Origin of the sequence: Halococcus agarilyticus, from assembly GCF_000334895.1 — an archaeon.
Classification (GTDB): Archaea; Halobacteriota; Halobacteria; order Halobacteriales; family Halococcaceae; genus Halococcus; species Halococcus agarilyticus.
In genome coordinates, this window is the sequence record NZ_BAFM01000005.1 from 113943 (window position 1) to 168803 (window position 54861).

The following is a 54861-nucleotide window of genomic DNA, read 5'->3' on the forward strand; positions in this document are numbered from 1 at the left end:
CCAGAAAAGCCGATCACCGGCCCGATCGAGAACACCGCCACGACCAGGCCGACGGCGACCGCCGCGGCGGGGACGGCGAGCACGCGGGCGAAGGGGTTGGTCCGGAGCGAGGAGAACGTCGACGCGCCGCGCTCGGCCGGGTAGTGGCCCCACGCGTACTCGGCGACGACGCCGAACGTGCAGACGCCGACGAGGTTGCCGATGAGATGGCCTGGCCCGACGTGGGCGAACGACGCGACGCCCATTCCGAGCGGGTAGAGATACGACCACGCCCGAAACGGGAGCACGACCGGCCAGTACCAGCTCCCGAGTCCGTTCTGGACGAACAGGTAGACCCCCAACAGTCCCCCGGCCGTGAGCAGCGTTCCCCACGGGATGCCGGCGAGAAAGCGCGCACGGAGCCGTTCGCCCCACTCACCGCCATCGAGGCGGTAGATGGCCACCAGCGAGATCGCGGCCGCGAGGGGCACCGCGATCCGTGCGAGCGTCTGCCATGGGGCCATGGTCGATCGAAGGACTGCGACGGTTTCACTCTGTCGCGTGCATATGTCGAACGCACGGCTCGATCACGCCCCACCGGTCGTCAGTCGTCAGGTTGAAGCGCACGACGCCGAAGGAGGAGTATGGATCTGCGGGTCATCGAGAGCGAGGACGACGAGCTGTCGATCGAGATCGAGGGCGAGGACCACACGTTCATGAACGTGCTCAAGGGCGCACTGCTCGAAACCTCGGGGGTGATCGCCGCGACGTACGACGTGAACCCCGAACAGTCGGGCGGCCAGACCGACCCCATTCTCACTGTCCGAACCGAGGCCGGCACCGAGCCGCTCGACGCGATCGAAGCCGGGGCCGACCGCGTGAGCGAGATGACGACGACGTTCCGCGACGCGTTTCAGGCGGCCTGAGAGCGCGCTTCGAAGGACGATTTAGCTCGCCGACCGGCGTGTCGACCGAACCAGGCCGATCGCGTCGCTGGCGAGCACGTAGCCGACGATCAGCAACAGACTGCCGAGCGCCGTCATCCAGACCCCGACGATATCGCCGCTCGTGCCGAGCGCCTGCAGCCCGTTCAGCTCGACCACGACCCCGATCGCCGCCGCACACAGCGCCCCGATCGCACGGACGGCGGCCGCACCGAACTCCGTTCCGAGTTCCAACAGCGTCTCCTGCATTATCCACCCTCACTCGACGTGGCCCGAAAGCGGTTGCGTTTCGGGCGGCCGAACCGAAACCGGTTTGCTCGTCACCGGCCCGAACGTCGATATGGGACGATACGGCGATCTGAACTACGCACGACTGACGAAAACCGGCTTCGCCCTGGGTGTCGGTCTGTTCGCGCTCGGGGTCGCCGGTTCCGCGATCGGTCCTGCAATAGCCGGGCCGCTGCCTGGCTGGGAGCGAACCCTGCTCGTCGAGGGCGAAGTGGCCGGCATCCTCGTCGCCTTCGTCTCGGTGTTCGGCTTCGGGATCGTGCTCCCACTGACCGAGTGACCGTCCGCTGGACGGACCACCAGATAAGGAAGTAGCACTGAGAGCCGGATTCTCACATCACAGGTTGTCGACCTGTTGGAGTCGGCGCGCGAGATACAGGGCGCGAATCGGTCACTGGTCAGTCGTCATCTGGAGCGAGAACGGCGTGATAGATACATGTGAACTACCTATCGGCGTATTTCTCCCTCCATCTTGGAGTTACGTACAATACCCAGAGGATGCTAAAGAGTATCCAGAATACGCCGCGAAACAGGCGTGAGTCCGATTGAACGGTCAAACCCCACGCAAAGGAAGACAGGCCAAGGAGGAGACAGAAAATGCCCAAACCCACCGGAAACCAGTAGTTGAGCTTCGTGACTTGGCTCATTTCTCTCTACACCACCTAACATTCAGAGCGGGAAAATACTATCCCAATGTCATCCGCTCAAAGGGAAATGGACCGATCGATTCGCACGCTCATCCTATCGGTCTGTTCGACTCATTCAGTATGAAACAAAAGGCGACGGCTTACTGAATACACCCTCTGTATCTCTCATGGCATCTCTGACAGCCGTCGGAGAGCATACAAAACAACGGATGGGTTCGATTGCTCATCCCCATGATCGTCCGTGCTCCGCTGCGTTCGGTCTAGCCGCCACACCGCGGCTGGCGAACGTCTCCTCGGTGGGAACAGAGGGGACTACTCCTCGCCCGATCGGTCGCTTTTCTCGACCGCGACAGTACGGAATCGGGGGTTCCCGTCGTCGTCTCGAACGATTCCTTCGTCATCCGGTCCGTCGCTGCTATCGCTCATTGCCGGAATCGCCGGGTTCCAGCCGCAAGTACCTTCCCGTGAGGAGATACCACGCGACGACGCCGATCGCGACGGTGCCGACAGTCAGGACGACCCACCCCCACACCCCGCTCGGCGCGAGCGCGAACAGGAAGGCGGCCATCGCGAGGTACGTGATCCCGGCGAGAAGGGCGACGAGGGTCTGACGGAAGCGGCGCGCGTTCGCCCGCAGTACCTCGCGATTTCGCTCGACGGCGTCGGCGTACGCCCGGAGCAGTAGTGTGTTGTACTCGTCGTCGCCGTACTCCCCGTCGGCGATCGTCCGCGCGGCGTGGGGATGCAGCCCGACGACGACCGTACTACTGAGGTACGTCACGATCGCGCCCGCGACGGCGGCCACGAGCCCGACGACGCCCCCAGCGACGGCGACGACCGCCGGCAGGCGCGTGGCGGGATCGCCCCCGCCGAACCGGGAGACGAGCGAGACCGCCGTGAGCACCAGGCCGAGCACCACGCCGACGAACCGCGTGACGTACGCGGCCTTCTGGTCGAAGTCGTCGACGGCGTCGATCTGGGTGTCGATCACCCGTTCGAGCCGGTCGACGGCGTCCGCGCGCGACGCCGCTCCGTCGGCGTCGTCGCCGTCGCTCTGCTCAGCCATCCGACGATGGGATCGTCGTCCTGCCGGTCGTGACGTTACGTGACGCTCGATGGGGGCCGATGCCTGATGCTCGACGGACGGCGGTGCTCACAGCCGCACCGGAACCCCGCGGTCGGCGAGGTACTCCTTGACGTCGCGGATCGAATACTCGTCGAAGTGGAAGATCGATGCGGCGAGCGCCGCGTCCGCGTTCGCTTCGGTGAACACCTCGTGGGCGTCCTCGGGGCCGCCACAGCCCGACGAGGCGATGACCGGCGTCGAGACCGCCTCGCAGACCGCCCTCGTGAGCGGGACGTCGTAGCCGTTCTTCGTCCCGTCGGCGTCGATCGAGTTGACGAACAGCTCGCCCGCACCCCTCGACTCGGCCTCGCGCACCCACTCGACGACGTCCCGTCCGGTGCCCTCGCGCCCGCCCTTCACCGTACACTCGAACCAGCACGACTCGCCGTCGACGCGTTCGTAGTGTTCGCCTGCCTCGTCGTACCGCCGACGCGCGTCGACCGAGATCACGATACACTGGCTGCCGAAGGCCGCCGCACCCTCGGTGATGAGTGCTGGATTTTCGAGTGCAGCGGTGTTGATCGAGACCTTGTCCGCGCCCGCCCGGAGGGTCTCCCGAACGTCCTCGCGGGTGCGGATCCCGCCGCCCACGGTCAGGGGGATGAACACCTCGTCCGCAACCTGAGAAACGACGTCGAGCATCGTCTCGCGGCCGTCGGCGGAGGCGGTGATGTCGAGAAACACGAACTCGTCCGCGCCGGCCTCGTTGTACCGCCGCGCCATCTCCACCGGATCGCCGGTGTGTTCGAGGTCCTCGAAGTTCACGCCGGTGTAGACCGCCGGCTCGCCGTCCTCGTCGAGATCGACGTCGATGCAGGGAATGATGCGCTTCGTCAGCATTCGATGGGTGGTCTCGAACGGGCGCAGTGTTGACGGTTTCGACTGGGCCGCCCGGCGCGTCGGCGGGGCGATCATCGGTGTGTTTTTAGTGGCACGACGCCCTCCGGCCGGTATGAGCGACGACGCACCGACCGAGCCCCGCGAGTCCGAACCAGGCCAAGAGCAGGCGACCGACACCGCCGAGGAGACGATGGCGGAGGGCGAGCGCGAGGAGCGCGACTCCCATCCCGACGCAGCGGGCGAGGGCACTCACGGCGGGGTCGAACCGGTCGCGACGCGCGAGACCGCGCCGATGAGCGCGTTCGGCGCGCGCCAGGCCGGGATCGGGGCCGTCGTACTCGTCGTCGGGTTGGTCGTCGTGTTCGCGATCCCGTTCCTCCTGGCCTGAGTCGAGAAGCAAAGAGCCCGCGACCGGAGCACCGACCGCACGAACGGATCTCTTTCGGCGGCGATGCACCCCGATCGACCGACGTCTCAGGCGGCGTTGGCCGCGAGCATCTCCTGGGCGACCGCTGCGAGCTCGTCGATGTCGGCTTCCTGGAGGCGTTCGTCGCCGAGTAGCAGGCGCAGGCGGGGCCGGCCCACGTCGATCGGCACCTTGGTGGTGTCGATCAGTCCCCGATCCTCGAGCCTGGTCTTCGTCCGGGAGAAGGTCGCCTTGCTGGCGACGCCGGTGTCCTCGCCCCACCGGCTGATGTCGTAGAGCTGGAGCTCGTGTTTCGCCGCGACCAAGAGGCTGATCGTCACCTCGTCGAGCCCTTCGCCGTCGCCGCGCGCCGTTTCGAGCGAGTCGAGTACGCGCGCGAAGTCCGCGTCGACCTCGTCGCCGAACGTCTCGGCGAGCGTCTCGTGGACCCGCGAGATCGGCGGCGTCCGGAGCGAGAACGGCTCGGCCTCCTCCCACGCCGCCTCGTGTTTCTCGCGCGTGCTCGCGACGAACTCGTCGTCGTCGGTGCCGAGCCCCGCGACGAACTCGCCGGCAGACACGACCGTGACGACCGTCTCGTCGGTGACGAGCAGCGAACTCATGCCGGTGCCCTCGGTCGTCCGCAGCGAGAGCGTCTCGCTCGCGACGAGGTCCGCGGTCGTGCTGGCGACGATGAAGTCGTCCATCACGCTCTTGAGCGTGCCCTCGCGTGCGAGCAGCCGGACTGTCGGCGGCTCGTCGAGCTCGTCCAACACCTCGACGAGTTTCTCGACGGCTGCCGCCGACGGAAAGGCCACGAACGCCTCACCGGTCGTGTCGCCGAGGACGGTTCGGTGGATTGCCACGACGTCCGACTCGACAGTCTTCAACGAACTCATTGTACGTGAACCAAGAGACTCGTGCTATTTAATTCGACTGGCTCAATAACCCAAAACACCGAAAATCGTTCGCTTCGAGCGACAGTCAGACCCCCTGACGTCCGTCGCGCCCGGTCCCGTTCTCGGGGGATTCCCGGACGAGACGACCGAGACGACACGACCTACAGCAACGCACCGAGCACGGCACCGGTGAGCAACGAGAGCCCGAGGACGCCGCCGGCGGTCGCGATCGGCACCTGGCTGGCGCGAGCACCGGCCCGACGACGGGTGTCGCTCTCGGTCGAGACGAGGAAGACGACGCCGGCGACGGCGAACGCGAGGCCGATGACGAGCCCCCAGAGAAAGGTGAGGGCGGACGCGTCGGCGATGGCGATGGCGACGGTGCGGCTGAGAACGAATCCGGCCCCGGTGATGATCGGCGCGCTGCCGACCACGCTGGCGCGGTTGACGTCGTTTCGGGTCCTGTCGGGAGTGAGCCAGTCCACCAGCGACGGCCGTGAGGACTGCAGTCGACGGCGGCGACGCGACATGCTCTCCTCCTGTGAAGCCGTCCGACATAATTCTTTGTCAGACATTGGTCAAATGATCTATGGTTGTGCGGCGAACGTGCTCCGTCGCTCGCGCCGGCGTCAGTCGAGCGGGTCCTCGAGGTCGCCGGTGATCGCCTCGAACGCGTCGGTCGCGGTCACGAGCCCGATCACGGACTCGTCGTCGGGATCGAGCACCATCGCGACCTCCTGGTTCTCGGCCTGGAAGCGGTCGATGAGGGCGCTCACGGGGAGATCGGCCGTGACGGTCACCGGCGGGGTGGCGACGGACTCGATGTCGAGTTCGCCTTCCCGAAGGGCGTCGACGTTCGAGAGCACCTCCGGCGTGTAGACGACACCCACGAACTCCTCTACGGACTCGCCGACCAACGGGAACCTGGTGTGCTGGCGCTTGGTCATCAGTTCGAGGTTGTCCTCGATCGACTCCTCGGTCGAGAGCGCGACGATCCCCTCGCGCTCGACCATCACCTCCGCGACCGAGACGTCGCCGATCTCGAGCGCATTGATCACCTCCTGCTCGCGCTCGTCGGAGAGTTCGCCGCGGCTCAGCAGCGTTCCCATCTGGCTCCGGAGTTCGCCCCGCGAGGCGGGACGCTCCTCGCCCTCCTCCATCTCCTCCTCGGCCCACGACCGCGTGATCTCGACGCCGAACACTCGAAGGATGGCCTTCGCGAGCCAGTCGCCCAGTCGGATGATCGGCCCGAGGACCTTCGTCCACGCGTAGAGGACCGGTGCGCCGTACTTCGCCACGAACTTCGTGCGCTCGATCCCGAGGTAGGTGGGGGCCTGCTCGGCCACCGTGAGGTGGAGCAGGTTGATGATCGCGAGCGCGAGCACCACCGAGAGCCCGGTGTGGCCGGCCCCGCCGCCGCCGAGGAGGCCCCCGAGACCCGTCGCACGCACCAGGGGATCGAGCGCCGCCGCCAACGCGGGCTCGGCCACGACGCCGAGCCCGACGCTGGAGATCGTGATTCCTAACTGACAGCCCGAGAGGTAGATCTCGAGCTGTTCGGTCATCTCCCACGCACGCCGCAGGCCACGGTGGTCCTGAAACTCCGCCTCGTCGAACTGCCGGACCCTCGTCATGGCGAACTCGGTCGTGACGAAGTAGCCGTTCGAGAGCAGGAGGACGACGCCGCCGAACAGCCGGAGCACCGTGGCGAGTTCTACCATCTGCCGATGGTTTTCGGTCGTTGATGGTAAACGCGGCGATGTCGGTCCCTGATGGATGACACAACAGGATGTTCGTACCCGGATGGTGCCACGAGAGCCACCTCTCGCCTCCCTCTGTCCCGGGTTGCTCCGCGCTGAGGGTCGTCGGTTCACAACCCCACGATTCTACTGCTTGCCTAACGTTCATAACTCTTGGTCGGAAACAAAGGATGGTATGTCACACCATACGCGACGGCAGTTCCTGAAAGTGAGCGGTGGCGTTCTCGGTGGAATCGCGGCCGGAACGACCGTCACGGCGGCTGAATCGCGCGATCGATTCATCGTCGACTTGCGTAGCGCCACGGAACGCGACCTCGCTGATGTCGACGTGATCCACCGGCTCGAACAGATCGACATTGCGATCGTCAGGGGCAGCGAGTCCGATGTCGCTGGAACGCGGTCGTCACCCGACGTGACCTTCGAGTTCGAGGGACCGGCGGTCGACGCCGGCGAGGCGAAACCGTCGAACACCCCATCGCTGTACGACATCCAGTGGGACAAGCAGGCACAGGACGTTCCGGACGTTCACTCGACGACATCGGGCGCGGGGAGTCGCGTTTCGGTCATCGACTCGGGCGTTCTCGCGGATCACCCCGATCTCGACGTGAACACCGAGCTGTCGGCCAACCTCACCGACGACGGCGGCGACTTCACGCCGGTCGGGGGCGACGATCACGGCACGCACGTCGCCGGCACCGTCGCCGCGACCAACGCGAGCGGCGAGGGCGTCATCGGAACCGCGCCGGACACCGACCTCGTCGCCATCCGCGTGTTCTCGGCGGAAGGCGGCGCAGCGTTCGGCGACATCATCGCGGCGATGGTCTACAGCGGCGACATCGGCTGTGACGCCGCGAACCTGAGCCTCGGTGCTTACCCGATCCCGCTCGACGGAGAGGGGGTTCAGGTACTCGTCGACTCGATCGAGCGCGCGACAGCCTACGCGAACGAGCAGGGGACGTTGATCGTCGCCTCCGCCGGCAACGATGGTGCGAACCTCAACGACGACCCACCGGCCGAAGAGATCCTTCCGCCGGAGCAGCTGCCTGACGACCCGGACGAGATCCCGGAGCGACCGTTCATCAGCCTGCCGAACGAGGCCGACAACACCATGTCGATCAGCGCGACCGGGCCGGTCGGTTACCGCTGGGACGACAAGGGCAACGGCAAGTACCGCAGGAACCACCGCGCCGCGCTCAACCACCTCGAAGAGCCGACGACCGACCCGGCCTTTTACACCAACTACGGCTCCGAGGCAGTGGACGTGAGCGCGCCCGGCGGCAACGTCGGCTCCGACGTGCTCGCCACACCACCGGCGGATCGGCCCGAGAACTGGCTCTACGACCTCGTGGTGAGCACGACGTTCACCGTCGAAGGTGGGGTGCAGGATCCTGGTTACGGCTGGAAAGCCGGCACGAGCATGGCCTCGCCGCAGGTCGCGGGCGTGGCCGCGCTCATCGCGAGCCTCGACCCCGACGCCAGTCCCGGCGAGGTCAGAGACCGCATCGAATCGACCGCCGCCGACATCGGCGAATCGGAGTTCCGCGGCGAGGGCCATCTCGACACCGCTGCGGCCGTGGGAGGGAGCGACGGCAAGTCAAACGGAAACGGTAACGCGAACAAAAAGGGAGGGAGGGGCAACGGCCGATAGACCCCGTCCCTCGCTGTCCAACGATTCGTCGGTGGGGCCGTCGTGGTGTACCGACGACGAGATGGGAGACCCGAGTGAGAAGCTACTGCTCGACGGCGCGCTCGCGCCACGTGAGGAGCCACCCGCGCAGCGCCGCGAGACCGGGCCGGCCGTCCCGGTTCCAGACCACGAGCGCGAGCCCGACGAGCACGATCTGGAGGAGGAAGAACGGCGTGACCTCGATGCCGAGGAAGTGTGCGAGGAAGCTCTGGTCGGTCTCGGAGGGCGGGAGGTCGAACACCGGCCACACGAGGTACGTGAGGTAGCGGAACTCGCCCGACACGAACGAGAGCACCCCGTCGGCGAACGGGTGCGAGAGGTAGCCCACCGCGAACGCGACGCCGATCGTGGGGCGACCGCGCCGTCTGGCATACCACACGACGAGCGCACAGATCACGCAAGCGGTGAGCAGCGAATGCGCGAGCGACCGGCCGCTCGCCAGCACGCCGACCGTCCACGCCAGGGGCTTGTCCACGAGGTCGGGGAACTGCGTCCCGAACGCGACGGCGAGGGTCGCCACGCTCCCGGGCACCCGGTCGAACCGCCACCGGCTCAACCCGGAGTACAACAGATAGCCGACGGCGAGATGTCCCCACGGCCACATGGATGCCGGTAACGATGGCGGGGGTTTACCCGCTTCGAAGCCGGCGCGTCGCCGTCGGTCCAGCGAACGCCGGGAGGCGGAAGCTCGCTCACCGAACGGGGATCACGTTCTCGTCGAGCGAGCGCGGGAAGTAGGTCAGCCGCTCGGTGCCCGCCTCGGTGACGAGGATCGTATCGGAGTGGCGATAGCCCGCTTCGTCCGGAACGTAAATACCGGGTTCGATGGTGTAGACGTGGCCGGGTTCCATCACCTCCTCGCTGCCGCGATCGATGAAGCCGCGCTCGTGGCCCTCCAGCCCGATGTTGTGGCCGGTGTGGTGCTGGGCGTGCTCCGCGAACCCACGATCGGCGAGCACGTCGTGGACCGCGCCGTCGACGTGTGCGCAGGCGACACCTGGCCCCGACTCCTCGATGGCGGCCGTCTGGGCGGCGAGCATCGCCGCGAACCGCTCCCGGTCTTCGGAACTGGGTTCGCCGAGGAACATCGTTCGTTCGAGCTCGCTCACGTACCCGCCGACGTTCGCTGTCGCGCCCGTGACGAGGACGTCGCCCTCGCGCAGTCGGCGGTTTGCGGTCAGGCCGTGCGGGAGCGCGGTGTTCGGGCCCGAGAGGAAGCCACACGAGGCCGGGAAGCCACCGCGGAGCCGCGAGTCGTAGCGTTCGCCGAGCGTGTCGAGCATCGCCATCGAGGCGTCGAGGCTGGCGCGTTTGGCGACCCAGAGCTCGTGTCTGCCGGGCTCGGCGTATTCGGCGAGTTCCCGGTGCGCAAGATTCCCCCACTCGGCGGAGCGCCGAAGGAGGTCGATCTCCCCATCCGACTTCGTCTTCCGCCAGTCGGTGATCCACTCGGCGGTCTCGACGTCGACGCCGGCGAGTTCGGTGAGCGACGGCCCGCTGTATCCCCAGTGGCCCGGCGCGCCGTCAGCATCGGCCGCGACGCGCTCCACACCGAGATCGTCGAGCATCGCCCGGATCGTCGCCTCGGGGGTTCGGGATCGGTGTTCGTGGTACGTCTCGCGGGGAGCGGCGCTTTCGGCATCGTCCAGCCCGTCGCCGACGCCAGGATAGTCGTAGTACCCGTAAACGCGCTCGATCAGAGGGAAGGCGGCGCTCTCGGCGCGGTCGTGTTCGAGCCGCGGGACGGTGATTGCGACTGTCTCGTCGGTGACCGCGAGACACACTGGACGCTCGGTCTGGAGGTGATGGAAGCCGCTGACCCACTCGATGGCGGTCGCCGAGAACAGACACAGCGCATCGCGATCGGTCGCCGCCAGTTCCTCGCGAACCCGCTCGACCCGACGCTCGAACTCGCCTTCGGGCAGCGTCACGCGCCCCGCTGGCGTCGCGTCCGTCACAGTCACCGCTCCCACTCCTCGCGGAGATCGGTGGCGTCGCGCTCGTGATCGAAGACGTGCTCGCCGTCGACGAAGACGTGCTGGGCGGTCGAGTCGAACGTATAGAACTGGTCGTCCCACACCGCGAGATCGGCGTCGGTGCCCTCTTCGAGCGTGCCGACCCGATCGGCGATTCCGAGGATCTCGGCCGGATTCTTGGTCACGGTGTCGAGCGCGGCCTCGGCGGGGAGGCCCTCCCGAACCGCGAGGCCGACGCAGACGTCGAGGTGTTGCTGGGGCAGGACGGGCGCGTCGGTCTGGATCGCGACGGTCACGCCCGCCTCGTGGAGCAATCCGGGTGTTTCGAAGCTGATGTTCGAGAGCTCGTACTTGATCGCGCTCGTCGCGCTCGGGCCGACGACGGCAGGAACGTCGCGCTCGGCGAACTCCTCGGCGATCAGGTGACCCTCGGTGGCGTGCTCGATCGAGAACTCCTCGATCCCGAATTCGTGGGTTATTCGGAACACGGTCATGATGTCGTCGGCGCGGTGGGCGTGGACCCGGAGGGGGAGATCGCCGTCGAGAACTTGCACGAGGTGCTCCATCCCGAGATCGCGCTCGAACGGATCGCCCTCCTCGGCGGCGTGGTCACGCCGGTCTTTGTAGTCCTCGGCGCTCATGAAGGCCTCTCGGAGCGTGGCCGCGACGCCCGAGCGGGTCGCGGGCTCGCGGTCGTGTTGCTCGCCGTGGACGCGCTTGGGGTTCTCGCCCATCGCGGCCTTCATCCCGTCCTCCCGGAGGAACATCTCGTCGGCGAGGTTCCCGTGGGTCTTCATCGAGCAGATCACGCCGCCGATCACGTTCGCACTCCCCATCCGGGCGCTCACGGTCGTCACGCCGTTGCGAACGGCGCGATCGAGCTCCTCGTCGTGTGGATGGAACCCGTCGAGCGCCGAGACGTGCGGCGTCACCGGGTCCGTCAGCTCGTTGATGTCGCCGTCCTCGGGTTCGCCCCACTCGGCCATCCCGGCGTGGCTGTGGGCGTCGACGAGGCCTGGCGTGACGTGCCCGCCGTCGCAATCGAGCACATCGGCCCCGTCGGGAACGTCGATGTCGCCCGCCGCGCGGATCTCGCTGCCCTCGACGAGCACGCCGCCCTCGACCGTCCCGCGATCGGTCGCGGTGTGGACGGTCGCATTGGTGAGTGCGTACACACCACGGACGAGGCAATATTCACACTAAAGCGCTCGGATCACCAGCCCGGATCGCCGGCGATCAGATCGTGTCGTCGGGATCGTGCTCGTCGGCCATCCGGCGTGCTTCGGCCGCATACCGCTCCCGAACGTCGGCTTCCACTACGGCTTCGAGATCGTCCGGGGAGACGTCCCTGGCGGCAGTCACGGTGTCCATATCGATCGCCTGCGCTGCGAGTTCCCGCCGAAAGAGCCGGTTTCCCTCCGGCGTCGCGTACTTGAGAACGATGAGGTCGCGGTTGTTGTACCCGCGCTCGACGAGCCACACACGGACGTCGTCTTCCGATCCCATGATCGGACGGACGGGAACCACGACGTTAGTCGTTCGGTCTCCCCGTGGTGCTGGTCGGGGGATCGACAGGACCGTCGCTGCCGACGAACGCGGGTCTTAACCCATCGGTTCGCGTCTGGGTAGCCATGACCGTCGCCCTGCTCGCACACGAGCAGTTCCCGGACCGAGCGAAGACCGCCGTGAGCATTCTCCGATACGGTGACGAAGAGATCGCCGCCGTCCTCGACCGTGACAACGCCGGCAAGCGCGTTAGTGACTTCCTCCCCGACGTGCAGGACGCACCGATCGTCGCCGGGATGGACGACGTCCCGGCGTGTGACGAACTGATCGTCGGGATCGCGCCGATCGGCGGCGGATTCGAGGACTCGTGGCGGCCCGACGTCCGAGCAGCCCTCGAACGCGGCTGTGACGTCACTTCGGGCCTCCATTACTTCCTCGAAGACGACGAGGAGTTCCGCCACCTCGCCGACGAATATAACTGTGAGCTCTGGGACGTTCGCAAACCGCCCGCCGATCTCTCGGTGAGCGACGGGATCGCCGCCGACGTCGACGCCGAGATCGTGCTCACTGTCGGCACCGACTGCTCGGTGGGCAAGATGACCGCGACGCGCGAACTCTACGAGGCCGCGCGCGACCGCGGCGTCGACTGCGGGTTCATCCCTACCGGCCAGACCGGGATCATGATCGAGCGGTGGGGCCTGCCGATCGACCGCGTGATAAGCGACTTCGCCGCCGGCGCTGTCGAGGAGATGATCCTCGACCGGGGCGACGATCACGATTACCTCTTCGTCGAGGGCCAGGGCTCGATCGTCCATCCCGCCTATTCGGGCGTCACCTGTTCGATTCTCCACGGCGCGATGGCCGATACGCTAGTCCTCTGCCACGAGGCCGGCCGCGAGGCGATCCACGGCTACGAGGACGTGTCGCTGCCGCCGCTTTCGAGCTACCTCGATCTCTACGAGAACCTCGCGGAGCCGGTTCACGAGACGAACGTGGTCGCAGGTGCGCTCAACACCCGCAACGTCGCAACCGACGACGCAGCCCGCACCGCGGTCGCCGACTACGCCGACGCGATCGACGTGCCGGCGACCGACCCGGTCCGGTTCGATATCGACGACGCCCTGGAGGCGATACTGTGACGCTCGAAACGTCCTTCGAGCGGGTGACGCTCGACCTCGACGACCCGTTCACCATCTCGCGTGAGACGCAGACGGTCGCCGAGAACGTCGTGGTGCGCATCACCGACGCCGACGGAACGACCGGGATCGGGGCGGCTGCACCCTCCTCACATTACGGCGAGACCGCGGCCACCGTCGAATCGGTGCTCCCTGATCTCCTCGCGGTCGTCGAGGACGTCGACGATCCCCACAGTTTGGATCGGATCGAGCGCCGGTTGCGGGAGACGGTTCGAGCGAACCCCGCCGCACGGTGTACGATATCGATCGCGCTCCACGACCTCGTTGGCAAGCGCCTCGATCTCCCGCTCTATCGCTACTGGGGACTCGACCCCAGTGAAACGGTATCGACCTCCTACACCATCGGGCTCGACAGCGTCGAGCGAATGCGCGAGAAGACGGCTACGGCGGTCGACGCCGGCCACTCGATCCTGAAGGTCAAACTCGGCACCGAGCGTGACCGGGAGATCGTCGACACGGTGCGAACGGCGGCCCCCGACGCCCGGATCCGGGTGGACGCGAACGAGGCGTGGACGCCCCACGAGGCGATCGACATGATCGAAACCCTCGCCGCTTTCGATGTGGAGTTCGTCGAACAGCCCGTTCCGGCCGAGAATCCAGAGGGGCTCGAATACGTCCACGAGCGCTCGGCGCTCCCGATCGCGGCCGACGAGTCCTGTGTGACGCTCGCGGACGTTCCCCGAATCGCCGGGCGCGCGGACATCGCGAACATCAAACTCATGAAATGCGGCGGGCTCCGCGAGGCGAAGCGGATGATCCACGCCGCCCGCGCGCACGGGCTGGAGGTCATGCTCGGCTGCATGATCGAGTCCAACGCCGCGATCGCGGCCGCCTGTCACCTCACGCCGTTGCTCGATTACGCCGACCTCGACGGCTCCCTGCTGCTCGCCGACGACCCGTATACGGGAGTGGCGATTGCCGACGGTGCGATCGACCTTGCGGGGACCGATCGGCCAGGCATCGGCGTTCGCGAGCGGACGGACTGACCGCGATGTCGGGAGAGCTCGCCCGTAGAGTTATATGAGACGCTTCGGAACACGGTGGCATGGCACTCGAAACCGTCGTGCTCGCGGTCGGGCCGGGCGACGCGGATCGCATCGATCGTCTCGCGGAGGAGGCCGTCGACATCGCGGGGCCGTCGGGCGCGACCGTCGTGCTCGGCCACGTCTTCACCGACGACGAGTACGCCGAATCCCTCGATCGACTCGGGTTCGACACGGTGGCCAGCGAAGTGTCACCGAACGACGTCGCCGACCGCCACGCCACCATCCGCGAGCTCGCCGAGCGGCTCGACGACGCCGGCGTCGACCACGCCGTCGGCGGTGCGGTCGGCGACCACGGCGACAGCATCGTGGGGCTCGCCGAAGAATCCGACGCCGACCTCGTGATCGTCGGCGGCCGGCAGCGTTCGCCCACCGGCAAGGCGGTGTTCGGCTCGACGGCACAGAAGGTGATGCTCTCCGCGCCGTGTCCCGTGACGTTCGTCCGCGCCGATACGAAATGAGCCGGCAGCGCGGATCGGCCCCGTGACGGACGAGGGGATGGATGCCGGCGCGCTGAAGGCGACGCTCGAGGACGCCGGACTGTCGCCGTACCAGGCCGACGCGTACGTGACCCTGCTCGATCTCGGCGCGGCGTCGGCGACCACGGTGGCCGAGGCGAGCGGGGTTCCCGACCCGCGGATCTACGACGTGGTCCGGAGCCTGGCCGAGCAGGGGTACGTCGAGACCTACGAGCAGGGCTCGCTCCACGTCCGGGCACACAGTCCGGCCGACGTGCTCTCGGACCTCCGATCGCGCGCGACCCGGCTCGTGGACGCCGCCGACGAGATCGAACGCCGCTGGGAGCGCACCCCGCCGGCGTCGAACGAGGCGAGCATCGTCACCAGGTTCGAGACGGTGCTCGATCGGGCACGGGGGTTCCTGCGAGAGGCCGAGTTCCAGGCCCAGCTCTCGCTCTCGCCCGAGCAGTTCGCCGACCTCCGCCCGACGCTCGAAACCGCCCACGAGCGCGGCGTGAACGTCCGGCTGTCGATCCACACCGATCCCGACGCGGACGATCCGGCAGACCTCCCCGACGACGAGACGCTCGGGGACGCCTGCACCGAAGCTCGCCACCGCCCACTCCCCGCACCCTTCATCGTGCTCGTCGACCGCACCCGGACCTGCTTCGGCCCCCACACGGCCTCGGTCAATCAGTACGGCGTGGTCGTCGACGACCGGACCCACGCCTACGTCTTCCACTGGTACTTCCTGACCTGCCTCTGGGAGGTCTGGGATCCCCTCTACGCCACCCCGACGATCGGGTCGCTGCCGGCCGAGTACGTCGACATCAGGCAGTGCATCAGGGAGGTCGAACCTCTGCTGGCCGAGGGCCGACGGATCGCGGCTCGGGTCGAGGGCTACGACACCGGGACGGGCGACCGACGGGATCTGACGGGCCGGATCACCGACGTCTCCTACCCGGGCGATCGGGGAGCGGAGACGGAGCCGATCCCGCTCGCCGAACTCGCCGGGCAGGCGATGTTCACGCTCGAAACGGACGAACGGACCCACCGGATCGGTGGCTGGGGCGCGATCCTCGAACCGATCGAGGCGACCCGCGTCAGGATCGAATCCGCCGACCGCTGACCGATTCGCACCGTTTACAACGGGTGTTGTAACTCCAGTAGTTATAAGTGAGTCTATCGTGTCCGATCAAAGGTGATGAATGGTGGTGACACACATACCAATACGCGGCGACGGAGCGTCACCCGACGTGACTTCGTCAAGGCGGCGGGTGCGTCGGGGGCCGCGACGGCGCTCGCCGGCTGTACGGTCGGCGGGAGCCAGGCGGGCTCGGGAGCCGTCCGATGGGTAACTGACTCGACCGGCGCGGACGCTGCGGACGCGATCCGCACCGCGCTCTACAACGCGGGGTTGTCGAAGGACATCGACCTCGACGTCATCGCCGGACCGAGCCAGACGGGCGCGCGCCAGTCACAGTACACCCGGTGGCTGTCGGCCGACCTCGCCGACCCGGACATCTTCATGATGGACAGCGGGTGGGCGCTCAACTTCATCAACCGGGCGCAGGTGCTCAACCTCACCGAGAACCTGCCCGAATCGACCGTGAACCTCGTCGAGAACGAGTACTTTCAGGCCGCGGTCGAGACGGCGCGGGGCGGGGACGGTGATCTCTACGCCGTCCCCCTGTTTCCGGACTTCCCGACGATGCTCTACCGGAAGGACCTCGTGAAGCAGGCGGGCTACCAGCCGGAAAGCGAGAACTGGGCCACCGAGTCGATGCAGTGGAAGAAGTTCTCGAAGGTGGTCGCCGATGCGAAGCGGCAGTCGAACGTGAACTACGGGTTCGGCTTCCAGGCGAACATCTACGAGGGACTCTCGTGCTGTGACTTCAACGAGTTCATGACGAGCTGGGGCGGGGCGTACTTCGGCGGCCGGGACACGCTGTTCGGCCCGATCGGCGAGCGACCGGTGACGGTCGCCGAACAGCCGGTGGTCGACGCGGTCAGGATGATCCGGTCGTTCATCTACGGCTCCGACGCCCCGAACACCCTCGACGGCTACGAGCAGATCTCGCCGCGGGCGGTGCTGAGCTGGACCGAGAACCCCTCGCTGAGTCCGTTCACAGCGGGGAACATGGTCGCGCTCCGCAACTGGCCGTACGCGATCCCCAGCTCCGCCGAGGCGTTCGGCGAGGAGAAACTCGGCGTGATGCCGATCCCGTACGGCGTCACGGCCGAGAAGTCCCAATACGAGAACATCGGCGGCCCGGTGGCGGCCCTCGGCGGGTGGCACAACGCGGTGAACCCGAACTCCGAACGGATGGAGGACGCGCTCGCGGTGGTCAACACGATGACGAAACCGTCGTTCCAGCGCGCGCTGGTCGAGGCGACCGGGTGGCTCCCGCCGAACCGAGAGGTGTTCACGTCGGACAAGGTGAAACAGGTCCCGGTCACCGGCAACTACATCGAGCAGCTGCGGATCGCGGGCGAGAACGCGATTCCCCGGCCGGTGACCGTCGTCTGGCCCCAGGAATCCACCAAGATCGCCCAGCTCGTCCACGCCGGGCTCTCCGGCGATTCACCCCCGAAACAGGCGATGAACACGCTGAAGGACCAACTCACCGCGATCGAGGAGTTCAACGCACAGTAACATGGCGACGGAACAATCATCCGAGTCGGGTGTACAGGGCAGTTCGGGTATCTACGGCGGCGCGGTTCGCTGGCTCGAAAACTTGAGCGAAACCGCGTTCGCGTATCTCCTGCTGACACCGGCGTTCCTGTTGCTCGCGGTGATCTCCTTCTGGCCGCTCGCGAGCACGTTCGAGATGTCGCTCCACGCCGACAGCCTCCGGGGGGCACAGCAACTCGGCGAGTTCGTCGGCCTCCGGAACTACGTCGCGCTGCTCACCGGCCAGCTCGACACTGTGGCGCTCCCACAGCCGTTCCTCGACCTGAGCCAGCCGTTCAAGAGCGCGCTGCCGGTGACGATCATCTTCACCGTCGTGGCGGTGTTCTTCGAGACCATCATCGGCTTCGGCCAGGCGCTGGTGCTCGACCAGGACTTCCGAGGCCGGCGGTGGGTCCGGGTCGCGATCATCATCCCGTGGGCAGTCCCGATCGTGATCCAGGGGATGATCTTCTTCCTCCTCTTCCAGCCCGGGATCGGCTTCGGCGTCGACGTCGTCGAGGCGCTCGGCGGATCGGGAACGCCGCTGGTCAACAGCGCCGAGGCGCTCCCCATCATCATCCTCGCCGACGTCTGGAAGACCACCGCGTTCATGGCGCTCCTGATTCTCGCCGGACTGCAGAGCGTCGACCGGAGCCTCTACGACGTGGCGAAGGTCTCGGGCGCGACGAAGTGGCAGTCGTTCAAGATGATCACCTTCCCCCTAATCTTGCCGACGGTGCTGGTCGCGATGTTGTTCCGGACGATCTCGTCGATGCGGATCTACGGCCTGATCGAGACGACCAGCAGCTGTACGACGGTCCCGTCGCTGTCGTGTCTCGTGGTGTCGACGTTCAGTACGAGGCGGTACGGGACCGCGGCGGCGGTGGCGTTCGTGACGGCGGCGATCATCGCGGTCGTGGTGTCGGTGTACATCGTCCGGTTCTGGCAGAACTCCAGCGACGGGAGCGGGATCTGAGATGGCGGGCGCACAAGCCGAGAGCCAGGCCGGCGACACCGAGAACGAGGGCGGGCCGTTCACCCGGTGGGTTCGGGGATCGATCCGGAACCCCGACCGGACCTATCGTGCGATGTTCTACGTCGTGACGATCTTCTTCCTCATCACGACGCTGTTCCCGTTCTACTGGCTGCTCGTGCTCGCGCTCACACCACAGAACGCGATCATCGACATGGGGCTCCTCCCCAAGGGGTTCAATCCCGAGGCGTTCATCACCGTGTTCGAGCGCCTCCCCTTCCACATCTACCTGTTCAACAGCTTCGTGATCGCGCTCGGGACCACGATCGTGGTGCTCGTGCTGGCGAGCCTCGCGGGCTACGTCTTCGGCCGGCTCGACTTCCCGGGGCGGGGGATCCTGATGCTCCTCGTACTCGCGATCTCGTACTTCCCGCCGGCAGCGTTCCTGCTCCCACTCTTTCGGCTGTTCACGGGGAACGTCGAGATCTTCGGCCTGACCAGCCCGATGCTGTTCAACACCCCACTCGGGATCGGGCTCCCGCTCAGCGCGCTGTTCATGCCGTTATCGATCTTCATTCTCACCACCTTCTACGGGCAGATCCCCGACGGGCTGGAGGACGCTGCCCGGGTCGAAGGGACCACGCGGCTGGGGGCGCTGTTTCGCGTCATCATCCCGCTGTCGGCACCGGGCGTGGCGACCGCGGGCGTGCTCACCTTCATCAACGTCTACAACGAGTTCTTCTTCTCCTTCCTGATGACCAACGGCCAGGCACAGAACTGGGCCCCGCTCGTGTGGGGCATTCTGGGCTATCAGACCCAGTACACCGCCTCGTACAACCTGATGGCGGCCGCGAGCATCATCGGCGTGTTGCCGGTGGCGATCCTCGTGGTCGTCGCCCAGGAACGCATCGTCAGCGGTCTCACCAGCGGCGCACTCAAGGAGTAACTCATGGCAAAAGTCACACTCGAACACGTCACGAAACGCTTCGACGACGTCGTCGCGGTCGACGACATGAACCTCGAGATTCCGGACGGGGAGTTCGTCACCCTCGTGGGGCCGTCGGGCTGTGGGAAGTCGACGACGATGGAGACCGTCGCCGGGCTGACCACGCCCACCGAGGGGACCATCCACATCGGGGATCGGGAGGTGACGAACCTCCCGCCGAAGGACCGCGGGGTCGCGATGGTGTTCCAGAACATCGCGCTGTTCCCGCACATGGACGTCTACGACAACATCAGTTTCGGGCTCCGGCTCCGGGACTTCGACAAGGACGAGACCGACCGTCGGGTCGACAACGCGGCCGAGATCGTCCAGATGGGCGGGATGCTCGACCGGATGCCGAGCGAGATGTCGGGCGGCCAGCGCCAGCGGGTCGCGATCGCGCGGGCGCTGGTGCGCGAACCCGACGTGTTCTTGATGGACGAGCCGCTCGCCAACCTCGACGCGAAGCTCCGGGTCCACATGCGGACCGAACTCCAGCGCATCCACCGCGAGCTCGGAACCACGGTGATCTACGTCACCCACGACCAGGCGGAGGCGATGACGATGTCCGATCGGATCGCGGTGATCGACGGCGGCAAACTCCAGCAGATCGATCCACCCCTCACCTGCTACAACGAGCCGGCGAACCTGTTCGTCGCAGGGTTCATCGGCTCACCGAGCATGAACTTCGCCGAGGGGACCGTCGGCGCGAACGGGTTCGAATCCGACCACATCGACGTGGAGTTCGATCCCGGTACGATCGGTGTCGCCGAGGGCGATGCGGTCACGCTCGGGGTCCGGCCCGAGGACGTCTACCCGACCGACGCCGCGGGATCGGTGTCGCACGCGACGAGCGAGATCGAGACCACCACCGACGTGCTCGAACCGATGGGCGACGAGATCTTCGTCTACCTCCTGCTCGCCGAAGAGGCGGAAACCGACCTCGAAGACCCCGAGGCGGGCGATCAGCTCCTGATGAGCGTCGATCCCGCCTCGGACATCGAGGAGGACCAGACGATGCGGGTGGTGCTCGACCGCGAGAAGATCCACCTCTTCGACACGGAGTCGGGCGAAGCGATCGCCCACGGCCTCGTCCAGCCGGCGCAAGCCGAGGGCGCAGCCGGGACCGAAGCGGAGGGTGACGACTGACGATGGTCACCGAGCTCGGCCTGTTCTACGTCGGCGGGATGACGCTACTCTTCGTCTTCTGGGCGTACGGCATCGTCTCGTTCGTGCTCGACGTGAAGAACAAGTTCATCCCGCTCGTCCGTCAGTACCGCCGCGGGCGGCGGCGCGAGAAGGAGGAAGCCGAACGCGACGCCGGGCGCGACGAGCGCGAGCAACAACTGTACTGACCGACGATCCGAACTCACGACGGAACGGTATCCTTACAATCCGCCACGCCCTATTCTGCCCCTGTGTCCTCTTCTCCCCCTCCACGCGTCGGGATCATCGGTCTCGGGAACATCGGCCGGTTCCACGCCGACCGCCTCGTCGATCACGGCGTCGACCTCGCCGGCGGCGTCGACATCGATCCCGACGTCCGAAATCGCTTCGCCGACGCGTACGCGACCGACACCTACGAGACCGCCAGCGATCTGTTTGCAGTCGCCGACGCGGTGATCGTCGCGACGCCGAACCGCTTCCACGAGGAGTACGCCGTCGACGCGCTCGAACACGATGTCCACGTGCTCCTCGAAAAGCCGCTTGCACACTCGATCGAGAGCGCCGAGGGGATCGTGGCCGCCGCCGAGGCGAGCGACGGGTTCGTGATGACGGGCTTCAAGAACCGCTTCGCCAACCCGGTCGAAGTCATAAAGAGCTTCCAGGAGCAGGGCCGGTTCGGCACCACGCGCCACGTCGAGGCGAACTACATCCGGCGGCGCGGCATCCCGGGGCGTGGCTCGTGGTTCACGAGCCAGGCGACCTCCGGCGGCGGATCGCTGATCGACATCGGGATCCACGCGATCGACCTCGCGCTTCACTTCCTCGATTTCCCCGAGGTCGTCGAGGTATCCGCGACGACGCGGTCGGCGTTCGGCGCGCGCGAGGACTACGCCTACATCGACATGTGGGGCGAGGACCTCGGACCGGGCGGGTTCGACGTCGACGACTCCGTGAGCGCGTTCATCCGGTGTGCGGACGGCTCGACGGTGAGTCTGGAGGCGGCGTGGGCGACCAACCGCCCGACCAACCACGAGTTCCTCGTCCGTGGCACCGACGCGGGGGCGTGTTTCGACCGCCAGGAGAACAGCCTGAAGCTCTACGAGAGCAGCAAGGAGGGCGTCGATCACCTCGCCGACACCGACGTCACGACCCGCTCGAACGACGCCATGGCGGCCGAGCAGCGGGCGTTCCTCGACGCGGTCGAGCGCGGCGAGTCGCCCGAGCGGAACACGCTCGAAGAGGGGCTCGCGGTCCAGCGCGTGATCGACGCCATCTACCGTTCCTCGGAGGCGGGCCGCGCGATCCGGCTCGACGACGCGACCCAGGAGACCCCGGTCGAGATCGACTGAGCCGTATCGGCCGACGATCGCGGGGGTCGGGGGCCCTGAACGTCTGTTCGCGCGGTCGTCGTGGCGTGTCACGTGGACGGTGGCGTGCTCACGGTGCCGCTCGGCGGACAGTCACACGAGACCTGCGAGTTCCTCGCCGATTGGCGCTGGATCACAACCCGGAGAATTAAGACGACATCGACTGTGATGCCGACATGGCACTGAAGATCGGCGTTCTCGGCTACCGGTTCATGGGGCGGGCCCACTCGAACGCGTTCGCACGACTCCCGATGTTCTTCCCCGACGCGCCCGACCTCGAACGACACACCCTGGTCGGCCGCGACGAGGACGCGCTCGCGGACGCTGCGGATCGGCTGGACTTCGCCACCACCGCCACCGACTGGGAGACGGCGATCGACGACGTGGACGTGTTCTACAACCTCGGGCCGAACTTCGTCCATCCCGAGCCCTCGATCGCGGCGCTCGAATCGGACGTCCCGGTGTTCTGTGAGAAGCCGCTCGCACCGACCCTGGAGGACGCCGAGCGGATGGCCGGGGCGGCCGAGGAGAGCGACGCGATCGCGGGCTGTGCGTTCAACTACCGGTTCGTGCCCGCGATCCAGTACGCGAAGAACCTGATCGAAGCGGGCGAGCTCGGCGCGATCCGCCAGGTTCGCGGGAAGTACCTTCAGGACTGGGGTGTCGATCCCGCGGAGCCGTGGTCGTGGCGGATGGACGAGGAGCTTGCCGGCAGTGGCGCGCTCGGCGATCTCGGTGCGCACACGATCGACCTCGCGCGATTCCTCGTCGGCGACCGCGCAGGCGCGATCGAGCGAATCAGCGGCCAGCTCCGGACGTTCGTCGACGAGCGGCCCGTCGATGGCGACGGTAGCGGGAACGAAACCCGCGAGGTCACCGTTGACGACGCGTACTCGGCCCAGGCCGAATTCGCCAACGGTGCGATGGGCACCTTCGAGGCCTCGCGGGTCGCCGACGGCCACAAGAACGATCACACGATCGCGATCCACGGGACGGAGGGCAGCCTCCGGTTCTCGCTCGAACGTCTCAACGAACTCGAACTGCTCCGTGATGGCGATCGGGGTTACGAAACGGTGCTCGTCACCGACGCCGACGACCCCTACGTCGATCACTGGTGGCCACCGGGCCACGTCCTCGGCTGGGAACACACCTTCGTTCACGAGGACTACGAATTCCTGTCGGCGGTCGCTGGGGACGGGGCGTTCCACCCCTCCTTCGCCGACGGTCTCGCCGTCCAGCGGGCGCTCGACGCGATCGAGCGCAGCGACGACCGCGGCGAGTGGGTCGCGGTCGAGTGAGCGCCGGACCGACCCGTCAGGAGAGTCGAGGCGCGAGCGAGTAGTGCAGCACGTTTATTGACGGAACGGTACTCGGGACGGACGATGCCACGGGCAACACCGCTGCGAGTCGGAGTCATCGGCACCGGCTACATCGGCACGACGGTCGGCGGGCAGTTCCACCGCCATCCGGACGCGACCGTCGCGGCGATCACCGACATCGCCCCCGAGCCCCGTGCCGAGGCCGCGGCCGCGTTCGGCGTCGGCGAGGACTCGCTGTACGACGATTTCCGGGCGATGATCGAGGAAGCGTCGCTCGACGCGATCCTCGTCGGGACGCCGCACACCCTCCACTACGACCAGGTGATGGCGGGGTTCGACCACGACCTCCACGTGTTCTGTGACAAGCCGCTGACGACGGATCTCGGCCGTGCCCGGGAGATCGCCGAGCGCGCCGAGACGAGCGATCGAACCCTGATGGTGGGGTATCAGCGCCACCTCAATCCGGCGTTCGTGGCGGCGCGCGAACGGTTCCGCGAGAGCGAGCCGCAGTGGATCACCGCGGAGATCACCCAGAACTGGCTGTCCGACTTCACGGGCACGTGGCGGACCGATCCCGACCTCTCGGGTGGCGGGATGCTCTACGATACCGGGAGCCACCTGCTCGACGCGGTGCTCTGGACCACAGGACTGAAGCCGACGGCGGTCTCCTCGCGGATGCGCTTCGCGGACGACGAGCAGCGGGTCGACGCCGAGACCACGGTGTTGATCGAGTTCGCGAACGGGGCGACCGCGAACGTCTCGGTCTCGGGCGATTCGCCCTGCGTTCGCGAGCACATCCACTGCTGGGACGACGACGGCGCGGTGTACCTCGACGGCCGGGAGTGGGAGCCGCGGACGGTCACGGAGATCGACGCCGAGAGCACCGAGCACAGCCCCTATATCGACCGAAACGAGGGGCCGAACAAGGCCGAGGCGTTCCTCACGGCGATCGACGAGGACCGTGCGCCGCCAGCGACGGCCCGCGACGCGCTGCGCGTGACCGCCGTGACCGAGGCGGCCTACGAGGCCGCCCGCTCGGACGAGTGGGTCGACGTCGCGCTCGACTGACCGCCGATCGGCGGGCGATGCCTGCAACACCTTTCCCGACGGGCCACGAGCCACCGGTATGACCGATCCCGCGATCCTCGTCGCCGGCGAGACCCTGATCGACTTCCTGCCCGCGGGGCCGGGACCACTCTCCGGGGTCGAGTCGTTCTCGCGCCGGGCGGGCGGTGCGGCCGCGAACGTCGCGATCGGGCTCTCCCGGCTCGACCGCCCGCCGTGGTTCCTGACGAACGTCTCGACCGACGGGTTCGGCGAGTTCCTCGCGACGACGCTCGACGAGAACGGGGTTCCAGGCCGGCTCGTGACCCGCTCCGATCACCCGACCACGCTCGCGTTCGTCGCCCACGACGCCGACGCCGACCGGAGCTTCACGTTCTACGGGGCGGACAGCGCCGACGGCCACCTCGATGCGGGCGTCGTTCCGGAACGCGTGCTCGATGGCGTCGAGTGGATCTGTGTCGACGCGCCGGTGGCGCTCGCGGCCGAACCCGCTCGCTCCGCACTCCTCGATCTCTGCGAGCGCGCCCGCGATCGCGGCTGTCGGGTGGCGTTCGATCCGAACACCAGGCGCGAGCTCTGGCCCGACGACGAGACCCTCCACGGAACGCTCGATGCCATGCTCGCCCGGACGGACGTCGTCAAGACCTCGGTCGAGGATCTCGACGGGACGTCGCTCGCGGCCGACGATCCCACCGACCTCGCCACGAACCTGTTCGCGGCCGGGCCGCACACCGTGTTCGTGACGCAGGGAGCCGACGGTTCGCGCGCGCTCGCCGCCGACCGTGCGCCGTGGGGAGCCGTCGACGTCTCTCACCCGGGCTACGACGTCGAACCCGTCGACGCGACCGGCGCTGGCGACGCCTTCCTCGCGGGCGTTCTTTGCGGGCTCGCCGCCGACGAACCGCTCGACGAACTCCTCGGGTTCGCCAACGCGGTCGCCGCGCTCACCACGACCGAGGCGGGGGCGATCGACGCGCTGCCCGATCGGGACGCCGTGGCGGCACTTCGGGAGTAACTGTTTGTGTGACGAACTCCGCCGCCGAGACCGACTCGGCGACGGGAGAACCGAGCGCCGTCGGCAGTCGTCGTGTTCAGCGACCGTGGTCGGCTTCGGGCTCGTAAATGTGAGCGTGCTTGCCGACCCGTGCCCCGTCGTCGACACGGGCGTTCTCGTGGACGTGGACGTGCTTTCCCACGCGCGCGTTCTTCCCGACCGACGCACCCGGGTGGACGTGTGCGTGTTTGTCGATGCGAGCACCCGCCTCGACCCGCGCGTTCTCGTGGATCTCGACGTGTTTCCCGATCCGGGCGTCGGTGCCGACGTGAGCGCCGTCGTGGATCGTGGCGTGCTTGCCGATCCGCGCCCCGTCGTCGACCTGTGCGCCCCCCTTGATGCGAGCCTTCTTGCCCACGTTCATCTCTCCCACACGAAGACGCTCGATCCACATAACGGTTGTCCGGCCGTCGAGTGTGTTCGACCAGTCACGATTCGGCCGGGACGACGAACCGATCGAGCGATCCGCTGAGACGGATCTGGCACTCGGTCGTACAGCAGAACCGTCGACACTAAAGCGGTGGATGAAACGGCTCGAAAAATCGCTTTCGACGGCCAGTCCCGAACTACCGTCTCAGGCACCAGGGACCGCAGCTGCGATGAACGACCACCGGGTGCCCGTGCGTGGTTCGTCGTTTTTCCGCTCTGCCTTCGTTCGATCCCGTCGATGTTGCCAGTCCATGTCCAAACGAACGATTCACTCGCATTTGAATACTTCGATTCGATGACGTTTCTGTCGTGGACGTTCACGAGAGACCGTCGGTCATCGGGTGTATCCGCCACGAACACCACGGGAGCCGCGTCGCAGTCGTGCGGTTCGGGTTCCGTGCTCGATCACCGATACACCGCGTCGCGTTCGCCACGGAACACCTCGAGCTCCTCGCCGGTGGGCAGGCCCTCGATGTCGCCGGCGACCGTCGTGGCGAACGCGCCGACCGCGTTGGCGAGCCCCGCGGATTCGACCGGGCCGAGGTCGCGCAGCCGGCCGGCGAGGAAGCCCGCCGCGAACCCGTCACCCGCGCCGACCGGGTCGACCACCCGCTCGACCTCGTAGCCCGCGACGCGTTCGGTCGTCGCATGGTCGGCGACGAGCGCGCCTGCCGCGCCGAGTTTGACCGCGGCGATCTCGGCCCCGCGATCGAGACACGCCGCGGCGATGGCCTCGGGCTCTTCGGCATCGAACAGCGCCCGGCCCTCCTCGATGCCGGGGAGCACGATATCGGTCGCTCCCACGAGTTCGAGCAGCGTCGACCGCATTTCGTTCTCGTCGTCCCAGAGCTTCTGCCGGAGGTTGGGATCGAACGAGATCGTCACGTCCGCCTCGCGGGCGCGTTCGACGGCAGCGAAGACGGTTTCGCGACACGATTCGCTGAGGGCCGGCGTGATCCCGGTGAGATGGAGATACTCGGCGTCGGCGAGGAACGATTCGGGGAGATCGGCGGGCGTCATCGTGCTCGCGGCCGAGCCGTGGCGGTAGTAGTAGACCGAGGTCTCGGAGAGCGCGCGACGTTCCTTGAACATGAGTCCCGTCGGGGCGTCGGGTGTGGTCGTCACGTGGCTCGTGTCGACGCCCTCGCCGCGAACGAACGAGCGGAGGTACTCGCCGTGGGGGTCAGCGCCGAGCTTGCTGATCCAGCCGACGTCGTGGCCGAGCCGGGAGAGCCCGATCGCGACGTTGCTCTCCGCGCCGCCGAGACTCTTCTTGAAGTCGGTGATGTACTTCATCGGCCCCGACTCCGCGGGGTTGATCAACACCATCGTCTCTCCCATCGTGACGACACGCGGTGACATGCTCGTCCGTGTCCCGCCCGAGACCCTAACCGTTCCGGAATCCACCCCGGGCACGAGTGTTATGGCGGTCCGCCGAGTGGGCCGTATCATGAGCTCGGACGACAGCACCGATCCGCTCTCGCTCGGTGGCGTGATCTCGCCGACGATCACCGCGTTCCACGACGACGAGTCGGTCGACTACGAGACGACCGCCGCCCACGCGCGGTTCGTGCTCGATCGTGGCGTCGACGGCGTGTTCCCGCTCGGGACCAACGGCGAGTTCGCGCTGCTCGATGCCGCCGAGCGCGCGGGTGTCGTGGAGTCGGTCGTCGACGAGGTCGGCGGCGAGGTCCCGGTGATCGCCGGCGTCGGCGCGGAGAGCACCTATCATACGGTGCGCAACGCCGAACGCGCCGCCGATGCGGGAGCCGACGGCGTGGTGGTCGTCACGCCGTACTACTATCCGCTCGACGACGAGGGCGCGCTCTCACACTACCGACGGGTCGCCGACGCGATCGACCTCCCGATCTACGCGTACCACATCCCAAGTCGGACCGGCAACGGCCTCTCGTCGGAGACGCTCGCCGAGATGGCCGATATCGACGCGGTCGCCGGGATGAAGGATTCGAGCAAGGACGTACCGTGGCTCGGCCGCGCCATCGCCGCCAACCCGGATCTCGCCGTCCTCACCGGCGCGGACTCACTCCAGTTCGTTGGCCGTGTGCTTGGCGGCGTCGGCGGCGTGAGCGCGGTGTCGAACGCCCTCCCCGAACTCGTCGTCGACCTCCACGAGACCTACGAGGCGGGTGATCTCGACCGCGCGCGCGATCTCCAGGACACCCTCTACGAGGTCCGCGCGGCGTTCGAGGCCGGTCCGTACCTCGCGGGCGTGAAGGGGGCGCTCTCGCTCCGCGGGTTCGACGCCGGTCCGCTCCGTAGCCCGCTCCGGCGGATGACCGACGAGGGGGAGGCTGCACTCGAATCCGAACTTCAGGAGCTCGGCGTTCTCTGATCTCGCTACCGTACTGCTCGTCGCGACTCACATGTTTTCGCAAAACCGCCTTCGTCCTCGTGTCTATCAACCCGGAGAGCCCACCAACAGCGAGGATACCGAGGAAGACCAGAAGCGTGTGCAACGTCCTCCCTGGAATACTCGATGCTGGCACAACCGCTCTCTCGTGCGTTCGGTTCTCGATCTTCAGCCGATGGAGAGAGGAACCAGCGGACCAGGACGACCGAAATCGTCGATCCATGCGGAGCGCCAGCGAACTACTCGTCGTCCCCGGCCAGCAGCCGTGCCGCACCGATCGCGAGCCCCGAAAGCGCCGCGAGCGCGCCGAAGCCAGGCCCGGAGCCGCTCGATCCTCCCGAGACACCGCCTGTCGTCGCGTTCCCATCGCTACCGGCCGTCGTCGCGGTGCTCGTGGTGGTTTCGGTCCCACTTGTTGTCGCGGTCGTCTCGGTGGAACCCGTCGTGGTCGCTGCGGTCGCGTTCGACGTCGGCCTGGTGGTAATGGTGGCGTTCGTCGTCGTCGTGACGCTCGTCGTCGCGTTCGTCGTCGGGGTTGTGGCGTTCCGTGTCGTCTCGGCCGTCGCCGTCGTGTCGGCTGTCGTCGTGTTGGCCATCGCCGTCTCGTTGGCGGATGTGTTTTCGGCGGTCGACGTGGTCCCCTCCTGTCCTGTGTTGTTCGGCGGGCGGATGCGGTGGACCGCGCCGGTTCGTCCCTCGGAGGTCTCCGCGCTCGATAGTACGTAAAGGCCGCCGTCGTTGTCCCGTCCGATGGCGAGGACGTACGCGCCGACGGTCCCGTTCTCCCGGTTCTCGATCACGAGCTCTTCGAGCTCCCAGAGCCCGTCGTCGGTCGGCGTGGCGGCGAACAGCGACCCGGTCGGGGTCTCGGTCTCGGCGGTCTTCCGGAAGTCGCCGAAGACGTACTTCCCCTCGAGCGCTGCGATCCCGTCGTTCTCGTAGACGTAGCCGCCGATGGCCGCCGAACCGACGCCCCGCCCCTCGTGGCTGTGCGGGTACTCGATGACCGGATCGATGAGTCGCTCGCCGCCGCGGACGTCCGGCGGGAGCTGGCTCGGGCACTCTTCGGGCGGGTTGCGACTCCCCTCGGGCCCGGGTTTGAAACAGTGCGTGCCCTCGCGGACGTTCCAGCCGTAGTTCTTGTCCTTCTCGACGATGCTGACCTCCTCGAACCCGTTCTGGCCGACGTCGGCGACGAACAGCCGCCCGTCGGAAAACCCCATCCGCCACGGGTTGCGAAAGCCCCACGCGAACTGTTCGTTCAACCCGGGGTCGCCCACCAGCGGGTTGTCGTCGGGGATGCCGTACGGTTTGTCGTCCGTTTCGCCGTCGACGTCGATCCGGAGAACGCTTCCGAGGAGGTTCTCCCTGACGTCCTGGCCGTTGCCGCCCTCGTTCGCCTCGTACCAGTCCTCGACGTGACCGGGGTTGTTGTCGTGTGCGCCGCCGCCGTCGCCCACGCCCACGTAGAGGTAGCCGTCGGGTCCGAACGTGACCGCGCCGGCGTTGTGGGTGTCCTGGGGCTCGGGAATTTCGAGCAGTCGGCGCACGAAGCTCGCGCTGGCCTCCGAGCCGTCGTCCGCCGAAAACTCCGCGAGCACCTCCGTGTGGGAGTACGAATCCGGCGCGTCGTCGGTCAGCGGTGCGCTGTAACGCAGGAAGAATCGTCCGTTCTCCTGGAACTCGGGATGGAACGCCATCCCCAGCAGTCCCTTCTCGCCACCGATCTCGGCCATCCGATCGCTCACGTCGACGTACGGCTCCGCGCGCAGGCCGTCGTCGGTGTGGAGATACACCTGACCCAGCCGGTCGGCGACGAACCGCCGGGTCGACGTTCCGGGTGGCTCCTCGAAGTCGACCGGGGCCACGAGATTCCCGTCGGCGACGGTTTCGAGACGGACCGACGACCCCTCCGGGATGTAGGGGTCGCTCTCGTCTTCGGTTGAGGTCTCCGTGGCCGTTTCCTCGCTCGATCCGTCGCCGAAGCTGATCGAGCCCTGCATCGAGGTGATGTGTGGTTCGCAGACGTACTCGGCCATCCCCTCGCGTGCGGTGAACTCGACGGACTGGGTCTCGCCCTCCTCGCTCATCACGTCGGTCCGCTGGAGGACCGTACCTTCGGAATCGAGCAGCGCGAAGTTGTGCCCCATCCCGTCGATGTTCTCCCAGACGACGCGGTAGGTGGTGCCGGCTTCGAGGGTCAGCGTGGGGTTGGTTTCGCCGGCGATCGAATCGGGAGCGCGACCCTGCCAGCCGGCGATCTCGCCACCGAGTCGGATGATCTCGGGCGACTGGGCCACAGCGCTGCCGAGCCCGCCAACGCTGGCGAGCGTGCCGGCGGCGGCGAGCGAGAGGAATCGACGGCGCGACGGGGCGGCGGATCGACGTGGGGAGCCGTGGTTCGTTCCATCCATCGTTGTGTGATCTGGCCACCCTGTGGTATCGGAGCGGTGTTCCAGGGCGGAGTGCGTGCCCGAATCGATGGCCGGCGTCCCCTTAGCGATTTGGATCGGGGAACGAGACACGAACCCGGCGTTCGTCCAGTGACGGATCGACGAACGCGCGGAACAGGGTCGATGCGGCCGATCGCGGTCAGTCGTGACGGAACGCGCGCTGGCCGGTGAACGCCATCGCCACGCCGAGATCGTCGGCGGCGGCGATCACGTCGTCGTCGTTCACCGAGCCACCCGGCTGGACGACCGCCTCGATCCCCGCCTCCGCCGCCGCCTCGATCCCGTCGGGGAACGGGAAGAAGGCATCCGAGGCCATCACCGATCCCGCCGCGCTCGTCCCCTCGGCGTGCTCGTCGGCCTTCATCGCCGCGAGCCGCACCGCGTCGACTCTGGAGACCTGCCCCATCCCGATGCCCGAAGTCTGGGTTCCGTCGGCGAACACGATCGCGTTCGACTTCACGTGCTTGATGACCTGCCACGCGAAGCACATCGACTCGATCTGTGCGTCGGTCGGCTCGCGCTCGGTCACGACCTCCAGACCATCGGGCGAGAGTACCTGCGTGTCGCGCTCCTGGACGAGTCGACCCCCGGTGATGGGTTTCTCGACGAAGCGGCCCGCCTCGGGGCCGAACCCGTCGGTGTCGAGCACCCGGAGGTTCTCCTCGGCCGTCAGCACCGAAAGCGCGTCGTCGGTGTAGCCGGGTGCGATCACGACCTCCTTGAACGATTCGACGATCTCCTCGGCGGTCGCGGCGTCGCACTCCCGGTTCAGCGCGACGATCCCACCGAAGGCGCTCATCGGGTCGGTGGCGAGCGCGCGGTCGTAGGCGGTCGCGAGGTCGTCGGCGGTCGCACACCCCGCCGGGTTGGTGTGTTTGATCACCGCGGCCGCCGGCTCGTCGAACTCTCGAACGAGGCCGAGCGCGGCGTCGGTGTCGTTGTAGTTGTTGTACGAGAGCCCCTTCGCGCCTTCGTTCACCTGATCGGCGTCGACGACGCTCGCCGCGTCGGTGGTGCGGTCGGCGTACATCGCAGCCGCCTGGTGTGGGTTCTCGCCGTATCGGAGTTCGGCGGCGCGCTCGGTGCTCGTCATGCGCCGCGACGGGAACGCGCTCCCCGTGTCGTCGCTGGCCTCATCGTCCCCGTCGCCGCCGCCAGCCCCTCCAGTATCGCCCTCGACGCGAACCCGGCGGTCGTCACCCTCGCCTTCGATTGCGAGTCGATCCTCGGCGAACCACCGGACAGCTCGGGGGTAGGCCGCGAACTCCGCCTCGGTGAGCACCCGCCGCTTGAGCGAGTCGGGGTCGTCGTCACCGTGGACCGGGACTGCTTCCTGAGTCACGATCGGGCCGCCGTCGACCGTCTCGGTGACGACGTGGACCGTGCAGCCGGTCACGCTCACGCCAGCGTCGAGCACTTGTTCGTGGGCATCCTTTCCCGGAAAGGCGGGGAGCAGCGACGGATGGACGTTGAACGCCAGCGGTGCATCCTCGATGAACTCGCTCGTGAGCACGCGCATGTAGCCGTCGAGACAGACGAGGTCGACGTCGTACTCGTCGAGCCGATCGAGGAGCCGCCGCTCGTGGGCGGCGTCGGATTCGTCGCCGTTTCGTTCGACGACTTCGGTCGGAATCCCGCGCTCGGCCGCGGCGTCGAGTGCGGGGGCGTCGGGGTCGGCTGCGAGTACCACTGCGAGGGTCGCGCCGCCCGGCTCCCGGTCGGCGATCCGGCGGAGGTTTCGTCCACGATTGCCCGCAATGCCGGCGATCCGTGTCATGATCGGAGGCGCGCGCGCCGCGCGCAAAGGCGTTCTCATTCACCCCGATCGGAGTCGCGCCCGTCACGAACGGACCGCCGAGATCACCCGCTGGCCGACGTCCGGCGCGGCGACGATCGCGGCGGCGGCGATCGTGCTCCCGATCGCCGTCACCGGCGTCGGCGGTACCGAAAAGTACAGTACGAGAAAGAGGACGCCGGCGAGCACCAGCGTCGCCACGCTGACGGCGGCCATCGCCGGGGTACGGGGCGTCGCCGGCTCCCGATCGACCAGCGCGTACCACGCGAGCCACGCCCCGGCCGCCCCGCCAAGCGCGGCGACGCTGTCGAAGGTGACCTGGTTGAGCACCCCGACGACGCCGATCGCGACCGCCACGAGGAACGCGCGCCCGGGATCGGTGCCGCGGTCGGCGAGCCGGTAGATCGCGTACAGGAGCACCGCGCCGATCGCCGTTCCGACGACCACGTCGACGAGGTAGTGGACCCCGAGCGCGAGGCGTGAGAACGACACCGCCACGACGGCGGCGGTCGCGACGGCGAGGCGCGCTCGCCAGGATCGGTACTCGGTGACGAGCGCCACGCCACCCCAGACGAGCGTCGTGCCGAGCGCGTGGCCGCTCGGGAACCCGTATCCCTCGGCGGTGGCGGCGTTCTCGTAGACGGGCGCGAGAAGCGACGGGAGCCACGGGATCGCGGCGGCGATCCCGGCATCCGGGGGGCGCGGGAGCATGAAGACGCCCTTCAGCGCCTGGACCGTCACGACGTACACGATCGGTAGCGCGAGGACGAACGCGCCGTGCCGGCGGGAAAGCGGATTGCCAGGCCGTGTCGACAGGAGATAGAGACTCCCGGCGAGAACGAACAGGAACCAGACGTCGCCGAGCTGGGTGAGCGCCGCGAGCACGACGACGCCGATCTCGCCGAACAGCTCCCCGAGCGCGTCCGAAATCCCGAGCCCGCGTCCGGGCTGAACCACGCTACTGTACCCCGGGCACCGGCGGCGCGATTTCGTCGACGATGGCCGCCCGGGACGCGACGGGACCGATCGCAACACCGGCAGCCGGTACGAGGAGGGATCGTCGGATCATACGATGCTGGTCGTCGGAAGACGGGCCACCGACTTCGGTGCTGTGGTACTCGCTCGACGTTGGAGACCGATCGGCGGACCGGCCCAACCGGCACGCTTTTTCGAGCGGTCGTCCCATCCGCGCCCATGACCGATCGTGGCCCGCTCTCGGCCGTGTCGCCGCTCGACGGCCGGTACGCACGCTACACCGACCCCCTCACGCCCTACGTCAGCGAGGGCGCACTGTTGCGCGCTCGCGTCCGCGTCGAAGTCGAATACCTCGTCGCGCTCGCCGATCTCGATGCCACACCGCTCGACATCGCACCCGACGAGCGCGCGACGCTCCGGGCGACGTACGAGGAGTTCGACGATGCGGACGCGCGGCGGATCAAGCGGATCGAGGTCGATGGAACCGACGAGCGGCCGGCGACCAACCACGACGTGAAGGCCGTCGAGTACTTCGTCCGCGACGCCCTTCCAGAGAACCTCGACGCCGACCAGTGGATCCACTTCGGGCTCACGAGCGAGGACGTCAACAACCTCGCCCACCGCCTCCTGATCGGCCCCGCCGTCGAGGACGTGCTGCTTCCCGCCCTCCGGAACGTTCGGGACGCGCTCGCCGATCTCGCCCGCGAGCATCGTGACCTGGCGATGCTCGCGCGGACCCACGGCCAGCCCGCCACCCCGACGACGTTCGGCAAGGAGATGGCGGTCTACGCCCGGCGACTCGATCGTGCGATCGACCGGATCGAGACCGCGACCGCTGGCCTCGCGGGCAAGCTCGCGGGCGCGAGCGGGACCTACGCCGCCCACCACGCCGCCTATCCCGACGTCGCCTGGCGGGCGTTCGCGCGCGAGTTCGTCGACTCCCTGGGTCTCGAATTCGTCGAACCCGTCACCCAGGTCAACCCGTGCGACGATCTGGCCGCCCTCTTCGACGCGCTGCGGGGAGCGAACGCCGTGCTCCTCGACCTCGATCGCGACGCGTGGCGCTACGTCTCCCAGCGGTACCTCGGCCAGCGCGCCGATGCGGACGAGACCGGCTCGTCGACGATGCCCCACAAGGTGAACCCGATCGACTTCGAGAACAGCGAGGGGAACCTCTCGAAGGCGAACTCGGATCTCGAATTCCTGGGGGAGTACGTCACCACCTCCAGGCTCCAGCGCGACCTCTCGGATTCGACGGTGAAGCGCAACGTCGGCGCGGCGCTCGCCCACTGTCTCATCGGCTACCGGAAAACTGAGGCTGGTCTCGCGAAGGTCGTTCCGAACGAGGCAGTCATGCGCGAGGACCTCGACGCCAACCCCGAAGTGATCGGCGAAGCCGTTCAGACGATCCTCCGCCGTGAGGGTCACACAGACGCCTACGAGCGGGTGAAGGAGCTCACGAGAGGCCGACGCACGAGCCTCGAGGACTTCTACGAACTGTTCGACGACCTCGACGTGAGCGAGGCGACCCGCGCGGAGCTCCGTGATCTCACGCCCGTCGGCTACACCGGCGTGGCGAGCGAGCTGGCCGACGACACGGTGTGAGCGTTCGTCAGCAGGAGCGTTCGTGATCGGTTCTGACCGCTCCTACGACCGCGCATCCTCGACGGCGGCGACGAACTCGGCGGCGGACTCGCGAACCGCGTCCCAGTCCTCGCGCTCGATCGCGTCGTAGTCGACCAGCGCCGAGCCAGCCCCGACCGCGACCGCGCCGCCCGCGAAGTACTCGGCGACGTTCTCTGTCGAGACTCCGCCCGTGGGCATCACGGGCACGTCGCCGAGCGGGCCCTGGAGCGCGCCGATGTGATCCGGTCCGACCGTCGAGGCGGGGAACAGTTTCAGGATGTCCGCACCGGCGGCCATCGCACGATCGGCCTCGGTCGGTGTCATCACGCCGGGAATGCAGACCGCGCCCGCGCGATTGCAGACCTCGATAACGTCCTCGTTGAGGTTCGGGGCGAGTACGAACGCCGCACCGGCCTCGATCACGTTGCGCGCGGTCGGTGCGTCCATCACGGTGCCGGCTCCCACCACGGCGTCGGTGTCCGCGAGCGCACGATCCACGTCGGCGATCATCTCGGTACACCGCGTGGCGTCGGCGGTCACCTCGATCGCGGTGACGCCGCCCGCGTGGACGGCCTCGGCCACGGGAACGATGTCCGTCGCGTCGATTCCTCGTAGCACGGCCGTCACGCCGCTGTCGACGATCCGCTCGCGAACTGCCTGCTTGCGTTCCATGACCCGGTTCCGACGGGCGAGAACAAAAAGGCGTGCCACTCGTCGGTCCAGCGGCCAGCCACGGAGCATTGCGCGTCTGTCCTCGGTGGAGCATCACCTCGCCGTGACCCGATCTCGATGGGGGCGGCAGAAGCGTACTCGACTGCTGTGAGACAGGTGGGAGACGGGGATCGGCAGTGTCACCGAACGACGGTCACGTTCACCGGCGACCGACGCACCACCGACTCGGCGGTGTTGCCGAGCAGGACGTGGGGGAACTCCTCGCGGCTGTGGTTGCCGATGACGACGTGATCGACGTCGTTGTCGTCGGCGTACGCGACGATGCGGCGTGCGGGCCGGCCGAAGACGATCTCGGTAGTCAGGGAGCGGTCGTGCTCGGCGGCGCGCTCGCGCGCCTCGGCGTGGAGCTCCTCGGCGCTCTCCTTGGCCCCCTCGTACCACTCCTCGGAGTAGCCTGGCATCCCGGGCACCCCCGCCGGCGATTGGAAGCCCGGCGCGAGCGGATCGACGTCGAGCGGGTCGATCACGGTGAGCACGGTGATCGTGGCGTCGGCCATCCCGAGGGCGTGATCGAGCGCGCGTTCCGATCGTGGCGATCCGTCGATCGGGACGAGGACGTGCATGGTGGACGATCGTTCGCTCATGGCGGGCCGTTGTTCGCGGGCGAGCAAAGCGATTTCCGTTCGAGCGCGCCGACGTCGACCGACGAGACACCGATCGCCCCGTCGGCGCTACAGCACGAACGCGAACACGAGATACGAGCCGATCGCGGAGATCGTGGGTGTGAGGAGCCAGAGCGTGACGATCCGTCCCGTGGCCGCCCGATCGAACAGGTCCTCGCTCGTGAGCGCCTCTGGCTCTTCCTCGCCGATCTTCGGGACCGGCCCGGTCGATGTGCCCGCGCTGGCCGCCGACTGCCCGGCGGGCGCTTCACCGGTGGCGAGTTCGCCCACCGTGGGCCCGTGTGCCGGCTCCGCGGCCGTATCGGTCGCCCCGGAGCCGTCCGCCTGCGTGCCGGCGGCCGTGAGCGCACCCGCCGAGAGGTCGGGACCACCCTCCCCCTCGATGGCGGCCCCGGCGGCGTCGGCGAGCGTCACCGCCCGTGAGGCCCGTCCCCACCCGAGCCCGATGATGCAGGAGGTCATGCTGACCGCGAGGCTCGCCGGGATGCCGAGGTTCGAGAGCACGGTGATGATCGTCGCCCCCACCAGGGAGACGAGGATCGCCGCGAGGATCGGGAGGTCGGTGATCCCGTCGCCCACGGTGTCAAGGGTGCGTCGTGCGATGGTGAACGCGCCGAGCCCCATCGCGCCGACGGCGATGAGCGTTCCCACTCCGGCCCCGATCTCGCCGCTGCCGACCAGCGGCGCGACCGCGTTCGCGGTGTTCGACGCGCCCGCCGAGAACGCGTTGTAGCACGCCACGATCAGGACGAGCACCGCACCCGCGACGTCCCGGCCGGTCGCACCCTCCCGGAGTCGGGGTCGCGGGATCGCTCCCGAGCGGTCGACGTCGAACAGTCCGTCCTCGATCCGGCCGAACGAAACCCTGGCGTCGAGGTACGGGTAGATGTACCGACCCAGAAGCACGCCGATCCAGAACGCGACGAGCGGCGCGACGATCCACGCCGAGACGATCCCGAACATGATGCCCTGGTTGAGCGTGCCGTTCGCCACCCCCAGCCCGGCGATCGCGCCGACGGCGGTCATCGAGGTCGAGGCCGGTACTCCAAAGAGGTTCGAGATGAGCAGGGAGCCGCCGGTGAAAAAGAGCAACACGACGCTCGCGGCGAGCGTGAACTCCTCGGCCACGATCTCGGAGCCCATCGTCGTGATGACCTCCTGGCCGACCGTCCAGCCGCCGAGCAGCGCGAAAGCCGTAAAGAGCACCGCCGCGAGTGTCTTGCCCGCGATCCGACTGCCGACCGCGGGGCCGAAGGCGACTCCCGTCGAGGAGCCACCGATGTTGTAGCCGACGAACACCGCGACGAGTACGCCCGCGACGAGCAGTGCGGAGACCATGTGTGGTCTCTGGCGTCGCCCGAGGGAATGTCGGTTTCGCTTTCCGTGCTGTGGATCGTCGAACGGGGGTGGGCGCGATCGACGAACGACGGCCGGCAGACGGCGGACGAACGCTACTCCTCGTACTCCAGGCGATAGCCCTCGAACTCCGCGAGGTGCGCTTCCTCGTCGGCGAGGAGTTCGGTGGCGAAGTCCTCGGTCACGGGATCGCCGGCCTCCTCGGCGACCGCGATCAGTTCGCGGTAGGTCTCGACCGCGCCCTCCTCGGCCTCGATCACGCCGTCGATGACCGAGAGCACGTCCGTGGGGTCCTCGGGCGGCTGGAGGCTCTCCTGACCCATTTCGAGCTCGAACGATCCCTTCGGCTGGCCACCCAGCTGGGTGATGCGCTCGCCGATCTCCTCGGCATGGCCGAGCTCCTCCTGGACATCGGCGCTGAGGCTGTCGGCGATCTCCTCGGCTTCGACCCCTGCGAGCGCTGCGGCGTTGGTCTGGTAGTTGATGACGGTCTCGAACTCGTCGTTGCGTGCGTCTTCGAGCAGTTCGAGCACGCGGTCGTCGCCTTCGACACTCATGGATCCACCGTCGAGCGCCGCGTCCTTAAACGTCCGTCTCTCGGAGAAGCTCGGCGAGTGCGTCACTGAGGATCGTGGCGGCGCGCTCGACCTCGGGAAGTCGGACGTACTCCCGATCGGCGTGGGCGACCGGTCCGTCCTCGTCCGCGAGATCACCCGGACCGAACACGACTGTGGGGGCCTCGCGCGCGAAGTACGACGCCTCGGTCGCGGCGGTGAACGGTCGCACCGCACCGCCCGACGCCTCCCGGAGCACTCGAACCACACACACGTCGGCGGGCGTTTCGAACGCTTCGAGGAACGGCGTCTCTCGTTCGGTCAGCCCGAACGAAACCGTGTCAGAGGTCGGAACCCGCTCGTCGAGGAAGTCGTTCAGCGCGGTCTCGAAGCCTGCCGCGGTCTCGGGCGGGACGCTTCGACGATCGAGGACGATCTCGCACTCGGCGGGCACCTGGTTCGTCGCGTCGCCGCCCGCGACGATCGTCGGCGTGAGTGTCGGCGCGCCGAGGTCGGGGTGGGTGTTGAGTCCGTCCGTCCGATCGTCGAACCCCGCGAGCGCGTCGATCACCGGCGCGGCCATCGTGATCGCATTGTGCCCCGTGTGTGGTTCGGCGGCGTGGGCGCGCTCGCCGGTGATCGTGACCCGGCCCTCGAAGCGCCCCTTCGCGGCGTTGCAGACGTCGAGTCCGGTGGGTTCGCCGACGATCACCCTATCCCCGCGTTCGGGATCGAGATCGAGCGACGGCACGAGCGCGGCCGCGCCGGTCGAGCGCGTCTCCTCGTCGGGCGTCACGGCGAGCGTGAGTCGCCCCCGCTCGGGCTCGGTGCTCGAAAACGCGGCGAGCATCGCGGCCAGCGGTCCCTTGGCGTCGCAGGCCCCGCGCCCGTGGAGGAGGTCCCCGTCGCGTTCGGTCGGGACGTGCGGCGAGACGGTGTCGAGGTGGGTGTTCAACACGATGTGGGGGCCGTCGGCGTTCCCGCTGTCCGCCTCGCGCGTCGCCACCACGTTGCCCGCATCGTCGACGGTCGGTTCGACGCCAGCCTCGCGGAGTTCCCCACGGAGGAGGTCGCACATTGGACTGACGTCGTCGTGGGAGGGCGTTCGGACGGCGCGTTCGAGGAAGTCGAGCGGGTCGACCATCGATCAGTCGCCGGCGGCCTCGGCGCTTCGGGGGCGTCGGCCGAAATCTCGGTCTCGCCCTCGCGCTCGGTCGGCCCGGCGAGCACCGCGCCGCGCTCGTCGAGCCGGACATCGAGGCGACCGCCAGGCGGCCGCACCGCGACCACTTCGGCGTCGGTGTGTCCGAGTTCGCGCGCGACCGCCGCGACCGCTACGGCACCCGTGCCACAGGAACGGGTCTCGCCCTCGACGCCGCGCTCGTAGGTGCGCTGATCGAACCCCTCGGAATTCGGGCTGGCGATCGTCACGTTCGCGCCGCGGGGGAAGGCGTTGGCGCGCCGCACCGCGGGGGCGACGGCGTCGAGGTCCACCGTCGAGACGTCGTCGACGAACGCGACCGCGTGGGGGACGTCGGTGTTCACCGCCGTCACGGTGAGGTCCTCGATTGGTTGTTCAACGAGCGGTTCGTCGCGCGCCACCGGGACGGCCGCGGGCGAGAAACTCGGGGTTCCCATCTCGATCGTCACGTCTCCACCGTCGTCGACCGTCGCGCGCTTCGTACCCGCCTGGGTATCGACCATGACGACCGTGGCATCGGTTCGCTCCGCGGCCCAACTCGCGGCACATCGCGCGCCGTTGCCGCACATCGGGGCGGTCGAGCCATCCGGTTGAACGAGCGTCATCACGACCCGGGGCGAGGCGTAGCCGTCTTCGAGCGCGAGGAAGAGCACGCCGTCCGCGCCGACCGCACTTCCGAGGTCGAGGCCGTCCTCGCGATCGCAGAGCCTGGTGGCAAACGCCCGTCGATCGGCGACGGGTTCGGCGGCGTCCACCACGAAGAAGTCGTTGCCCGTACCATGATACTTCTCGATCGGGATCATCGCTCGGCCTCCAGGCGTGTGAGGTCGTCGATCGTCTCGCGGCGCACACAGACCCGCGACTCGCCGTCGTCGAGCGCGACGACCGCTGGACGCGGCCGGGAGTTGTACGTGTTCGCCATCTCGTAACCGTACGCACCGGTGTTGCCGACCGCGAGGAGGTCGCCGCGCGCCGGTGCGGGAAGCTCGCGGTCGCGCGCGAGCGCGTCCGCGGACTCACAGACTGGCCCCGCGACCGTCGCCGACACCGTCTCGCGCTCGGCGGCGTCCGGCGCGAGCGACCGGATCGCGTGGTGGGCGTCGTACAGCGCCGGTCGGAGGAGGTCGGTCATCCCGCAATCGACCCCGGCGACCGTGGTCTCGGGCGTCGGTTTGACGGTGTTGACTCGGGTCACCAGTACGCCGGCATCGGCGACGAGATACCGGCCCGGTTCGATCCCGAGCGTCACGCCGGAAACACCTCGACCCTCGGCACTGCCGAGTGCCTCGCGTGTGGCCGCAGCGAGCGAGTCGAGATCGAGCGGCGATTCGGTCTCGCGGTAGGGGACGCCGAACCCGCCGCCGACGATCACGGTGTCGAGATCGATGCCGCGATCGACGACTTCACCGGTCAGTTCACCCATCCGAGCGACCAGCGCTCGGTGGGCGTCGAGGTCGTCGGCGTCGAGGATCCCGCTGCCGGCGTGGGCGTGGAGGCCACGAACGTCGAACCCGCGGTTCGCGGCCTCGCTCACGACGGCCGCGGCGCGCTCGCCCGGAACCCCGAACTTCGGATCGGTGCCCGTCCGCACCTTCGCGTGGTGGCCCGCGCCGACGCCGGGGTTCACCCGGACGAACAGCTCCCCCGTCCAGCCGCGCTCGGCGAGCCGATCGAGAGTGTCCTCCGCACCGACCGTGATCGCGATCTCACGGTCGGCAGCGAGATCGACTACTCGATCGAGATCCCTGGCTGGCGGGTTGACGGCGGTGTAACGCACACGGTCGAACCCTGCATCGAGCGCACGGACGACCTCGCCGGCGGCGGCGCACTCGGCCCCCAACCCCGTGTCGGCGATCGTTTCCAGCACACTCTCGATGGCGTTCGCCTTCACTGCGTACCCGATCTCGGCGTCGGGGAACGCCCGCCGGAGCCGGTCGGCGTTCTCGCGCACACGATCGAGATCCACGACGTACAGCGGTGTTCCGTGCTCGGCGGCGAGGTCGCGCAGACCGGCCGCCGGCCAGTCGGCGAGGCGTCTGACGGGCGGGTTCGCGGCCGCCACCGACGAAGCACTGGCAGCCTCGGTGGTCATCGGAGCGCTTCCTCGCGTTCGGTCGCTTCCAGCGTTCGATCCTCGACATCGGTCGCCACCACGGCGGGCTTGTACGCCCCGCCGTCGAACAGGTCGTGATCGCCGACCGACGACTCGACGAATCTGGTGAACACCCGGCGCTCGGGTGGCAGGCGACCGTAGATGATCTCCTCCTCAACGAGGTCGTAGACCGGAATCCGGGGCGTGAGCAGCGTGTTCTCGCCGACCACCGAGTCGTGGCCGACCACAAAGCCCGATGTGACACGACAGCCCGCACCGAGCGAGACCCCATCCTCGATCACGACCGGTGCGTCCTCCACTGGTTCGAGCACTCCCCCGATGAGCGTGTTCGCGCCAAGCTTGACGTCCGCACCGACCTGGGCACACGAGCCCACGGTGTCACACGAGTCGACGAGGGTGCCGTCGCCGACGTGCGCGCCGGCGTTGACGAAGCTCGGACTCATCAGGATGGCGTCGCTGCCGACGTGTGCGCCCCGTCGGATTACCGTGCCGTCGGGCGTGTTTCGGGTCCCGCGATCGCCGAGGTCGTCGGTCCGGCGCAACGGGAGCACGTCGTGGTAGTCGACGCCACCGTACTCCCGACCCTGGGTCTCGCGGAGGCTGAAGTTGAGGAGGACGCCCCGCTTCACCCACTCGTTGGCCGCCCACTCACCATCACGCTTCTCGGCGGCCCGGACCTCGCCGGCTTCGAGCGCGTCGAGGAAGGCGTCGAGCGTGTCGCGCTCCTCGCTTCCTGCGTCGCTCGCGATCAGTCCGTTCTCGGTGCGCCGCCACAGCTCGTCGATCTCGGTTTCGAGATTCATGGTTCACCCTCGATGACGTCGGCGAACTCGTACGTGCCAGGCGCGCGCCCTGCAAGCCACCCCGCGGCGTCGAGCGCGCCAGCCGCGAACACCCCTCGGGACTCGGCGCGGTGGGCGAGCGTGAGCACCTCGTCGTTGCCCGCGAGCATGATTTCGTGTTCGCCCCGGATCCCGCCGGCTCGCCGGACGTGGACTCCGATCTCGCCGTCTTCGCGCGGTTGTTCGCCTTCTCGACCGTAGGTCCGCTGCCCGGCGCTCTCCTCATCCTGTCCGGTGTCCGCGTCGCTTCGTACCGCGTCGATGTCGTCGAGCAGCGTCGTCGCCGTCCCGCTCGGCGCGTCACGTTTCCGGTTGTGGTGGGTTTCGGTCAGTTCGATGTCATACTCCGGCAGCGCCGCGACGGCCTCGACGAGCGCCGACCGAAGCGCGCTGACGCCGCGCGAGAAGTTCGTCGCCCACAAGACAGGCACCGACTCGGCGGCCTCGCGGAGCGCCGACTGCTCCGCGTCGTCGAGTCCCGTCGTGCCGGTCACGAACCCGACGCCGGCTTCGGCACAGGCCGCCGCGTACTCGGACGACGACTCGGGGCCAGTGAAACCTACGACGACTTCGGGCTGATGCTCGGCGAGGAGATCGGGGAGGGCGGCTGCGTCGTGGACCGCGTGACCGGCGACGCGCTCACCGTCCGCAGGATCGCGGTTGACCGCGAACGCCACCGCCACGTCGTCGCGCTCTTTGGCCGTTTCGAGCACCGCACGACCCATCGCGCCCGTCGCGCCCGTGACCCCGACGACCGTCACCGTTCGGCCTCCGGCGCTACGGGTCGTTCGTTGCGTTCGGTGCTCGCGTCGTCGAGATCCGCGAGGATTCTTTCGAGCGCGTCGCGGTGGTCAGTTCCGAGCCGCGAGAGCGGCGCGCGCAGGTTGCCCGCGACGTGGCCGCGGATCGCCAGCGCTTCCTTCAGCGGGATCGGGTTGGTCTCCCAGAACAGCGCTCTGAACAGCGGCCCGAGTTCGTGGTGGCGCTCGTGCGCCCGGTCGAACTTCCCGTCGAGCCCCGCGTGGACCATCTCGACCACTCGCTCGGGCTCGACGTTCGCAGCGACGCTGATCGTCCCACGAGCGCCCGCGGCGAGTAGCGGTAGCGTGAGTGCGTCCTCGCCTGAGAGCACGGTGAAATCTTCGTCACGGGTGCGCTCGATTAGTTCACTCGCCCGGCCGACGTCGCCGCTCGCAGCCTTGTAGCCCGCGACGTTCTCGTGGTCGGCGAGTGCCGCTGCGGTGTCGATCTCGATGAAGCGTCCCGTGCGGCCGGGGACGTTGTAGACGATCTGCGGCAGATCGACCGCGTCGGCGACCGCCCGGAAGTGTGCTTCCATCCCTGCGGGCTCGGGCCGGTTGTAGTACGGCGAGATCAGGAGGAGCGCGTCCGCGCCCGCTGCCCGCGAGCGCTCGGCGAGCTCGATCGCCTCCCGGGTCGCGTTCGAGCCAGCGCCGGCGATCACGGGGATCGAGACCGTCTCGGCGACCGCCTCCACGACCGCGACGTGTTCGTCGTGAGTCAGGGTGGCGCTCTCGCCCGTCGTGCCGACGGGCACGAGGCCGTCGACGCCCGCGCGTTCGAGGCGGCGGGCTTCGTCCCTGAGTCGGTCGAAATCGATGCTGTCGTCGGATGCAAATGGCGTGACCATCGCGGGGAACACGCCGTCGAGGTCGAGTGGTGGTGTCATTCGGTGTCGTCGTTGTTGGGTGGATCGGTGTTGAGACTCCGCAGCGAGACGCTCGAAAACGGCGCGCGACGGGATGCTACCCCGCCGCGAGCCAGCTCACGTGCGTTTTGTGTCCGCGCGCCGGACACCACACCCACGGCTCGCGGGCCGGCCGAACCAGGGTGCACGCCGTCGCATGCCCGCTACACCGCGCCCGTCGGACTTATACATTGGGTCGCGTGCGATACCTGCCGAACTTCGAGTCGTGTGGTAACGGCCCGACCGTAACACGTTTCGAAGAAGATGTTTTCCCATGAACCGTACGCCACTCTCAGATTCGATAGGGAGAGCTGATTCGCCTGCGACAAACACTGACACAAACGAGAGACCGCAGGCCACGTCCTCCCCAACCGATTCCCTCGTTCGCTCACTCCGTTCGCTTCCTCAGTCATCCCTCGCGCGAGTCGGGCGTCTTCGACGCCCTCCCGCGCGCCACCGCGACTGGCGACGAACCGTTTTTGCTGGACAGTACGGAACCACACCCGTCCGTGGCGAAACGCTTTACCGGGCAGTCTGTCGACTACCGACATGTCGAACGTCCATCCGGCCCAGCGCGTCGCAGTGCTGGTCGACGCGCAGAACCTCTATCACACCGCCCAGAGCGTCTACTCGCGCAACATCGACTACGCCGAACTCCTCGATGCGGGCGTCGCCGGGCGCGAACTCACCCGGGCGATCGCGTACGTCATCCGGGCGGACTCGCCCGAGGAGGAGAGCTTCTTCGAGGCGCTCGTCGACATCGGCTTCGAGACCAAGATCAAGGACATCAAGACCCACGCCGACGGCTCCAAGACGGCGGACTGGGACGTCGGGATGATCCTCGACGCGGTGACGCTCGCGCCGCATCTCGACACCGTCGTGATCTGTACCGGCGACGGCGACTTCTCGCGGCTCTGTTCGCATCTCCGGCACAAGGGCGTCCGGGTCGAGGCGATGGCGTTCGAGGAGTCCACGTCGGAGGAGCTTCTCGACGCCGTCGACGGCTTTACCGACCTCTCGGAGCGACCGGAGGCGTTCCTGCTGTAGCCCGATCCAACCCTCGCGTCTCAGACCGCGCCCTCTGAGGTCCCGACGAGCAGCGTGCCGGCGGCGATCCCGAGCGCGGCGATCGCGGCCAGCGGGACCGGGATCGAGACCGAGAGCAGCGACGTCGGGAGGGCGAACAGGAGGATGATGACTGCGCTCACCACGATGAGGGCCGCCCCACCGAGGACCTTGGTGCGTTCGTCCATTACTCGTGGGTGCGCTCCGATCGACCTAAATCGCTTCGAAACCGTTTCGGGGGACTCGATGGACGCGCTTTTGCTTGCCGACGACGGACCCGAACCGATGGCCGACGACGAACTCGCGCGACTGCGCACGATCGCGGACTACCAGTTCGGCCACAGCGCCGGCGACGCGCTGTTTGCCGGCGACCCGGAGATCCGACACACCGCGACCGGCCGGCCGGAGCAGGTGTTCGCTGGCGGCGAGCGCCTCGTGACCTACGGCGTCGACGGCCGGTTCACGCTCGGCCTCGCTGGCGGCGAGCGACTCCGCGGAGCGTTCGCCGCTCCCCAGGCCCGCGTCGTCGTCGGCGAGGAGAGCGCGCCGTTCGTCCGCGAGGGAAAGAACGCGTTCGCGAAGTTCGTTCGAACCACCGATCCCGCCGTCCGGCCAGGCGACGAGGTCTGCATCGTCGGCCCCGACGACGACCTGTTCGGCGTGGGGCGGGCGACGCTCTCCGCCGACGCGATGGCCGACTTCGAGACCGGGATGGCGGTCAAGACCCGCGAGGGTGCCGACTGAGAGGTGCCGACACCCGGCAGTCGGCGACCGACAGTATATGTGGCTGGTCCCCGAGGAATCGATGATGCTCGACATCGACTTCCCGTCCGAGGAACCGCGCTTCGTCGACACCCACGCCCACCAGCCGACGAGCGAGTTCCTGGAGGATGCCGGCGGCGAGATGATGGGCGACGCCGCCGGGAAATTCGGCACCGATCTCGAAACCTGGGGGTTCGACGAGATGGTCGAGGAGTACCACGAGGCCGGCATTCGCCACGCGGTCCTGCTCGGCTGGGACGCCGAGACCAACACCGGCAACCCGCCAGTCACGAGCGAGTACGTCGCCGAGGTGCGAGACGAATACCCCGACTTCTTCACCGGGTTCGCGGGCGTCGATCCGCTGAAGGACGACTGCGTGGAGTCGGCCGAGCGCGCGATCGAGGACCTCGATCTCTCGGGGTTCAAGTTCCAGCAGATCGCCCAGGGGTTCGACCCGAGCGCGCCCGAACACGACCCACTCTGGAACACCATCGAGGATCTCGGCGTTCCGGTGGTGTTCCACGGCGGGAACTCCACGCTCGGCGCGGGCAGCCCCGGCGGACGCGGCCTCCGAATCGAGCACGGGAATCCGATGCTGATCGACGACGTGGCCGCCCGGTTCCCCGATCTCCAGATCCTGCTCGCCCATCCCGCCTTCCCGTGGGAGAAAGAGCAGCTCGCGATCTGCCAGCAGAAGGGCAACGTCCACATGGACCTCTCGGGGTGGCTCCCGAAGTACATCGACGACCAGGTGCTCCACTACGCCGGCACCATTCTCCAGGACAAGGTGATGTTCGGGACCGACTACCCGATGATCCGACCCCGCACGTGGCTCGAATCGTTCGCCGAGCACACCGACTACCCGGAAGAAGTCGAACGGAAACTGCTGTGGGAGAACGCCGAAGCGTTTCTCGATCTGTAATCGACGGACAGCGCGTCGCCCGTTCGTCGCGATTTCGCGTAAGCGCCCGTTCAGTCCGCGGTACTCGACGACCCGTCGTCGGACTCCCCACCCATGTCGACATCCATTCCGTCGTCACCGTCGCTTCCCGATCCCGAGAAGAACTTCCGCTTGACGTATCGGACGCCGAGCAGCGTGCCGAGACCGGTGACGATCGCTCCGGGGATGCCGTATTTCTTGTATCCGTACGTTGCCGCTTTCTTGACCGCAGTCATCGCGAACATGCGACGGATCCAGTGCTGGTGAAGACAAAAGCCCTGTGCTTGCACCCCTCGATCATCGTGGAACGGTGGCATTACCGACCGCACGGTACCTCCATCGGTCGGATGACTTCAGGGGTCCATTTCCCCCGTCCAGCCCGCAAACCCCGTGTCGAGATCCGCGAAGAACAGCCGGATTTAGCCGCTGACAGTCGTGTGGTTCTTCGGACCGGTTTTCCGCGAGAGCCATCTACCGATCGCTGATCCGACTTCGCCAACCACACCGACCACCAAGACTGCGATCGATACTACACCGGCCAGCATGACTGTCTGTATGGCTCCGGCGAACAGGGGCTGGTTGAACGACGTGATGCTTCCGAAAGCGAGACCCATGTCCCAGACGATCGGGAGTGACCCGATCGCGCCTGTCCGGAATCCGATCCGACGAGCGTTGTTCGAGCCGTTGCGGGTCAGCAAGCCACCGACGAGACCAGCCCAGAAGACGATCCCGCAGTTGTACACCCCAGATGACGAGTTCGCTACGACGAACGCAGCCGAGACGAGCCCCGCAGGGACTGCATACACCCACGGATGCTCTGTCACGGTTTTCCGGAGTGTTTCGACCATCCTGTATCAGCCTTTTACTAACGATTCGAACATCATATACCCATCGACCGACCAGCGCTCCACCGTCCGCCCGAGCAAGTGCAACGCTCAAGGGACCCCCCGACCAATCGTCTCGGTATATGAGTCGACGGATTCCACGCCGCCAGGTTCTCGCGAGCGTTGCGCTCGTCGTCGCCCTCGGGTTCGGCGGCTGTCTCACGGTCGGCCCCACCGTCACGGCCGACACCGGCAACTCGGCGGTCTTCGAGCAGGTCTCGACCGACGAGCCGTGGGCCAGCGGCCGGGTGAAGACCTCGGTGACGCTCACCCCGAGCGCGACGACCGAGCAGGGCGTTTCGAAACTCGTCGTGATCTCCGGAAGCGGCTCCAGCTTCGACACCACGACGGTCGAAACCGGTCAGAGCAGCGGGATCAGCCTCTACCTCCCGGCGAACGGGAACGCGACGATCACCGCCGTCAACACCGTCAACGGGACGGTCGTCGACACGACGACGGTCACTACCGGCGGCAACGAACTCGTCTGACCTATCGCTGCGAGTCCCTGAGGATCAGCGGACCGATGGCGAGCGTCCGCTTTGCGACCGTTGCGACTCGGATGATGTAGGTGAGCAAGAGGAGGAAGGGGAGCAAGGAGACGGTGAACGCGCCGGCGACGACCAGCAGGATGTTCGAGATTCCGAACAGCGAGCCGGTGAACGAGCTGCCACCGACGAACGCGAGCGTGCTGCCGGCGACGACCAGCGCGGGCACCGAGACGTAGAGGATGAGCTGCGAGAGGTTGATGAGCGCCCACTCGAAGTACAGCGTCTTGATGTGCTCGCGCGCCGGTCCGAACATCGACAGCGTGGTTTTCAGCTCCTCGAACAGCGCGCTGTCCTCGTCGGTGAGGCTGTCGGCGTGGTCGTCGGCCATGCGTTCGACCTGGAAGATCTTCCAGCCGTAGTTGTAGTTCAGCGCGGCGAACAGCACGTCGAACGAGCCGAACGTCGCGCCGTCGAGTTCGTCTCTGACCTCGTTCGCGTTGCCGGTCACGCTGTCGGTGAACTCGTCGACTTCCGCGCGGAGCTGGTCGTTGTCGCTCTCGGCGATGGATCCTCGAAGGGCCTTCGCCCGGCGTTCGGTCGCGTTGACGATCGCGCGGAGGAACGCCGACGGATCGGCGGGCGTGGGCTGGCCGATCAGTTCTTTGGTGTACTCCCGGAAGTCCATCGTGTCGCTCATCCGTGCGTGCTGCTCGCCGAGCGGGCCGTTTTCCTGGGAGATGACCAACTGGCTGATCGTGACCACGAGCGTGGTCCCGGTGATGATCGCGCCGAGCATCGTCGAGAACATCGTTTCGATCGTGTCCGCGGACGTGGCGACCGACGCGAACGGCGGATAAACGAGGGTACCGGCGAGCACGAACGTGACGAACACCCCGATCGCCAGCAGTGCGGTCACGACGAGGCGGTTCGCCCCGAGCACGGCCCAGAGCTTGAGGCGGCTCTCGTCGGAACGCTCGCGCATCGTGTCCGCCGTCCCGATGCTGATATCCTCGTCGGGATCGGCGTCGATCTCGGTGTCGCTGTCCGGATCGGCCTCGATGTCGACCTCGCTACTGCTCATGTGAGTCCTCCTCGACGGGTCGCTTGAAAACGAAGTACTTCGTCCCGCCGCCGACGTACTCGACGGTCGAGACGAGCTCCCACCCCTCCCCCCCGAGGTCGTTCAACTGAGCCTTCGGATCGATCGCCTCCTTCTTGGTCGAGCCTCGCGGTGGGCGAAGCGTTTCGTACTCCCACTGTGTCATGGTCCGGTGTTCACGGCAGTCCCGTTGCGTTCCGGAAGCTAAACGGCTGTGCTTTCGGTGGCTGTGTCTGGCCTCTCAGTTCGTGAGACGGGTGCTCGAAAGCTCGATCAGTCACACGACGTCCTTTCGGCACTATCCGACTGGGACGCCTCGTATCGTACCGATCCCGGTGGACATCGCCGCCTCGACGATCGGGGAGAAAGCCGTCAAGTCCCGGTGGAGGGGTTGGAGCTTTCGTCCGAGAAGATCGACGATAGCGACGGCACTGATTCCGACGACAGCACCAACACATCAGACAATGACTGCTGGCTGCCGATCGACCATCCCGTTCGGAACTGCACGACCCTCGTCGGAGCCGCGATCGTCCGGATGGAACACCGCCCGGGACAGTCGCTCGAACGTTCCGCTCCCCCTCACGGCGTCTTACAGTAGTGGACGAAGACTTTGTGGCCCGCTGGGCAGTGGACTTTCTCGTACTCTCCGACGAGTGCTGCACTGCGTGTCACTGTTATCTCCCTCCCTGCATCGGGAGTCGGTGCGGTCGCCGTCCGCCCACAGTCCGGGTGTGGACACGTCACTTCCACCAGGTCTTGGGCCGTCAAGGCCGCCTGGCGCGCCTCGGAGAGCGCCTGGCGGAACGCGTCGTCAGCGCCCCGGTCGTAGATGCTTGCCACGTTCTACCCCTCCAGCTCCTCCATCCTGCTTGCCATGTGCTCGAAGACTTCGATGTGGTCGTCCTGCGGGCTGAACAGGACGAACTCCGTGTCCTCCTCGACCCAGAGCGTGTGTCCCGGCGGCCAGTAGAGCTGCTCCCCCGCCTCGCTGACCGCTTCGGTCCCGTCGCTGTAGCGAAGGTTGATCGCGCCGTCCAGCACGTAGCCCCAGTGGGGACACTGACACATGTCGTCCTCCAAGCCTTCGAGGAGCGGCGTGAGGTCGGTTCCGGCGGCGAACCGAATGCGTTCTGCGGCCAGCTCGCCGTAGTCGGTCGCCGCGCCGAAGTCCGGCTGCTGTCGTACGGTCGCGTTCGGCGTCTCCATCGCAACTGGCAGTTCTTCTTTCGATTTCTGCATCGTTTTGCCTCCCGGCGAGAGACGATACCGTGCGGGAGATAATGTAGGCATCTAGTGCAATTATGCAGTCCATGACGGTCTTGCGGAGGGTGCAAGGGCGTCACTGGCTGCAAGCGGGTGAACTGTTCTGGTGGGCGAATCCGTTCGATGGACCAACTCTTCGCCAACACCGAGCGTTACAGCCGACAACACGGCAGTCGAGGGCAAGTCCGGGATGATCACGACAGATCACGAGCGGGGCGTCCATCGGCTCACGCCACGATGGTTTTCGGATTGAGGGGTCGAGCGTCGCGTCTGTAGGACTCGTAGAGCGCTTCGGCCCACCGTCTCGCTTCGGGGGCGTCGGTATCGATCGTGGCCCGCATGACTCCGGTCTCGCGGTCGTAGCCAGCGAGTCCAATGCGGTCGTCGAAGATGGCGCAGGCGCACGGGAGGTCATCGTTCGTCAGAACGGTCAGATTGCCGCTCTCGATGGCCGCCGGGACCTGTTCGGGGTGCAGGGTCAGGACCGTCTCGGTGAGGTCGGACGGCCACATCAACTCCGTCTCCATGCCGTCGATGGCGTTCCGAAAGAGCACGTTCATATCCGATTTGACGGTCGTCGGAGTAAACCCACGTATAGTCTCTGTCTCCTCGACCAGCTCGACGAATCGGTTGGCGGTCCGGTGAGGCGAACCGAACTCCGGAACCGTGACGACCGCATCGGTAAACGACTCGACGTCGAATCCGATCTCCTCGGTCGGGAGCCACTGCCAGACATCGCGCAGCGTTTGCTCGGTTTCCATTCGTTCGAGCAGGGTCATCAGCCCTTCCGCGACGAACGCACCCAGCGGTGTCGCCTCGTATCGGTGCTCGATCCGCTCGATCCAGCACCGATCCTCGAACTCGCTCAGCATCCGCCCGATGGTGGACGACGATGCGCCGGTCAGCACTCGAAGGTCGGCCCGGCTGTGCGGCCGCTCGGCCAACGCGTCGAGCACCGCCACGCGGTGCTCCGAACGCACGAGGAACTCGACCTCGTCGAGTGGCTGGTCGATATCGTTCACGGGCCGCTCGTTGGGACCTTCATGGTCTACTATCCTATCTGTTTCTGAATGTTGCTGTCATAACGCCACCAGCTTTTTCCCTCGTGCTATCGGACGGGCTGAGCGCGATCGTTGTACGTCCGAACGTGCGCTGCCGAACCGCTCGCGTCGAAACGGCTATCCGCGCCGCCACGGTACGAACCACATGATCGTTCGTGAAACGGAGTCCGCCGACGTCGACGCCATCGAGGCGGTGGCGCGGGCGTCGTGGGAAACCGACTATCCGGCGATACTCAGCCGCGAGACCGCCCGCGAGGGCGTCGAGGAGTGGTACGCAGCCGATCGACTCGCTGCCGAGATCGAGAGCGACGACGCCCTAGTGCCGGTCGCCGACGGCGAGGACGGAGTGGTCGGGTTCGCCCACGCGGTCGCCGAGGAGGCGAGCGGGACGATCCTCCGACTCTACGTCGCCCCCGAACACCGACGCGAGGGCGTCGGCGGCGACCTGCTCGATCACACCCGCGAAGCGCTCGGGGAACGCGGTGCCGAGCGGGTCCGGGCGATGGTGCTCGCGGAGAACGAGCCCGGCAACGAGTTCTACCGCCGTCACGGGTTCGAACTGGCCGAGGAGAGCGAGACCGTCATTGCCGACACGCCCTACCGAGAGAACGTCTACGTATCGGAGCGGTAACCACGTCCTCCCACTGACCACATCCTACCGACGGCAGCCAGCAGCCGCAACCGGTAGTGCGTGACTCGCTGCGGACGGCAAACCACTTTATCCGTTCCTGTCGTCAGGAGAACTGCAATGACACAGTTCGATCTCATCGTGTTCGGCGGTGGCACCGGCAACACGGTCGCATCGGCAGCAGCCGCCGAGGGTCTGGAGACCGCGCTCGTCGAGAAGGGGCCGCTCGGCGGGCTGTGTCTCAACCGTGGCTGCAACCCCTCGAAGATGTTGATCCAGCACGCGAACGTCGCCAATCAGGTCCGGAACGCCGATCGGTTCGGGATCGACGCGACCATCGACGAGATCCGTTTCGGCGAGTTCGTTCGGGCGGTGAACGCGGAACTCGCCGACGCCGCCAGCAGCAAGGAGACGAACAAGCGCGAGGAGGAACACCTCACGCTGTTCCAGCAGGAGGCACGGTTCGTCGACGACCGCACGATCGAGATCGTCGAGAACGGCGAGACTCACACGGCCGAAAAAGTGGTCATCGCAGCCGGCTCCCGGCCCGTGGTGCCCGACGCGATCGACGGACTCGCGGACGTCGACTACCTCACCAGCGACGACGCCATCCGGCTCGAAACACCGCCCGACCGGCTCGTGGTGCTCGGTGGCGGGTACATCGCGGCGGAGCTCGGCTACTTCTTCGAGTCGTTCGGCACCGACGTGGCGCTGATCGAGATGGAAGACAGCCTGGTGTCCCGCGAGGACGACGAGGTGGCGGCGGCGTTCACCGAGATCGCGGCGGACCGTCACGACGTACACACCGGTCACCGAGCGTCGTCGGTCGCCAAGTCGGATGGCGAGATCACGGTTACCGCCGAGTCGGAGAACGGTGACGAGGTCGCGGTGTCGGGCGACGAACTCCTCGTCGCGCTCGGCCGCCGGCCGAACACCGACGGGATCGACCTCGACGCGACGAGCGTCGAGACCACCGACGCCGGGTTCATCGCGACCGACGAGCGGCTCCGGACGAACGTCGAGAACGTCTGGGCGATGGGCGACATCGCCGACAACGGGATGTTCAAACACTCCGGCGACTACGAAGGCGAAGTGATGATCGACAACGTGGCGCGCGAATCGGAGCGGGTAGCGGATTTCACCGCGCTGCCCCACGCCGTCTTCACCGAACCTCAGATCGGCGCAGTGGGCGAGACCGAATCGGCGCTCGACGATTCGGGTCGGGAGTACGTCGTCGGACGGGCCGAGTTCACCGACACCGCGATGAGTCGGGCGCTGAAACTCGATCACGGGTTCGCCAAGGTCCTCGCCGATCCGGACACCCGCGAGATCCTCGGGTGTCACGTCATCGGCCACGAGGCCTCGATGCTGATCCACGAAGTCACACCGGCGATCCGGTACGGCGCGACGGTCGACGACCTCGCGAACACCCTCATCCACGCCCATCCCTCGATGAGCAAAGTGGTGATGAAGGCCTGCAAGGACGTCCCTGAGAGCGTGGAGTAGACTCGGCGCAAACGATCGAATCGTCGGGATGTGCAGGCACAACTGTTACCTATCAACGTGCCGTCCTCGAGGACGCATGCTCGACGACAACAAGACCGTTTTCCACCTGATCGAGGGCGGTTCGGACGAACAGGATCTCGCGCTCACACTCGCGGAGAACCTCGCGGGCGACGAGTCCATCGACATGGACGACATCGCGGTGCTCGCTCAAGCGGAGGGCATCGATCCAGTGACGACCGACGGGGAAAAGAGCGACCGCGTCGAATCGCTCGTCGACGACGGCGTCTCGGTCAAGGCGTGTTCCAACACCCTCGAGATGTTCGATCTCACCGAGTCGGACCTCGTCGACGGCGTCGAGACCGTCTCCTCGGGCGTCGGCGAACTCACGCGCCTCCAGAACGACGGGTACGCCTACATCCGACCGTAGCAGGTCACGAGGGCCGGTGACCGGTTTCCCGTCGATCACTACCCACTGCCTCCACACCAGTGTACTGCGTCGTAGTCACATACCACCGTCCGTCGGTTCGCCGGCGGAGCCCACATCGGTTTACGCCGCCGATGCATCGGGCACGCCATGACAGCCGACGAACCGGCCGTCGAGGGGGACATCCGCGAACGGATCGCGAGCGACCCCTACTGCGACACGCTGGGGATCGATCTGGTCGATCTCGGGCCAGGCACCGCGCGCACCGCACTCACGATCACCGAGGAGTTGCTGAACTTCCACGGAACGCCCCACGGTGGGGCGGTGTACTCGCTCGCGGACGCGGCGTTCGCGGCGGCGTCGAACTCGCATGGAGAAACCGCCCTCGCCCTGGAGACCAACATCTCGTATCTCGACAGCGTCGAGGTGGGAACGACGCTCGTCGCGACCGCCGAGGAGACACACGCGAGCGGGCGAACCGCCGAGTACGAGGTCGTCGTTGTCGGGGACGTCGGGGATCGAAACGAGAAGGGGGAAGACGGGGGCGACGCGGTGCGGATCGCGACCTTCCGTGGGCGGGTCTATCGACCCTGACCATCGGCTCCGT

At 67.3% G+C, this 54861-nt stretch carries 60 protein-coding genes and 1 pseudogene (1 of these 61 cut by a window edge); 27 read left to right on the top strand and 34 right to left on the bottom strand.

Annotated elements, in window-relative coordinates; all coding sequences use genetic code 11:
* A protein-coding gene (locus TX76_RS05635; RefSeq protein ID WP_228842315.1) for a rhomboid family intramembrane serine protease crosses the window boundary here: on the bottom strand, positions 1-503 show its 5' end (the start). It extends 1291 nt beyond the left edge of the window; 503 of the gene's 1794 nt are visible here — the first part of the coding sequence; it begins with the start codon at positions 501-503; its stop codon lies off the left edge, out of view.
* 120 nt (positions 504-623) lie between these two features.
* Here TX76_RS05635 and TX76_RS05640 point away from each other — a divergent pair, with 120 nt between their 5' ends.
* On the top strand, positions 624-905 hold the full coding sequence (locus TX76_RS05640) for a DNA-directed RNA polymerase subunit L (RefSeq protein WP_049900128.1): 282 nt from the start codon (positions 624-626) through the stop codon (positions 903-905).
* A gap of 21 nt (positions 906-926) precedes the next feature.
* Here the strand turns inward: TX76_RS05640 and TX76_RS05645 are convergent, their stop codons facing one another.
* Positions 927-1172, bottom strand: a complete 246-nt coding sequence (locus tag TX76_RS05645) for a hypothetical protein (RefSeq protein ID WP_049900131.1) — start codon at positions 1170-1172, stop codon at positions 927-929.
* Positions 1173-1263: 91 nt separating this feature from the next.
* On the opposite strand from TX76_RS05645, the gene TX76_RS05650 reads away from it, so the two are divergent.
* On the top strand, positions 1264-1491 hold the full coding sequence (locus TX76_RS05650) for a DUF7860 family protein (RefSeq protein WP_049900334.1): 228 nt from the start codon (positions 1264-1266) through the stop codon (positions 1489-1491).
* A gap of 782 nt (positions 1492-2273) precedes the next feature.
* On the opposite strand, the gene TX76_RS05660 is transcribed toward TX76_RS05650, so the two are convergent.
* Together TX76_RS05660 and hisF are read right to left on the bottom strand one after the other, a co-directional pair.
* A complete protein-coding gene (locus tag TX76_RS05660; protein ID WP_049900137.1) occupies positions 2274-2924 on the bottom strand; it encodes a hypothetical protein in 651 nt (216 codons plus the stop codon).
* Positions 2925-3011: 87 nt separating this feature from the next.
* Positions 3012-3824 (bottom strand): imidazole glycerol phosphate synthase subunit HisF, encoded by an 813-nt coding sequence (gene hisF, locus TX76_RS05665; RefSeq protein WP_049900140.1) that lies wholly within the window; start codon positions 3822-3824, stop codon positions 3012-3014.
* A gap of 112 nt (positions 3825-3936) precedes the next feature.
* On the opposite strand from hisF, the gene TX76_RS05670 reads away from it, so the two are divergent.
* The gene (locus TX76_RS05670; RefSeq protein WP_049900143.1) at positions 3937-4212 is read left to right on the top strand and encodes a DUF7550 family protein; all 276 of its coding nucleotides are present in this window, start codon (positions 3937-3939) and stop codon (positions 4210-4212) included.
* Positions 4213-4298: 86 nt separating this feature from the next.
* Here the strand turns inward: TX76_RS05670 and tbsP are convergent, their stop codons facing one another.
* From tbsP to TX76_RS05685, 3 genes are all read right to left on the bottom strand, one after another.
* Complete coding sequence (gene tbsP / locus TX76_RS05675; RefSeq protein ID WP_049900145.1) at positions 4299-5129, bottom strand: transcriptional regulator TbsP; 831 nt, start codon at positions 5127-5129, stop codon at positions 4299-4301.
* A 161-nt stretch (positions 5130-5290) separates the two neighbouring features.
* Positions 5291-5659 carry a hypothetical protein gene (locus TX76_RS05680; protein ID WP_049900148.1) on the bottom strand — a complete coding sequence of 123 codons (369 nt, stop codon included), beginning with the start codon at positions 5657-5659 and terminating at the stop codon, positions 5291-5293.
* Between the two features lie 99 nt (positions 5660-5758).
* Complete coding sequence (locus tag TX76_RS05685; RefSeq protein ID WP_049900150.1) at positions 5759-6850, bottom strand: CNNM domain-containing protein; 1092 nt, start codon at positions 6848-6850, stop codon at positions 5759-5761.
* Positions 6851-7064: 214 nt separating this feature from the next.
* Between TX76_RS05685 and TX76_RS05690 the strand changes: the two genes are divergently transcribed.
* Complete coding sequence (locus tag TX76_RS05690; RefSeq protein ID WP_049900153.1) at positions 7065-8537, top strand: S8 family peptidase; 1473 nt, start codon at positions 7065-7067, stop codon at positions 8535-8537.
* 82 nt (positions 8538-8619) lie between these two features.
* Here TX76_RS05690 and TX76_RS05695 read toward each other — a convergent pair whose 3' ends face one another.
* The 4 genes from TX76_RS05695 to TX76_RS05710 all read right to left on the bottom strand — a co-directional run bounded on the left by TX76_RS05695 (position 8620) and on the right by TX76_RS05710 (position 12058).
* Positions 8620-9180, bottom strand: coding sequence for a metal-dependent hydrolase (locus TX76_RS05695; RefSeq protein ID WP_049900156.1), 561 nt, complete (start codon positions 9178-9180; stop codon positions 8620-8622).
* An 88-nt stretch (positions 9181-9268) separates the two neighbouring features.
* The gene (locus tag TX76_RS05700; RefSeq protein WP_228842316.1) at positions 9269-10540 is read right to left on the bottom strand and encodes a M24 family metallopeptidase; all 1272 of its coding nucleotides are present in this window, start codon (positions 10538-10540) and stop codon (positions 9269-9271) included.
* Entirely contained in the window at positions 10537-11727 is a 1191-nt protein-coding gene (locus tag TX76_RS05705) for an amidohydrolase family protein (protein WP_049900158.1), read from the bottom strand. Before TX76_RS05705 ends, TX76_RS05700 begins: the two co-directional genes overlap by 4 nt.
* A 61-nt stretch (positions 11728-11788) precedes the next feature.
* On the bottom strand, positions 11789-12058 hold the full coding sequence (locus TX76_RS05710) for a hypothetical protein (protein WP_049900162.1): 270 nt from the start codon (positions 12056-12058) through the stop codon (positions 11789-11791).
* A gap of 125 nt (positions 12059-12183) precedes the next feature.
* Here TX76_RS05710 and TX76_RS05715 point away from each other — a divergent pair, with 125 nt between their 5' ends.
* The 13 genes from TX76_RS05715 to TX76_RS05775 all read left to right on the top strand — a co-directional run bounded on the left by TX76_RS05715 (position 12184) and on the right by TX76_RS05775 (position 25317).
* Positions 12184-13197, top strand: coding sequence for a DUF1611 domain-containing protein (locus TX76_RS05715; RefSeq protein ID WP_049900164.1), 1014 nt, complete (start codon positions 12184-12186; stop codon positions 13195-13197).
* Positions 13194-14240, top strand: coding sequence for a dipeptide epimerase (locus tag TX76_RS05720; protein WP_049900167.1), 1047 nt, complete (start codon positions 13194-13196; stop codon positions 14238-14240). Before TX76_RS05715 ends, TX76_RS05720 begins: the two co-directional genes overlap by 4 nt.
* A 59-nt stretch (positions 14241-14299) precedes the next feature.
* Positions 14300-14758: a universal stress protein gene (locus TX76_RS05725; protein WP_049900169.1), complete on the top strand. Its 459-nt coding sequence runs from the start codon at positions 14300-14302 to the stop codon at positions 14756-14758.
* Between the two features lie 37 nt (positions 14759-14795).
* A complete protein-coding gene (locus tag TX76_RS05730) occupies positions 14796-15884 on the top strand; it encodes a TrmB family transcriptional regulator (RefSeq protein ID WP_049900339.1) in 1089 nt (362 codons plus the stop codon).
* A 75-nt stretch (positions 15885-15959) separates the two neighbouring features.
* Complete coding sequence (locus TX76_RS05735; RefSeq protein ID WP_049900172.1) at positions 15960-17411, top strand: extracellular solute-binding protein; 1452 nt, start codon at positions 15960-15962, stop codon at positions 17409-17411.
* A gap of 1 nt (position 17412) precedes the next feature.
* On the top strand, positions 17413-18405 hold the full coding sequence (locus tag TX76_RS05740; RefSeq protein WP_049900175.1) for a carbohydrate ABC transporter permease: 993 nt from the start codon (positions 17413-17415) through the stop codon (positions 18403-18405).
* A 1-nt stretch (position 18406) separates the two neighbouring features.
* On the top strand, positions 18407-19348 hold the full coding sequence (locus TX76_RS05745) for a carbohydrate ABC transporter permease (protein WP_049900177.1): 942 nt from the start codon (positions 18407-18409) through the stop codon (positions 19346-19348).
* Positions 19349-19351: 3 nt separating this feature from the next.
* The gene (locus tag TX76_RS05750) at positions 19352-20533 is read left to right on the top strand and encodes an ABC transporter ATP-binding protein (RefSeq protein ID WP_049900180.1); all 1182 of its coding nucleotides are present in this window, start codon (positions 19352-19354) and stop codon (positions 20531-20533) included.
* Positions 20534-20535: 2 nt separating this feature from the next.
* On the top strand, positions 20536-20739 hold the full coding sequence (locus TX76_RS05755; RefSeq protein ID WP_049900183.1) for a hypothetical protein: 204 nt from the start codon (positions 20536-20538) through the stop codon (positions 20737-20739).
* A gap of 63 nt (positions 20740-20802) precedes the next feature.
* On the top strand, positions 20803-21900 hold the full coding sequence (locus tag TX76_RS05760) for a Gfo/Idh/MocA family protein (RefSeq protein WP_049900185.1): 1098 nt from the start codon (positions 20803-20805) through the stop codon (positions 21898-21900).
* Positions 21901-22094: 194 nt separating this feature from the next.
* The gene (locus TX76_RS05765; protein WP_049900188.1) at positions 22095-23216 is read left to right on the top strand and encodes a Gfo/Idh/MocA family protein; all 1122 of its coding nucleotides are present in this window, start codon (positions 22095-22097) and stop codon (positions 23214-23216) included.
* A gap of 84 nt (positions 23217-23300) precedes the next feature.
* Complete coding sequence (locus TX76_RS05770) at positions 23301-24305, top strand: Gfo/Idh/MocA family protein (RefSeq protein WP_049900191.1); 1005 nt, start codon at positions 23301-23303, stop codon at positions 24303-24305.
* Positions 24306-24363: 58 nt separating this feature from the next.
* Positions 24364-25317 carry a carbohydrate kinase family protein gene (locus TX76_RS05775; RefSeq protein WP_049900192.1) on the top strand — a complete coding sequence of 318 codons (954 nt, stop codon included), beginning with the start codon at positions 24364-24366 and terminating at the stop codon, positions 25315-25317.
* A 76-nt stretch (positions 25318-25393) separates the two neighbouring features.
* Here the strand turns inward: TX76_RS05775 and TX76_RS05780 are convergent, their stop codons facing one another.
* The gene (locus tag TX76_RS05780; protein WP_049900343.1) at positions 25394-25720 is read right to left on the bottom strand and encodes a UDP-3-O-(3-hydroxymyristoyl)glucosamine N-acyltransferase; all 327 of its coding nucleotides are present in this window, start codon (positions 25718-25720) and stop codon (positions 25394-25396) included.
* Positions 25721-26190: 470 nt separating this feature from the next.
* A complete protein-coding gene (locus TX76_RS05785; protein ID WP_049900195.1) occupies positions 26191-27147 on the bottom strand; it encodes a sugar kinase in 957 nt (318 codons plus the stop codon).
* Between the two features lie 88 nt (positions 27148-27235).
* On the opposite strand from TX76_RS05785, the gene TX76_RS05790 reads away from it, so the two are divergent.
* The gene (locus tag TX76_RS05790) at positions 27236-28138 is read left to right on the top strand and encodes a dihydrodipicolinate synthase family protein (RefSeq protein WP_049900346.1); all 903 of its coding nucleotides are present in this window, start codon (positions 27236-27238) and stop codon (positions 28136-28138) included.
* Positions 28139-28395: 257 nt separating this feature from the next.
* On the opposite strand, the gene TX76_RS05795 is transcribed toward TX76_RS05790, so the two are convergent.
* From TX76_RS05795 to TX76_RS05805, 3 genes are all read right to left on the bottom strand, one after another.
* Positions 28396-30570, bottom strand: coding sequence for a PQQ-dependent sugar dehydrogenase (locus tag TX76_RS05795; RefSeq protein ID WP_049900200.1), 2175 nt, complete (start codon positions 30568-30570; stop codon positions 28396-28398).
* 178 nt (positions 30571-30748) lie between these two features.
* Positions 30749-32386: a bifunctional phosphoribosylaminoimidazolecarboxamide formyltransferase/IMP cyclohydrolase gene (gene purH / locus TX76_RS05800; RefSeq protein ID WP_049900202.1), complete on the bottom strand. Its 1638-nt coding sequence runs from the start codon at positions 32384-32386 to the stop codon at positions 30749-30751.
* Between the two features lie 63 nt (positions 32387-32449).
* Complete coding sequence (locus TX76_RS05805; protein WP_049900205.1) at positions 32450-33361, bottom strand: phosphatase PAP2 family protein; 912 nt, start codon at positions 33359-33361, stop codon at positions 32450-32452.
* Positions 33362-33598: 237 nt separating this feature from the next.
* Here TX76_RS05805 and purB point away from each other — a divergent pair, with 237 nt between their 5' ends.
* Complete coding sequence (gene purB / locus TX76_RS05815) at positions 33599-34984, top strand: adenylosuccinate lyase (RefSeq protein ID WP_049900211.1); 1386 nt, start codon at positions 33599-33601, stop codon at positions 34982-34984.
* 42 nt (positions 34985-35026) lie between these two features.
* Here the strand turns inward: purB and TX76_RS05820 are convergent, their stop codons facing one another.
* The 10 genes and pseudogenes from TX76_RS05820 to dapA form a co-directional block, all read right to left on the bottom strand.
* Complete coding sequence (locus tag TX76_RS05820; RefSeq protein WP_049900214.1) at positions 35027-35677, bottom strand: bifunctional 4-hydroxy-2-oxoglutarate aldolase/2-dehydro-3-deoxy-phosphogluconate aldolase; 651 nt, start codon at positions 35675-35677, stop codon at positions 35027-35029.
* 179 nt (positions 35678-35856) lie between these two features.
* Entirely contained in the window at positions 35857-36321 is a 465-nt protein-coding gene (locus TX76_RS05825; protein ID WP_049900217.1) for a universal stress protein, read from the bottom strand.
* A gap of 87 nt (positions 36322-36408) precedes the next feature.
* Entirely contained in the window at positions 36409-37698 is a 1290-nt protein-coding gene (locus TX76_RS05830; RefSeq protein ID WP_049900219.1) for an inorganic phosphate transporter, read from the bottom strand.
* A 113-nt stretch (positions 37699-37811) separates the two neighbouring features.
* Complete coding sequence (locus TX76_RS05835) at positions 37812-38273, bottom strand: ferritin-like domain-containing protein (protein ID WP_049900222.1); 462 nt, start codon at positions 38271-38273, stop codon at positions 37812-37814.
* A gap of 25 nt (positions 38274-38298) precedes the next feature.
* Positions 38299-39414 (bottom strand): M20 family metallopeptidase, encoded by a 1116-nt coding sequence (locus TX76_RS05840; RefSeq protein ID WP_049900225.1) that lies wholly within the window; start codon positions 39412-39414, stop codon positions 38299-38301.
* A gap of 29 nt (positions 39415-39443) precedes the next feature.
* Positions 39444-40274: pseudogene (dapF, locus tag TX76_RS05845) on the bottom strand (diaminopimelate epimerase); the annotation flags it as partial.
* Positions 40271-41563, bottom strand: a complete 1293-nt coding sequence (gene lysA / locus TX76_RS05850; RefSeq protein WP_049900228.1) for a diaminopimelate decarboxylase — start codon at positions 41561-41563, stop codon at positions 40271-40273. The pseudogene dapF and the gene lysA, both read right to left, overlap by 4 nt.
* Positions 41560-42387: a 2,3,4,5-tetrahydropyridine-2,6-dicarboxylate N-succinyltransferase gene (locus tag TX76_RS05855; protein ID WP_049900230.1), complete on the bottom strand. Its 828-nt coding sequence runs from the start codon at positions 42385-42387 to the stop codon at positions 41560-41562. The genes lysA and TX76_RS05855 overlap by 4 nt, the downstream gene beginning before the upstream one ends.
* Positions 42384-43187: a 4-hydroxy-tetrahydrodipicolinate reductase gene (gene dapB, locus TX76_RS05860; protein ID WP_049900233.1), complete on the bottom strand. Its 804-nt coding sequence runs from the start codon at positions 43185-43187 to the stop codon at positions 42384-42386. Before dapB ends, TX76_RS05855 begins: the two co-directional genes overlap by 4 nt.
* A complete protein-coding gene (dapA, locus tag TX76_RS05865; RefSeq protein WP_049900235.1) occupies positions 43184-44116 on the bottom strand; it encodes a 4-hydroxy-tetrahydrodipicolinate synthase in 933 nt (310 codons plus the stop codon). Before dapA ends, dapB begins: the two co-directional genes overlap by 4 nt.
* 567 nt (positions 44117-44683) lie before the next feature.
* Here dapA and TX76_RS05870 point away from each other — a divergent pair.
* Entirely contained in the window at positions 44684-45181 is a 498-nt protein-coding gene (locus TX76_RS05870) for a LabA-like NYN domain-containing protein (RefSeq protein ID WP_049900237.1), read from the top strand.
* 20 nt (positions 45182-45201) lie between these two features.
* Here TX76_RS05870 and TX76_RS05875 read toward each other — a convergent pair whose 3' ends face one another.
* Positions 45202-45387 (bottom strand): hypothetical protein, encoded by a 186-nt coding sequence (locus tag TX76_RS05875; protein ID WP_049900239.1) that lies wholly within the window; start codon positions 45385-45387, stop codon positions 45202-45204.
* 97 nt (positions 45388-45484) lie between these two features.
* Between TX76_RS05875 and TX76_RS05880 the strand changes: the two genes are divergently transcribed.
* Both TX76_RS05880 and TX76_RS05885 read left to right on the top strand, forming a co-directional pair.
* Positions 45485-45943 carry a PUA domain-containing protein gene (locus TX76_RS05880; protein ID WP_049900348.1) on the top strand — a complete coding sequence of 153 codons (459 nt, stop codon included), beginning with the start codon at positions 45485-45487 and terminating at the stop codon, positions 45941-45943.
* A 37-nt stretch (positions 45944-45980) separates the two neighbouring features.
* Positions 45981-46883 carry an amidohydrolase family protein gene (locus TX76_RS05885; protein WP_049900241.1) on the top strand — a complete coding sequence of 301 codons (903 nt, stop codon included), beginning with the start codon at positions 45981-45983 and terminating at the stop codon, positions 46881-46883.
* 50 nt (positions 46884-46933) lie between these two features.
* Here TX76_RS05885 and TX76_RS05890 read toward each other — a convergent pair whose 3' ends face one another.
* Together TX76_RS05890 and TX76_RS05895 are read right to left on the bottom strand one after the other, a co-directional pair.
* A complete protein-coding gene (locus TX76_RS05890; protein ID WP_049900244.1) occupies positions 46934-47146 on the bottom strand; it encodes a hypothetical protein in 213 nt (70 codons plus the stop codon).
* A gap of 174 nt (positions 47147-47320) precedes the next feature.
* The gene (locus TX76_RS05895; RefSeq protein ID WP_049900247.1) at positions 47321-47749 is read right to left on the bottom strand and encodes a DUF5518 domain-containing protein; all 429 of its coding nucleotides are present in this window, start codon (positions 47747-47749) and stop codon (positions 47321-47323) included.
* A gap of 119 nt (positions 47750-47868) precedes the next feature.
* Here TX76_RS05895 and TX76_RS05900 point away from each other — a divergent pair, with 119 nt between their 5' ends.
* Complete coding sequence (locus tag TX76_RS05900; RefSeq protein ID WP_049900250.1) at positions 47869-48273, top strand: hypothetical protein; 405 nt, start codon at positions 47869-47871, stop codon at positions 48271-48273.
* A gap of 1 nt (position 48274) precedes the next feature.
* Here the strand turns inward: TX76_RS05900 and TX76_RS05905 are convergent, their stop codons facing one another.
* The 5 genes from TX76_RS05905 to TX76_RS05925 form a co-directional block, all read right to left on the bottom strand.
* Positions 48275-49354, bottom strand: a complete 1080-nt coding sequence (locus TX76_RS05905) for a hypothetical protein (protein WP_049900253.1) — start codon at positions 49352-49354, stop codon at positions 48275-48277.
* Entirely contained in the window at positions 49344-49538 is a 195-nt protein-coding gene (locus TX76_RS05910) for a DUF4177 domain-containing protein (protein ID WP_049900256.1), read from the bottom strand. The genes TX76_RS05905 and TX76_RS05910 overlap by 11 nt, the downstream gene beginning before the upstream one ends.
* A 413-nt stretch (positions 49539-49951) precedes the next feature.
* The gene (locus tag TX76_RS17520) at positions 49952-50212 is read right to left on the bottom strand and encodes a hypothetical protein (protein WP_228842317.1); all 261 of its coding nucleotides are present in this window, start codon (positions 50210-50212) and stop codon (positions 49952-49954) included.
* A gap of 3 nt (positions 50213-50215) precedes the next feature.
* A complete protein-coding gene (locus tag TX76_RS05920) occupies positions 50216-50611 on the bottom strand; it encodes a cupin domain-containing protein (RefSeq protein ID WP_049900262.1) in 396 nt (131 codons plus the stop codon).
* A gap of 251 nt (positions 50612-50862) precedes the next feature.
* A complete protein-coding gene (locus TX76_RS05925) occupies positions 50863-51657 on the bottom strand; it encodes a helix-turn-helix transcriptional regulator (RefSeq protein ID WP_049900266.1) in 795 nt (264 codons plus the stop codon).
* Between the two features lie 184 nt (positions 51658-51841).
* Here TX76_RS05925 and TX76_RS05930 point away from each other — a divergent pair, with 184 nt between their 5' ends.
* The 4 genes from TX76_RS05930 (at position 51842) to TX76_RS05945 (ending at position 54848) form a co-directional block, all read left to right on the top strand.
* Complete coding sequence (locus tag TX76_RS05930; protein ID WP_049900270.1) at positions 51842-52327, top strand: GNAT family N-acetyltransferase; 486 nt, start codon at positions 51842-51844, stop codon at positions 52325-52327.
* A gap of 117 nt (positions 52328-52444) precedes the next feature.
* Complete coding sequence (locus tag TX76_RS05935) at positions 52445-53830, top strand: dihydrolipoyl dehydrogenase family protein (protein ID WP_049900274.1); 1386 nt, start codon at positions 52445-52447, stop codon at positions 53828-53830.
* A gap of 76 nt (positions 53831-53906) precedes the next feature.
* Positions 53907-54257, top strand: coding sequence for a DsrE family protein (locus TX76_RS05940; RefSeq protein ID WP_049900277.1), 351 nt, complete (start codon positions 53907-53909; stop codon positions 54255-54257).
* A gap of 147 nt (positions 54258-54404) precedes the next feature.
* Positions 54405-54848, top strand: coding sequence for a hotdog fold thioesterase (locus TX76_RS05945; protein WP_049900280.1), 444 nt, complete (start codon positions 54405-54407; stop codon positions 54846-54848).
* Positions 54849-54861 lie beyond the last annotated feature (13 nt).

What these genes read in the sequence shown, in the direction of transcription:
- TX76_RS05640 (WP_049900128.1), top strand. Translation starts at nt 624, where the DNA reads ATGGATCTGCGGGTCATCGAGAGCGAGGACGACGAGCTGTCGATCGAG.
- TX76_RS05645 (WP_049900131.1), bottom strand. Translation starts at nt 1,172, where the DNA reads ATGCAGGAGACGCTGTTGGAACTCGGAACGGAGTTCGGTGCGGCCGCC.
- TX76_RS05650 (WP_049900334.1), top strand. Translation starts at nt 1,264, where the DNA reads ATGGGACGATACGGCGATCTGAACTACGCACGACTGACGAAAACCGGC.
- TX76_RS05660 (WP_049900137.1), bottom strand. Translation starts at nt 2,924, where the DNA reads ATGGCTGAGCAGAGCGACGGCGACGACGCCGACGGAGCGGCGTCGCGC.
- hisF (WP_049900140.1), bottom strand. Translation starts at nt 3,824, where the DNA reads ATGCTGACGAAGCGCATCATTCCCTGCATCGACGTCGATCTCGACGAG.
- TX76_RS05670 (WP_049900143.1), top strand. Translation starts at nt 3,937, where the DNA reads ATGAGCGACGACGCACCGACCGAGCCCCGCGAGTCCGAACCAGGCCAA.
- tbsP (WP_049900145.1), bottom strand. Translation starts at nt 5,129, where the DNA reads ATGAGTTCGTTGAAGACTGTCGAGTCGGACGTCGTGGCAATCCACCGA.
- TX76_RS05680 (WP_049900148.1), bottom strand. Translation starts at nt 5,659, where the DNA reads ATGTCGCGTCGCCGCCGTCGACTGCAGTCCTCACGGCCGTCGCTGGTG.
- TX76_RS05685 (WP_049900150.1), bottom strand. Translation starts at nt 6,850, where the DNA reads ATGGTAGAACTCGCCACGGTGCTCCGGCTGTTCGGCGGCGTCGTCCTC.
- TX76_RS05690 (WP_049900153.1), top strand. Translation starts at nt 7,065, where the DNA reads ATGTCACACCATACGCGACGGCAGTTCCTGAAAGTGAGCGGTGGCGTT.
- TX76_RS05695 (WP_049900156.1), bottom strand. Translation starts at nt 9,180, where the DNA reads ATGTGGCCGTGGGGACATCTCGCCGTCGGCTATCTGTTGTACTCCGGG.
- TX76_RS05710 (WP_049900162.1), bottom strand. Translation starts at nt 12,058, where the DNA reads ATGGGATCGGAAGACGACGTCCGTGTGTGGCTCGTCGAGCGCGGGTAC.
- TX76_RS05715 (WP_049900164.1), top strand. Translation starts at nt 12,184, where the DNA reads ATGACCGTCGCCCTGCTCGCACACGAGCAGTTCCCGGACCGAGCGAAG.
- TX76_RS05725 (WP_049900169.1), top strand. Translation starts at nt 14,300, where the DNA reads ATGGCACTCGAAACCGTCGTGCTCGCGGTCGGGCCGGGCGACGCGGAT.
- TX76_RS05730 (WP_049900339.1), top strand. Translation starts at nt 14,796, where the DNA reads ATGGATGCCGGCGCGCTGAAGGCGACGCTCGAGGACGCCGGACTGTCG.
- TX76_RS05735 (WP_049900172.1), top strand. Translation starts at nt 15,960, where the DNA reads ATGAATGGTGGTGACACACATACCAATACGCGGCGACGGAGCGTCACC.
- TX76_RS05740 (WP_049900175.1), top strand. Translation starts at nt 17,413, where the DNA reads ATGGCGACGGAACAATCATCCGAGTCGGGTGTACAGGGCAGTTCGGGT.
- TX76_RS05745 (WP_049900177.1), top strand. Translation starts at nt 18,407, where the DNA reads ATGGCGGGCGCACAAGCCGAGAGCCAGGCCGGCGACACCGAGAACGAG.
- TX76_RS05750 (WP_049900180.1), top strand. Translation starts at nt 19,352, where the DNA reads ATGGCAAAAGTCACACTCGAACACGTCACGAAACGCTTCGACGACGTC.
- TX76_RS05755 (WP_049900183.1), top strand. Translation starts at nt 20,536, where the DNA reads ATGGTCACCGAGCTCGGCCTGTTCTACGTCGGCGGGATGACGCTACTC.
- TX76_RS05765 (WP_049900188.1), top strand. Translation starts at nt 22,095, where the DNA reads ATGGCACTGAAGATCGGCGTTCTCGGCTACCGGTTCATGGGGCGGGCC.
- TX76_RS05770 (WP_049900191.1), top strand. Translation starts at nt 23,301, where the DNA reads ATGCCACGGGCAACACCGCTGCGAGTCGGAGTCATCGGCACCGGCTAC.
- TX76_RS05775 (WP_049900192.1), top strand. Translation starts at nt 24,364, where the DNA reads ATGACCGATCCCGCGATCCTCGTCGCCGGCGAGACCCTGATCGACTTC.
- TX76_RS05780 (WP_049900343.1), bottom strand. Translation starts at nt 25,720, where the DNA reads ATGAACGTGGGCAAGAAGGCTCGCATCAAGGGGGGCGCACAGGTCGAC.
- TX76_RS05785 (WP_049900195.1), bottom strand. Translation starts at nt 27,147, where the DNA reads ATGTCACCGCGTGTCGTCACGATGGGAGAGACGATGGTGTTGATCAAC.
- TX76_RS05790 (WP_049900346.1), top strand. Translation starts at nt 27,236, where the DNA reads ATGAGCTCGGACGACAGCACCGATCCGCTCTCGCTCGGTGGCGTGATC.
- TX76_RS05795 (WP_049900200.1), bottom strand. Translation starts at nt 30,570, where the DNA reads ATGGATGGAACGAACCACGGCTCCCCACGTCGATCCGCCGCCCCGTCG.
- purH (WP_049900202.1), bottom strand. Translation starts at nt 32,386, where the DNA reads ATGACACGGATCGCCGGCATTGCGGGCAATCGTGGACGAAACCTCCGC.
- purB (WP_049900211.1), top strand. Translation starts at nt 33,599, where the DNA reads ATGACCGATCGTGGCCCGCTCTCGGCCGTGTCGCCGCTCGACGGCCGG.
- TX76_RS05820 (WP_049900214.1), bottom strand. Translation starts at nt 35,677, where the DNA reads ATGGAACGCAAGCAGGCAGTTCGCGAGCGGATCGTCGACAGCGGCGTG.
- TX76_RS05825 (WP_049900217.1), bottom strand. Translation starts at nt 36,321, where the DNA reads ATGAGCGAACGATCGTCCACCATGCACGTCCTCGTCCCGATCGACGGA.
- TX76_RS05830 (WP_049900219.1), bottom strand. Translation starts at nt 37,698, where the DNA reads ATGGTCTCCGCACTGCTCGTCGCGGGCGTACTCGTCGCGGTGTTCGTC.
- TX76_RS05835 (WP_049900222.1), bottom strand. Translation starts at nt 38,273, where the DNA reads ATGAGTGTCGAAGGCGACGACCGCGTGCTCGAACTGCTCGAAGACGCA.
- TX76_RS05840 (WP_049900225.1), bottom strand. Translation starts at nt 39,414, where the DNA reads ATGGTCGACCCGCTCGACTTCCTCGAACGCGCCGTCCGAACGCCCTCC.
- lysA (WP_049900228.1), bottom strand. Translation starts at nt 41,563, where the DNA reads ATGACCACCGAGGCTGCCAGTGCTTCGTCGGTGGCGGCCGCGAACCCG.
- TX76_RS05855 (WP_049900230.1), bottom strand. Translation starts at nt 42,387, where the DNA reads ATGAATCTCGAAACCGAGATCGACGAGCTGTGGCGGCGCACCGAGAAC.
- dapA (WP_049900235.1), bottom strand. Translation starts at nt 44,116, where the DNA reads ATGACACCACCACTCGACCTCGACGGCGTGTTCCCCGCGATGGTCACG.
- TX76_RS05870 (WP_049900237.1), top strand. Translation starts at nt 44,684, where the DNA reads ATGTCGAACGTCCATCCGGCCCAGCGCGTCGCAGTGCTGGTCGACGCG.
- TX76_RS05875 (WP_049900239.1), bottom strand. Translation starts at nt 45,387, where the DNA reads ATGGACGAACGCACCAAGGTCCTCGGTGGGGCGGCCCTCATCGTGGTG.
- TX76_RS05880 (WP_049900348.1), top strand. Translation starts at nt 45,485, where the DNA reads ATGGCCGACGACGAACTCGCGCGACTGCGCACGATCGCGGACTACCAG.
- TX76_RS05885 (WP_049900241.1), top strand. Translation starts at nt 45,981, where the DNA reads ATGTGGCTGGTCCCCGAGGAATCGATGATGCTCGACATCGACTTCCCG.
- TX76_RS05890 (WP_049900244.1), bottom strand. Translation starts at nt 47,146, where the DNA reads ATGTTCGCGATGACTGCGGTCAAGAAAGCGGCAACGTACGGATACAAG.
- TX76_RS05895 (WP_049900247.1), bottom strand. Translation starts at nt 47,749, where the DNA reads ATGGTCGAAACACTCCGGAAAACCGTGACAGAGCATCCGTGGGTGTAT.
- TX76_RS05900 (WP_049900250.1), top strand. Translation starts at nt 47,869, where the DNA reads ATGAGTCGACGGATTCCACGCCGCCAGGTTCTCGCGAGCGTTGCGCTC.
- TX76_RS05905 (WP_049900253.1), bottom strand. Translation starts at nt 49,354, where the DNA reads ATGAGCAGTAGCGAGGTCGACATCGAGGCCGATCCGGACAGCGACACC.
- TX76_RS05910 (WP_049900256.1), bottom strand. Translation starts at nt 49,538, where the DNA reads ATGACACAGTGGGAGTACGAAACGCTTCGCCCACCGCGAGGCTCGACC.
- TX76_RS05920 (WP_049900262.1), bottom strand. Translation starts at nt 50,611, where the DNA reads ATGCAGAAATCGAAAGAAGAACTGCCAGTTGCGATGGAGACGCCGAAC.
- TX76_RS05930 (WP_049900270.1), top strand. Translation starts at nt 51,842, where the DNA reads ATGATCGTTCGTGAAACGGAGTCCGCCGACGTCGACGCCATCGAGGCG.
- TX76_RS05935 (WP_049900274.1), top strand. Translation starts at nt 52,445, where the DNA reads ATGACACAGTTCGATCTCATCGTGTTCGGCGGTGGCACCGGCAACACG.
- TX76_RS05940 (WP_049900277.1), top strand. Translation starts at nt 53,907, where the DNA reads ATGCTCGACGACAACAAGACCGTTTTCCACCTGATCGAGGGCGGTTCG.
- TX76_RS05945 (WP_049900280.1), top strand. Translation starts at nt 54,405, where the DNA reads ATGACAGCCGACGAACCGGCCGTCGAGGGGGACATCCGCGAACGGATC.